A 57671-nucleotide genomic window follows, 5' to 3' on the forward strand; every position below is an offset into this window, starting at 1 on the left:
CCTTCCACGACCCATTGCACGCCGCGTGGGGGGATGCCGAGTGGTGGCGCTCATCTGTCATCTACCAGGTCTACCCGCGCTCGTTCCGGGACTCGAACGGCGATGGTACGGGGGACCTTCCTGGCGTCCTGGCCGAATTGGACCATTTGGCAGAGCTCAGCGTCGACGCTGTTTGGCTATCCCCGTTCTACCCCTCTCCCCACCGCGACGGCGGCTACGACGTCGCAGACTATTGCGATGTCGACCCGATGTTTGGCACGCTAGCCGACTTTGACGCCCTTGTTGCAGGGGCGGACCGCCTTGGGATTCGGATTATCGTCGACCTCGTACCCAACCATTGCTCAAGTGAGCACGCGCTGTTTCAGGCCGCGCTGGCTGCCCCCGAGGGTTCGCCTGAGCGGTCCATGTTCATTTTCAGTGATGGCCGGGGCGCCGGCGGCGACGAGCCCCCCAACAACTGGCAGTCCCATTTCGGCGGCCCTGCGTGGACGCGCGTTACTGCTCCTGATGGCTCCCCCGGCCAGTGGTATCTTCACCTCTTCGATTCCTCCCAGCCCGACTTCAATTGGGACAACCCAGCCGTGCGGGAGGAGTTCGAGCGAGTCCTCCGTTTCTGGCTTGATCGCGGGGTGTCCGGGTTCCGCGTGGACGTAGCGCACGCCCTCATCAAGGCCAAAGGCCTGCCGGACTGGGGCGGCCGTGCCGACGGCGGATCCACGGAGGGCTTCCCTGGTTCGGATGCGCCCATGTTCGGGCAGGAGGAGGTCCATGCAATTTATCGTCGGTGGCGTGGCATCCTCGACGAATACGACGGAGACCGAATCCTTTGTGCCGAGGCGTCGATCGACCCCCTGCCCCGCCTGACCGACTGGGTGCGCCCGGACGAGATGCACCAGGCCTTCAACTTCGCATACCTTCATCACCCCTGGGACGCGCATTCCCTCCGCCATGTGATCTCGACTTCGCTGACCGCTTTCGACGCAGTCGACGCGCCCACCACCTGGGTGTTGAGCAATCACGACGTCGTCCGGCACGCAAGCCGCTTCGGCCTCCCCGAGGGCGCTCCCCGTGGTGGTGACGGAATCGGCAGGTTCGACGCGCAGCCCGACACCGCGATAGGACTGGCCCGGGCCCGGGCTGCTTCCCTCGCGATGTTCGCCCTGCCGGGGGGCATTTATCTTTACCAGGGCGAGGAACTTGGCCTGCCCGACCACACTGCAATGCCTGACGATGCTCGCAAGGACCCGACCTTCGGCCGAACCGAAGGGGAGCGACTCGGCCGTGACGGCTGCCGGGTTCCGTTGCCGTGGCTCGCCGATACGCCCACGTTTGGTTTTGCGGCGAACCACAGCGGCGCACCCCATGAGACGCCGACCCCCTGGTTGCCACAACCAGAGGGGTGGTCTGGCTACGCCCGCGACCGTCAGACGGAGGATCCCTCCTCAACGCTGTCCCTGTATCGGACCGCCCTCCAGCTTCGACGGGATTTGCGGCTCGGTGCCGGATCCCTGAGCTGGTCCCGCGAGTACGAAACGACCGACGCCGTTGCGTTCCTCAACGGCGAAGTGCTGGTGGTTCTCAACATGGGTGAATTCGCCATCCCGCTTCCGCCGGGCGCTATCATCGTCTCCAGCACGCCGGAAGAAATGGAAGCGGGGGAAACCCGAATGCTCCCACCCAATGCCTGCGTCTGGCTGATCCACTCCACGGATAGCGCTTTCGTGGCGACTCCGGAATGATCGAAGGAGGCACAGTCCAGCCGGAGTGCACCGCATGAATTTTGGGAGGGAGACACCATGGCCGGCATCAAGGATGTCGCCCAGCTCGCCGGGGTCTCCACCGCGACCGTATCCCGAGCGCTCAGCGGCAAGGGGCAGGTATCGGAGCGAAGCCGGGCGCGGGTTCTGCGGGCCGCAAAGGAACTGGGCTTCGTGGTGAGTTCGACTGCGTCCTCGCTAGCCTCGGGCCGTCACCGCAATGTGGGAGTCGTCGTGCCGTCGGTCGCCCGTTGGTACTATTCCCAGATCGTCGACAGCGTCGCGGCATCGTTGCTCGAGGCTGGGTATGACCTCACGCTTTATAACCTGAACGAGAACGCCGACCACCGCGAACGCGTCCTCACCGACTTTCTTCTCCGCCAGCGGTGTGACGGGGTGATCCCCGTTTCGCTTGAACTTCGCCGCGACGAACTGGATCAGCTCCTCGCCGTAGGAAAACCAGTAGTCGGCATTGGCGGGCCGCTTCCCGGGGCCGAGACCTTCAGCGTCGATGATGGTGAAATCGCCCGACTCGCCACAGAGCATCTCATCAGCCTTGGGCACCGGCGAATTGCCCACCTCGGTGGTGCCGATGCATTTGAAAATGATTTCCGGATTTCCGGCACCCGTCGGAACGGGTATGAGTCGGCCATGAGGAACGCAAACCTGGACATCCTCGACTCCTGGCGCGTCGACGCCGACTTCACCATTCAGGGCGGTCTAGCACAGGCGAAACAGCTCCTGGGCTATCCTCGCGATACTCCTTCGGCGGTCTTCTGCGCGTCAGACGAGATGGCGATAGGCACCATCCTCGCGGCGCGCGAGCTGGGACTTCGCGTCCCCGAAGACATTTCAGTGATCGGGATTGATGGGCATGAACTCGGGGAAGCTCTCGGGCTGACCACGGTGGCCCAATTCCCGCGGGAACAGGGGCAGCGCGCCGTCGAGCGCCTCCTGGCGATTCTGCAGGACCCGGCAGCCTATTCTTCTACCAATCACGTCGCTCGAACAGCGCTCGTTATCCGATCAAGTACAGCCGCGCCGGCACTGTAGCCCGTACCGCGGTTACGGGCGCCACACGACCATCGCCTGACTCCGCGGTCGGGGGCGCTGACCGCGGGAGAGGGTAACGACGTCGCCTGCGAGTCCGGCGGCAAACACCCTGCTTGAGTCAGGCTGACGACGGCGGGACGCCAGTTCGTCGGTCAGCTCCTGAACCCGGTATTGCAGGGCGGCGACCTGATTCTCGAGCTGCAGGATCCGTCGGATACCCTCCAGCGACACCCCCTCCTGGGAAAGCCGCTGCACCTCGCGGAGAGTGGTCACGTCCCGCTGCGAGTAGCGGCGGGCGCGGCCGGGAGCCCGGCTGGGTGTCACCAGCCCGAGCCGGTCATACTGCCGGAGGGTTTGCGGGTGCATGTCCGCCAGTTCTGCGGCGACGGAGATCACGTAGATGGGCAGGCTTGCGTCGATTGCCATCGTGACCTCCTTTCGATGCTGCGTGGGCTTTAGAGTTTCGCTTTGGCGGCGAGGCCCGCTCGCGGGTCGGCGTCGACGGTCGCGGCGGCAAACGCCTCGACCGCAGCCTCTGCGTCCTTGTTCAGTTTTTGCGGGACGACAACGTCGATGGTTACCAGCAAGTCACCGGTCGCCTTTGCTGTGGACACCCCACGCCCCTTGACGCGCAGGGTCCGTCCGGACGGCGTACCGGCGGGGACTTTGACCTTGACCGTGTCACCGGTCAGCGTGGGGACATCGATATGCGCACCCATTGCAGCCTCCGGGAAGGACACCGGCACGTGGACGCGGATGTTGTCGCCGTCGCGCTGGAAGAATGGATGCGGTTTCACGCTTACGCTGACCATCAGGTCGCCATTTCCTGCGGCGCCGGCCTGGCCCTTGCCCCGGACGCGGACCTTTTGTCCGTCCTTGATGCCGGCGGGCACCCGAACATCGATGACTTCACCGGAGGGCTCACGCAATCCGATGGTGGTGCCGTTAATGGAACCGGCGAAAGAAATACTGGTGGTCGCCGTACGGTCGGCGCCTTTACGCGGGGTCGGCTGGTAGCCTCCGGGGAACCCACCGCCGCCCTGGCCGAAGCCGCCTCCCCCGCCCTGGCCGAACAGGTCGGCGAACTCGGGTGGAAGGTTGCCGTAGCTGGCGCCTCCGCCACCGCCGGGGCGTTGGCGTCCGGGCCTGGGCTGTCCGGCACCCTGACCGAAGAGGTTGCCGAAGATATCTTCGAAGCCAGCGCCGCCGGCTCCCCCACCGGGACCACCGGCGGTAAAGCGTGCGCCGCCGCCCATGGCACGGATGGCGTCATACTGCTGACGGTCCTCAGGATCGGACAATACCGAGTACGCCTCGGAAATGTCCTTGAACATCTTGTCCGACCCGCCGGTTGCCTGATTCTGGTCCGGATGGTGCTTGCGTGCCAACTTCCGGTACGACTTCTTGATGTCGGCAGCTGTTGCATCTTTGGGGACACCGAGAATTTTATAGAAATCCTTGTCGACCCAATCCTGACTAGCCAATTGGCGTCCCCTTTCGTATATGAATTCAAAGCATAGGTGAGTAGCGATGGAGCCGGAGCAGTGTCCGACCCGGCGGCTTTAATATTTCAAACGAGCTCTGCGAGCGAGGAAATTTCGTTGCCGCCGGTCGGGCACTGCTCCGGCTTGCCAGGCGCTACTCGGGCACTGCGACGATAACTTGGGCTGCCCGCAGGACGCGGTCGCCCTTCTTGTAACCTGCCCGCAGGATCTGGCTGACGCTGTCGAACTGTACGTCGGCACTGGGCTGCTGGATCAGAGCCTCGTGGATGTTCGGGTCGAACTCCACTCCGGTCTCGTCGATCCGGCTTAGGCCGTAGGTCTTCAGCGCGTTTTCCAATTTGGTGGAGATCGCAGCGAAAGGTCCGTCGGCCAGGTCGCCGTGCTGGCGAGCGGCGTCGATGTCGTCCAGGACGGGCATCAGCGAGTTCAACACTCCGATGACTGCCATGTCCCGGGCCACGTCCCGGTCACGCTCGACGCGCTTCCGGTAGTTGACGTACTCGGCCGAGAGGCGTTGCAGGTCGGTACGCAGCTCGGCTTCCACAGCTGAGGCCGATCCGGCGGCGGGTTCGGTGAACCCCTCACCGTCGATCCCGTTGAGGATTGCCTCGGCCTGGGCCAGCGCATCGCTACCATCAGCGGCCTGCTCCCCGGCGTCGGCTTCCTCAACGGGATCCTGAACGGAGTCCGGGGTCACAGGCTGGTCGGTGTGACCAGCCTGTGCGCCGTCGTCGTCCTGCTGCTGCCCACGGACCTTACCTGTCTCGGGGTCGATCTTCCGGTTATCGCGGAAGCTGACCGGTTCGGACTGGTGCTCTTCTTCGTTTCCGTGGTGCGGCATGACTACTTCTTTTCGGTGTTGTCGTCTTCGTCGACTACCTCGGCGTCGACGATGTCCTCGTCGTTCGAGGACGAGCCAGCGTCAGGCGCCGTTCCATCCTGAGGTGCGTCGGCGCCTGGCGCGGCGGCGTCCTGCTGTGCCGCTGCGTAGATTGCCTCGCCGAGCTTGGTCTGTGACGCCTGAAGCTTCTCAAACGCTGCCTTGACCGTGTCAGCCGATCCGGCTTCCTCAGGGTTGGCTTCGAGTGCCTTCTTCAGTTCGTCGACGTCGGCCTGAACCTCGGTCTTGACATCCTCGGGCAGCTTGTCCGAGTTGTCGGCGATCAGCTTGTCGACCGAGTAGGCCAACTGCTCAGCACCGTTGCGGGTGTCGGCTGCTTCGCGGCGTTCCTTGTCCTCGGCTGCGTGCTCCTCGGCTTCGCGGACCATACGGTCGATGTCTTCCTTCGACAGCGCGGTGCCGCCGGTGATGGTCATCGACTGCTCGGCGCCGGTGCCCTTGTCCTTGGCGGACACGTGGACGATACCGTTGGCGTCGAGGTCGAAGGTGACCTCAACCTGTGGCACGCCGCGGGGGGCGGGAGCGATTCCGGTCAGTTCGAAGGTACCCAGTGGCTTGTTGTCCCGGGTGAACTCGCGCTCGCCCTGGAAGACCTGGATAGCAACCGATGGCTGGTTGTCGTCGGCGGTGGTGAAGGTTTCGCTGCGCTTGGTGGGGATGGCCGTGTTGCGCTCGATCAGCTTGGTCATCATGCCGCCCTTGGTCTCGATCCCGAGGGACAGAGGGGTGACGTCGATGAGCAGCACGTCCTTACGCTCACCCTTCAGCACGCCTGCCTGGAGTGCGGCGCCGACGGCGACGACCTCATCAGGGTTGACGCCCTTGTTGGGCTCCTTGCCACCGGCGAGTGACTTCACCAGTTCGACGACGGCTGGCATGCGGGTTGAGCCACCGACGAGCACGATGTGGTCGATGTCGGCAACCTTGATGCCTGCTTCAGCGATGACGTCGTTGAATGGCTTCTTGGTGCGGTCCAGCAGGTCCTTGGTGAGGTCCTGGAACTTGGCACGGGAGAGGTGCTCGTCCAGGTGGACGGGGCCGTCTGGGGTGACCGAAAGGTACTGGAGGGAGATGTTGGTGGAGCTTGCCGAGGAGAGTTCCTTCTTGGCCTGCTCTGCCGCTTCCTTCAGGCGCTGCAAGGCGATTTTGTCCTTGGACAGGTCAACACCCTTGGCTTTGGCCTGCGACAGCAGGTAGTCAACCACGCGCTGATCCCAGTCGTCGCCGCCGAGGCGGTTGTCACCGGAGGTGGAGCGTACCTGAATGGTGGAGAAGTCGTCTTCATCCTTGCCGACCTCGAGCAGGGAGACGTCAAATGTGCCGCCACCCAGGTCGAAGACCAGGATGAGCTCGTCTTCCTTGCCCTTGTCCAGGCCGTACGCCAGTGCTGCAGCGGTTGGCTCGTTGACAATACGCAGGACGTTCAGGCCTGCGATTTCGCCTGCTTCCTTGGTGGCCTGGCGCTCGGCGTCGTTGAAGTAGGCGGGAACGGTGACGACAGCGTCGGTCACCTTTTCACCCAGGTAGCTTTCGGCGTCGGTCTTCAGCTTCTGAAGGATGCGCGCGGAAATTTCCTGAGCCGTGTAGTTCTTATCGTCGACCTTGACGTTCCAGTCGGTGCCCATGTGGCGCTTGACGGAAGCAATGGTGCGGTCGATGTTGTTGACGGCCTGGCGCTTGGCGATTTCGCCAACCAACACTTCCCCGCCCTTGGAGAACGCAACGATCGAGGGCGTAGTCCGTGCGCCTTCAGCGTTGGCGATAACGGTGGGCTCGCCACCTTCGAGTACGGAAACCACTGAGTTGGTGGTTCCGAGGTCAATACCTACTGCACGTGACATGCGTATTTCCTTTCAACAGCCCGTAATGAGGGGAATCGCTCAGCCCGTAGCCTGGCGAGTATTCGCCTGAAAGCCGGATCTTGAGCGTTCTTCACTCAACTGTACTCCGAGGCCGCAGAGAGTCAAATCTAAGTTGAGTGGGATAGGCTCAACCTTGCGTGCGGAGGCGCATTGAGTCGCCGAACTCCGCGGCGGTGGAGGGCATCAGTGGTTGTTCAGCCGTGAGAGAACGGGCCTTGGTCTGGTGCCGCGCCCCCAAACGGAGCCACCGTCTTTAGGGGCGTCGGGTGGCTCCGTTCAGGATGCCGTCACATGCCCGGCGTCCGAGGTGTGGGTGGCGGTCTCGGTACCATCGACTCCTCTTGAACGAGTTTCCACTCGGGGCCTTGGGAAATCCCTAGGTCAGAACGGAGGCGCCCCGCCGACCGCTTCCATCGCAGCGGCAAACACCGGAAGACTCCGCTGGAGCATGTCTTCATTGGCAGTCAGGGAAATCCTAAAGAAGCCGGGTGTCTCGAAATGCACGCCTGGCATCACAAAGACCCCCTGGGCTGCTAGGGTCGCCACGAATGCCTCGTCGTCGGGGTCCGGCGAGCGCACAAACAGGTAAAACGTTCCTTCCGGGCGGTTGACCCGATAACCCATCTCCTGCAACGCATCAACCATCCGGTCGCGTTTGCGTTGGAGTGCCGGGATATCGATCGAAAACTGTTCGAGTCTGGGCAATGCGTGCTGGAGCACGGCGTTTGGGTAAATCCATCCCATCGCCAGTTGCAGGGCGTCAAGTGCGCTGGCAACCACATCATAATCAGGCAGGTTCGGATGCAACGCCAGATAGCCGATCCGTTCACCCGGCGAAAGATGAGTCTTCCCGTACGAGTAGGCCAGCAGGGTATAGCGGTAAAACTCGATCGGACTATGGAATCGAGCACCGTCAAACACGATGCGGTTATAGGGCTCATCGGAAATGAGATAAATCCGGCGACCAATCGCGGCCGAGCCGCTCTCAAGCACTGCCGCGAGACGTTCGAGCACAGCTGGCGGATAAATCCGGCCGCTGGGGTTGTTGGGAGTGTTGACAATCACCGCACACGTGCGGCTGGTGATCGCCGCTGCAATCTGGTCCACGTCGAGGTCAAAGGTCTCCAAATCCACAGTGACCTTTACGGGGACGAGCCCGGCCTCGATGATGATCGGCTCGTAGAAGAACCACGGTGGAAGGCTGTAGATCACCTCGTCGCCGGGGTCTCCCACTGCCTTGAGCGCGAGGGCGATCGCCGTGAAACCGCCGGTAGTCAGGTGGATGTCCTCGGGACGAAATGGCACCCCAATGAGGCGCTGGAGGGAGGCCGCGGCCGCCTCCTGCGCCTCAGGGGTGTTTTGTTTGTAGGCAAACCATTGGTCGTGGCGTGGAATTGTGGCTTCCTGGAGCGCCGCAACATAGGCCTCTTGCGGCATCTCGTGTGGGTTACCGAAAGTCAGGTCGCAGATGCCTGGCTCGTTCCGGCGCGCAGCATACGTCGAGGACGTGAGGAAAGCATTGAGGAGCCGGTAAGGCTCGGCTGCTGCCACGTTCCCAGCCCGCTGCGATATCGGCGAACTGGCAAGCCCCGGTGTCATCGAACTGGAGCGGTCAGGATCAGGTATTCCCAGCTGCTGGCTGGTCTTTGGCGCCGGACCCTTAGCCAGTGCATCGTTGGCTGGTACGTCATGGTCGGGTGGGTTGGTTTGATCACTCATGATCGCTCCTCAGCTGTCGAATAATCAGCGCGCTGAATCAGTGGAGGCTGTGATGCGACCGATTATTGCCTCCACTGATTCAGCTGTAAAGAGCGCTTCCAGACCAGGCCTTCCCCTCCGCGGAACGGGTTGGAGGGGGCCGCGGACTGCTGCGGTGTTATCTACCCAGAGTGTTATCTACCCACGGTGAGCCGGTTCAGCGCGGTGGCCCTGCTCGTCCCGCCTGCCCGCCGAGCCTGGACCCGACAACCCGGATGACCCGCCGCGGTGCACCGGTCCGGATTCGCGTCCTAGCCGGGATGGCCACCAGATCCGCCGACCCAGGTCGTAGGACAGGGCCGGCACCAGCAGTGAGCGCACGATCAGCGTATCCAACAGCACACCGAAGGCCACGATGAACGCAATTTGGGCAAGGAACAGAATCGGGATGACCCCCAGGGCTGCGAAGGTGGCCGCCAGCACCACACCCGCAGAGGTGATGACTCCGCCGGTGACACCCAGACCCCTCAGAATTCCGGGGCGGGTTCCGATGCGTAGCGATTCCTCCCGGACTCGTGTCATCAGGAAAATGTTGTAATCCACCCCCAATGCCACGAGGAACACGAAGCCAAACAGCGGAACCGACGCATCTGCACCCTCAAAACCGAGCAGGTTGTTGAACACCAGGGCCGACACGCCCAGCGCCGTCGCGAAGGAGAGCACCACGCTGAGGATCAGTAGGACCGGCGCCACGATGGAACGGAGCAGGAGCATCAAGATCACCAGAATCACCGCCAACACGATCGGAATGATCTTCACCAGGTCAGCCTGGGCCGTGTCGTTGGTGTCAATCGCGATCGCGGTTACGCCACCAACCAGTGCCTCCGGGCTGGCGTCGTCCAGTGCGGTCCGCAACTCACGCACCACGTCTTCGGCCTCATCGGAGTCTGCCGGTGACTGCAGTGTGCCGGTAATCAGCACGTTGCCGCCACGGACGACGACGTCGCTGCCGGGTTCGGGAGACTCGGAACTGAGCGCGGCGTCAGTGATGCCGGCCTGGCTCTGCACCACTTCCAGGACAGCATCCTGATCCTGCTCTGGGGCGATCACCGAGACTGGGCTCCCCGAACCGGCGTCGAAGTGGCGCGCCAGGGCTTCCTGCCCGTCCACCGCATTCGATTCCGTGAGGATCAGTGCGGACTGTGGTACTCCGTTAGCCTGCAGTTGGAACAAGCCCAGGGAACCGGCGGCCAGGACGAGGAATGAAGCGATCCAGACGGGTCGGGCGTGCCGGGAGATCAGTGTCGCCACCTTCTTCCAGATGCCACGCAGTCCCTCCAGCCCGGTGGCGTTCACTCCTTCGGGCTGAACGTGGCTGGACCCCAGTTTGGGGCGCAGCGGCCAAAACGCCGACCTGCCGAAGAGCAGGAGAAGAGAGGGCAGCAGTGTCAGGGCAGCCGCCAAGGAGAAGAGGATTCCAATCGCCGCGATCGGACCGAGGCTCCGGTTGGAGTTGAGGTCGGAAAACAATAGACAGAGCAGCGCAACAATAACCGTGGCCCCGGAGGCAAGAATCGGTTCGAACGAGCCGCGGTACGCCACCCGCATCGCGTCCCATTTTGCGGCGTGTTCGCCAAGTGCTTCCCTGAACCGTGCAACAAGCAGCAGCGCGTAATCGGTCGCCGCGCCGATGACCAGGATAAACAGGATTCCCTGGCTCTGACCACTGAGCTGAATCCATCCCCAGTCGGCCAGGGCATAGACCAGAACGATCGATGTGGCCAGCGCAAACACTGAGGTCAGCAGCACCAGGAACGGAAGGATCACAGACCGGTAGACGGACAACAGGATCAGAAAGACCGCTCCCAGCGCCACACTGAGCAACAACCCATCAATGCCGCTGAAGGCGCTTGAGAGGTCGGTGGCAAAACCGGCCGGCCCCGTGACGTACCCGGTGGTACCGTCGGGGATCTCGGCGGTCAGCACCTCCCGAAGCGCCTCTACCACCTCCCCGATCTCGGCGTCGTCCGCTACAAACGCGATGTACTGAATAGCGAATGAATCTTCGGCTGGCACGGGCCCGATGACAGTTGGCGCTCCGGCTTCAGCAGGCTCCAGTCCCTCAACCGCCGCGAGGGAGGTAGCAAGCTCCTCGTACCCACCGAGGTCGGCTGGTGGAATCTCCGTCTCCGATTCGACGACGATCACCGCAGGCAGGGAGTCCGAATCAGTGAATTGGTTCTGCAGTTCACCTGCTTCGGTGGATTCGGCGTTGGCCGGGAGGAACGACGCCTGGTCATTGCTCGAGACTTCCTCCAACTTGCCGAAGGTGGGACCCCCGAACGCGGCGCCCACCAGCCAGATCAGGACGACGACGGCGGGCAACAGGACCCGTAACCACTTGCTGTGCATGATGAACGCCTCTCAACGAAATTATCTCTAAAACAAACTATATCCATCATGGAGATATAATTGGTAGACGGACTAGAGTTGTTTCTTGCGGTAACTGTTGAAACGACGAGGTGAGAGTGAGCATGGCAGAGAACCCCCGGCCCGAACTGATGGCGTTGCTCCAACAGTTCACCGTGGAAACGGATCGGTACGTGGATACTGTCAGCGCGCGGGATTCTCTCTATCGGACAGATCTGAATGCCCTCGGCGTCATGATGGGCGCCGCCCGGGCCGGTGCCGTCGTGACTCCCGGGATGCTGCGCTCCGAACTGCACCTGAGTTCCCCTGCGACTACCGCACTGGTGGACCGCCTGGATAATGCGGGCCATGTGAAACGCTCCAGGAGCGACGTCGACCGGCGGCAGGTCCACCTCGAAATGACCGAGAAGGCAATGGCCACCGGCGGCAAACTTTTCGCCCCACTGGCCCAGCACATCGGTGGCGCGCTGGCACAGTTCTCCACCGAGGAGCAGGAACTGCTGGCCGAGATGATGCGTCAGATCACGAGCGCAACCATCGCCGCGCGAGAGGAAGTAGCGCAGCAACCGGCCGGGTAGTGCTGGTTGCTAGGCTGAGCCAATGGATCGATCACGCGCCAGACAGGACCATTTCGACGCCGTAGTGGTGGGCGGAGGCCATAACGGGCTCGTTGCAGCCACGTACCTGGCCAAGGCGGGCCGGTCGGTGGTGGTCCTCGAGCGCCAGGACCAAGTGGGTGGCGCCGCCGTATCCGCAGAGGCCTTTCCCGGCACGGGAGCGCGACTGTCGCGGTATTCCTACCTGGTGAGCCTCCTCCCCCAGCAGATTATCGACGATTTGGGGTTGGATCTGGAGCTGGTCCGTCGACGATATTCCTCCTACACGCCGGTGGCCGGCGGCACTTCCGGCCTGCTGGTCGACAACGAGGACCGCAAAGCGACCCGAAAGAGTTTCCGCAGGATCGATGCGGGCGACGATGCTGGGGCCTTTGGCGAGTTCTACGGTCGCACCGCGACCCTCGCCGAGCGACTATGGCCCACGTTCACCAAGCCGCTGCTCAGGCGCGCTGAGGCGAGGGAACTGGTCGGCGACGACGAGATTTGGGCCGACTTCATTGAACAGCCGCTCGGTGGGGTAATCGAGCGCTCGGTGGAGTCAGATCTGGTACGTGGGGTACTCCTCACCGACGGCTTGATCAGCACTTTCGCGCGGGCCCACGACGAGGACCTGCAGCAAAACAAGTGCTTCCTCTATCACGTGGTTGGCGGGGGAACCGGGGACTGGGATGTCCCGGTCGGCGGCATGGGAGCAGTCAGCGGTGCCCTGGAACGGGCCGCGCTGGCCGCGGGAGTGGAGATCCGCACGGGGGCCGAGGTGACAGCGGTGGCGCCCAACGGCGTCGTCCATTACCAACCAGCGGAGGAGAACAGCCGCATGCGGAGCGTGACCGGCGAATACGTGCTGGCCAACGTCACGCCCGCTGTGCTGGGTCGGCTGATGGGCGGTCCGGGCGCCGACGGTTTCGCAACCTCCGCAGGTGCGGCCGAGGGCGCCCAGGTCAAAGTCAACCTGCTCCTCTCGCGGCTTCCGAAACTCAAGGACCCCGAGATCAGCCCCGAGCAGGCCTTCGGCGGAACCTTCCACATCAACGAGTTGTACTCGCAGTTGGACACCGCGTACACCGCCGCGGAGAACGGCAGGATCCCATCCCCCTTGCCGATCGAAATCTACTGCCATTCCCTGGCCGATCCGTCGATCCTGTCGGAGTCACTGCGGGAGTCCGGCGCCCACACCCTGACCGTTTTTTCGTTGCAGACCCCGCATCGATTAAGCCATGACGCCGATCACGACGTGCTGCGCGCGGAGCTACAGGCTGCAGTGCTCGAATCGCTGAACAGCGTGCTGGCCGAGCCCATCGAGGATTGCATCCTGCGCGACGGCGACGGCAAGCCCTGCATTGAAACGAAAACCACCCTCGATCTGGAGGAGACGCTGGGCCTGACCGGCGGGAACATCTTCCACGGTCCGTTGTCGTGGCCGTTCGCCGAGGACGACGCACCCCTGGACACCCCCGCCCAGCGCTGGGGTGTCGCCACCGACCACCAGCGCGTGCTGCTCTGCGGGGCGGGATCCCAACGGGGCGGTGGCGTCAGCGGGCTGGGTGGCCACAGCGCCGCCATGGCCCTCCTCGAGGAGCATTAGAGGTTCAGAAGAAAACGCCGAGTGGAACGCTTAACCGGTCATGTGACTGGTCCCGCCAGTAGAGTGAAAGCCTATTGACCCTGGACTTACCGCGAGTGTCCGCACCGGTGCGGAGCATCGGACGGCCGCTCACCATACCTTGAGGCGAGTTTGAAAAAGACACCAACCGAGGGACCGCGGGCCCTCGTCATCAGTACCAGCCGGGACAGGGGTGCGCTTGCTGCCGTCCGCTCGCTGCGCCAGTCCGGCTGGGTGGTTGGTGTCGGAACTCCCGACGGCGGCGGGATGCTCGGCGCGTCAGTCGCCTGCTCTTCCCGGCATGTGGTGCCACGACCGCGGCTGGATGGCGCCGCGTTCATCGAAGGAGTCCGCCGGGCGGTAGCCCTAGGGTCCTACGACGTCGTGTTCGGCGGCGGCGACGACTGGATGGCGGCACTCGCCACCTATCGGGACGACATTCCCACCCGGGTGGCCCACCCGCCGGCCGACGTCGTGAACGCTGCACTCAACAAGGTCGAACTTTCGGCGCTCGCCCATCAAATCGGCCTGTCGGCGCCCCGCACTGTCCAGGCATCCGATGAGGCGATCGAACAATGGCAAGGGCCGGTGGTAGTCAAGTGCCTGACGCACTGGGCGCACGGCCAGACCAGGCCACACCGGATCGAAGCGAAGCTCTTCCCCGACATCATTTCTGCCGGTCCACAGATCGAGCGGGTCAGGAAGGCCGGCGCCGAACCGATCCTCCAGGAACCGATCAAGGGGCATCTCGGTGCCCTCATCGGGATTTTCCACGACGGCCACCTGGATGGCCGGGTGCAACAAGTCACCTCACGCCTCTGGCCCACTCCAAACGGTGTGTCCACCCGTGCCGAGACGGTCCGGGTGGACGAGGATCTCGCAGCCAAGGTCGAAGCGCTGCTCCGCGAGCTCGGATGGTGGGGGTTGGTGGAGCTGCAGTTCCTGATTGACGACGACGGCGTCCATCACCTGATCGACCTCAATGGCCGCTTCTTCGGTTCGATGGCACTCACCAACGCCGCCCGGCCGGGCCTGACTGATCTGTGGGGGCGTCTGGTGCTCGGCGAGAAGATGCAGACATTGCCCGACGCCGCCCCTGGCATGCGCTACGCGTGGACGGCCGGGGATCTGCGACGGGCCAGCGTCGAACAGCGCGGCGGGCGGGTCGCCGACGTGGTGGATACCCTGCGGTGGGCTGGTCAGGCCCGCCACAGCGTGTGGGATCTGAAAGACCCGGGCCCCACCCTTCACCTTGCCTCGGCCCGGTTACGGCGGATCGATCGAAAGCCAAAATCAGTGGCAGCAGTCACCGGGTAGCTACTCGGCTAACCCCGCCCGCTCCTCCGCGCGACGCCCTTGACCATGTCGAGGGCCAGCAGTCGTTCTGGTGCCCGCAGCAGAATCAGCCCCAACAGGTACACGCCGAGGACCACCATGGCGACTGCCCCGCCGACCACAATGGCCGGCTGCCCAGCCACGATCACCAGGGCGCCGACGCCGGCCGCCCCGGCTACCGCGGCCAGCCCCAACGCGCGCGCTATCAACGCCACGGTGGGCCGCAGCTCCAACCCCCGGTGGCGTCGATGCAGCAGCCAACCGTTCGCCAGGGCCGCGAAGCCCAGTGACGCGGTGGTCGCCAGCGCAATGCCTGCTATCCCCATGATGGGAGCGAGCATGATGTCTCCAACCACATTGATCACCATCGCAATTACCGACACCACCACCGGGGCCCGCGCATCACCCAGCGCATAGGAAGTACTCACCACCACCTGGCGGCACCCGAGGGCCAGCAAGGCGGGCGCGTACCAGGCCAGGGCGGTAGCCGTTGAGGTGATGTCGTCGCCGGTGAAGGCGCCGCGACCAAAGGCCACCTCTGCCAGCGGTTCGGCTGCGATGATCATCACCACGCAGATCGGGGTCAGCACGCTGACCGCGACCGCCAGCCCGCGGCCCACCAGCCGGCGCACCTCGGCGATGTTCTTCGATGAAGCGCTCAACGCCGGGTAGAGAGGTACCAGCAGCGAAGCGATAATCAGGGTCTCCGGCAGGTTGACCAGCCGCCACCCATAGGACAGGGCTGTAATGGCCCCCTCCTCGAGGGTGGAGCCCACCGCACGGTCCACCAGGGTGTTGATATTGGCGATTGCACTGCCCACAAGCATCGGGGGCATCAGCCGCGCCATTTCACGGAATCCCGGGTCCCCAAGGTTCAACCGCGGGCGCACCCGCGTTCCCAACGAAAACAGCGGCGGCAGCTGCAACAGCAGGCGTGCGGCCGACCCGACGACGAACCCGACCGCGAGCGCGGCGATGCCATAGGTGGGCCCAAAGAGTCCGGCGGCGCCGATCATGATGATGTTGAACGGCACGCCCTGCAACGCTGACCAGACCACCCGACCATGTGACTGCGACAGTGAGGCCAATAGGTCCGTCCCAGCGATCAGCACCGTGGCGATCAGGACAATACGGGTCAGCGCCTCGGTTGTCTCGGCCTGTGCGCCATCAAAGCCCGGGGCGATCACCGCGGTGACTGGGCCGACGAAGATACTCATCACCACCCCGCCCACGCCGAGCACGATCATGGTGACGGTGAGCGCGGTGTCGAACCCCGGATGGCCCCGGCAACCGTCCTTCTCCTGGGCAGCCTCGCGGGAGGTGACGGGGATCGCCGACCGGGCCATGGCGTAGGCGATCAGGCCCAGCACAATGTTCATCAGCCCCTGCGCCACGAGGTAGGCGTCGAGCTCGGCACCGGCACCGAAGACGGCAGCAATCACGACGTCACGGACGAACCCGAACAGGGTGGACACGGCGGTTAGGCCGGTCACCAGTAGGGCTGCCCTCCGTATACCTGGCCTAGTCACCCTATGACGATACATTTTGTCGCCGGGATCGCCCGCACTGCGGCGTCAACGGCCCGTTAGGATTGGCTGGTGACTTTTTCTGTCTGGCTGGCTCTGCTCGGAGCGCAGGCCCTCATCAGCTTCAGCCCCGGAGCCGGGGCCGTCAACACCATGAGCAATTCGCTCACGGTGGGCTTCCGCCGGTCCATGTGGGGCATCCTCGGGCAGCAGGTGGCACTCCTCGTTCACATTGCGGTGGTTGCGGCGGGAGTTGGGCTCCTGGTGGCGAGCTCCCCGGTGGCGTTCAATGTCATCCGGTTCGGTGGCGCCGCCTACCTGGTCTATCTGGGTATCAGGAAACTCCTGCAGTCCCCCGATCTCGAGGAGCAGGCCGAGGTCCGCCGGGCCGAGGGCGCCTTTTCCCTGTTCCGCCGGGGCCTGTGGGTGAACCTCCTCAATCCCAAGGCAATCGTGTTCTTCCTTGCTTTCATTCCACAGTTCATCAGGCCGTCCGAGCCGCTGCTGGGTCAGTACGGCATCCTGGCCGGCACGGTCGTGGCGATCGATGTCCTGGTCATGTGGTTCTTCTACGCTGCAACCGCCAAATCGTTCAGACGGTTCACCCAGAATCCTCGTGGGCAGATCGTCCTCAACCGGATCTTTGGCCTACTGTTTGTAGCCGTGGGTATCCTGCTCGCCGTCGCCTAACATCACCCGAGGATCAACAGCCCATGGCACCAAAAGGCGGGACCACCGTCGCACCGTTGATCGTTGCTATCGACGGTCGCTCAGGGGCCGGCAAGACCACCCTCGCCGTCGAGTTGGCGGCACTGCTCCGCGAGCATCACACGGTCAGCCTGTTTCACCTCGAAGACATATACCCGGGCTGGGACGGGTTGGAAACGGGTATGAACCGCTATGTTTCGGCGGTGCTGGAACCCCTTGCCGCCGGGCACACCGCCGAGTGGCGGGCGTGGGACTGGGAGGCCAACGACGACGGGCCAGCACAGCACACGGAACCGGCCGACGTCGTCATCGTTGAGGGTGTTGGAGCGGCCTGCCGGGCCGCACTCGAATTTTTGGACGTCAGCATCTGGGTGGAAGCAACCGAGGATATCCGGCGCACCACGGCTCTGAGCCGTGACGGGGACGCCTACGCGCCGTTTTGGGAGCGGTGGGCAGCGCAGGAGCAAACGTGGCTCAGCCGGGATCAACCTCAGCTCACCGCCGACCTCAGCGTCACCGGGCATCAGGACGTCTCGGCGCCCGAACGGGTCAGGTTGGCCCTCACTGGCCTGCCTCAGTGCGGTTCGCTGCTCGCGGCTGAGCGCGCACAGCGCCGGGCCGTCACCCTGCAGGTGGAGCGTCACGACGGCTGCCCGGATGGCGCCGCCCTGTTCGCCACTCTCTACGGTTCCTCGGAACATGCCGTCTGGCTGGACAGTTCAGCCTCGGCTGCAGGGGTCGGAGGGCGCAGCCGGTTCAGCATCCTGGCCGACGACGGCGGCCAGTTCGGTCAGCTTGCCCGGCACTCCAGCGGGGCAACCGAGATCATTTCGGGGCAGGTCACGGCCCGCATCCCGGGCCCGTTCTTCCGTTGGCTCGATTCGGTCTGGGGCCGCAGGGCGGTGCCCACACCCAGCGACTATCGGTGCGGTTTCACACTGGGCTGGTTGGGTTATCTCGGGTATGAGCTCAAGCGGGAAACCGGTGGCAGTTCCGCGGCTCCTGGCACACTCCCGGACGCAGCCCTGATCTTCGCTGGCCGTGCGGTGGTCCTCGATCACGAGCAGCAGGCAACCTATCTCCTCACCCTGACCGCGCCCGGACATGACCAGGAGGTGCAGCACTGGCTGTCCGCAGCGCGGTTGGCCGTTCGGGAGGCGGACGCGCTCAAGCCGCCGGGCGCCACAGCTTCTCCGAGCGACACAGTTTTTCCAGGCGACACCGTTTCCCCGGGCGCAGACCCGCCGCCGGCCTTCACCTCCCGCGACACCCGCGCCAGCTACCTGGACAAGGTACGCCGCGCCCAGGCCGAGATTAGGGAAGGCAACACCTACGAGGTCTGTCTCACCACCTCTCTCCACGCGCACACGACAGGGTCCCTGAACCCGTTCGATGTGTACCGCGCCCTGCGCCGGGCCAGTCCTGCGCCCTTCGGCCATTTCCTCAGGTTCCCCGGCTTCGCCGTAGCCAGCACATCCCCGGAGCGGTTCCTGCAACTCAGCGCCGGCGGCGCCCTGCGCGCCGAACCGATCAAGGGCACCCGCCGTCGTTCGTCGGACCCGGCAGCGGACCTGGCCCTCCGAACGGACCTTCAGACCTCCCTGAAGGATCGCGCGGAAAACATCATGATCGTTGACCTGTTACGTAACGACCTCTCGCACGTTGCAGTCCCCGGCAGCGTGATCGTCAGCCGGTTGTGTGAGATTGAAAGCTACGCCACCGTGCACCAGATGGTCAGCACCATCGACGCCCAGTTGCGGCCGGGCGTCTCCCGGACCGAGGCCGTCTCCGCGGCGTTCCCGGCCGGCTCGATGACCGGGGCACCGAAAATCAGCACCATGGCCATCCTTGACCGGCTGGAGGCTGCCCCGCGCGGGGTGTATTCGGGCGCCGTCGGCTACTTCTCCCTGACCGGTGCAGCGGACCTCGCCGTCGTCATCCGCACCCTGGTGCTTGAGGACGACGGCGGCGGCACCCGGCTCAGCCTGGGCGTCGGAGGAGCGATCACTGCCGATTCGGATCCGGACGATGAGTGGGAAGAGGTGCGCACCAAAGCGTTCGGCGTGCTGTCAGGCCTCGGGTCCGCGTTCCCGGATAGCTAAGGCTGATGAATGGGGCCGCTGCGCGTCGTTTCACCGCAGGAACGGCCCCCAGGCCAAGGTCCGCCGCTTGCAACCGGCAAGGCTGGCACTGGGGGCCGTTTCTGGTGAGATCCGGCCCCCAGGCTACCCTAGCGGCGGACTTTGCGACGGCCGCTAACGCCCTCGGCGACGCCGATCAGCAGTACTGAGGCGATGACCGCTACGACGAATCCGAGAACATTCAGCTCGAAGATGTCCCCGGTGCCGAGAAGGTTCGCGATGACGCCGCCGATCACTGAACCGGCAAGTCCCAGCAGGAGCGTGGCCAGCAGCCCAAGGTTCTGCTTCCCGGGCTTGATCAGCCGTGCCAGCGCGCCGATGATGAGTCCTGCAACGATAAATCCGATCACAATAACTGTCCGTTCTTTGGGGTCTGCCCCGTTGCTACGAGGCCGCGTGCCATTGGTAACACTACTGATGAAATTCTATCCGGTGCCGGTTGGCACGGGAAAATACGACGGGTGCGGCACCGTCATCCGCGTCAGTGAGGCAACTAAGCTGATCGCATGACTGTTCTTGTGTTCCTGGATCCCGCCCACGACGACGGCCGCGTCGTCGACGCATCACTGCCACAGCTCATGGCGACCGACCTTGGCGCAACGCGCGGGGACGGCATATTCGAGTCCCTGCTGGCCCTCAACGGAGAAGCCCGGAAGGTGCAGGCGCACCTGGACCGGCTCGCCTCATCAGCCCGGGCCCTTGACCTTGATCTCCCGTCCGAGGATGCCTGGCGGCGGGCCATCACCACCGCACTCGACGAGTACGCCGCCGGGGCTCACGTCCAGGCGGATACTGAGCTTGCCGTGAAGCTCATGGTCACCCGTGGGGTTGAGGGAGCTGACGCCCCGACGGCGTGGGTTCAGGTGGCGCCGGTGCCGGCGAAGACCCAGCAGCAGCGCAGGGATGGGCTTGCGGTCCTGTTCCTGGAGCGCGGGTATGACAGCACGGTGGCGCAGCGGGCACCGTGGCTGCTCATGGGTGCCAAGACGCTGTCCTACGCGGTCAACATGGCGGCGGTCCGGTACGCGCGGGCGCACGACGCCGACGACGTCATCTTCACCTCATCGGACGGCAAGGTCCTTGAGGGTCCGACGTCGACAGTCCTCCTGGCACGGGTCCGGGACGGCGTCAAGACCCTGCTGACCCCGCAGCTGGAAAGTGGGATCCTCCCCGGCACATCGCAGAGTGCGTTGTTTACCGTAGCGAAGGCCGCCGGCTGGGAACTCGGGTACGGCCCGCTGGTGCCCGCTGACCTGTACGACGCCGACGGCGTGTGGCTGATTTCCAGCATCCGTCTCCTCGCACCGGTCAACTCCCTTGACGGTCAGCCGATCACCACCACCCCGGAGCTGACCAGGGAGCTGTCGGAGTTGGTGGCGAAAATTTCCTGAGGCCGGTTGTCGAACCCGGCCTACCCCAACCGTCAGGGGAAGGAGTCCGCCAGGCGCTGCACCGAGGGCCGACACTTTATAACGGGCGGCGCCGAACTGCAGCCGCCCACCACGGCACGGATCCTGCGCGGTGGGAGCGTTGGTATGACGACGGCCCGTACCCGGAGACCGCCGAACGGCTGGGCGGTTTCTCCCTGGTGGAAACCGCCGCCCCGGAGGCACTGGCGGAATTCGTCAATGAGTTGTTGGCTGATACCACCGGGCCTGCTGAAAGCCGGGCCATCATTCGACCACGCGAGGGCAGCTAAATGAAAATTGCAGTGTTTCTATACCAGGATGAGTCGATCTGGGCCAACGCCACCGAGGCCGAAGTGGAACAGTACATGGCCCAGCACGACGCCTTTTCCGAGGCGGCCCGCCAGCAGGGAAAGATCGTCGCGGGTGAGGCGCTCCCCAGCGTCTCGACCGCGACGACGGTGCGCCGCCGCGGTGACCAGGTGAGTCTCACCGACGGCCCGTTCGCCGAAACGGCCGAGCAGTTGGGTGGTTTTTACGTGTTGGACGTCCCCGATCTGGGTGTGGCGGTGGAACTGGTGAAGTTGCTGCCCGAATACACGGTTGAGTTGCGCCCCATCACCGACTACTGACCGGATTCCTGACGCTGCCAGGCCCGTCCGACGACGCGGCCGCTGCACTTCAGCGGGCCTGGCAGGGTCGCTGGGCTCGGCTGCTTGCGCTGCTCGTGGGCCACTTCGACCCGGCGCCCCTAGGAGGCGCCGATCAGGAAGTTCCACGTCCCCGCCCACACCGCCGCGGCCACCGCGGTCCCGGCGATCAGCACCCCGGCGAGGCAGACCCAGAGGTCCAGCCGGGTAAAAGTGCTTTCCCTCGCCCAGGTCCGGTCGCCGGCCCCGAATCCGCGCGCCTCCATTGCCATCGCGAGCCGGGTGGCCCGCCGGATCGCCTGCACAATCAGACCAAACCCCTGCCCCAGGAAATTCCTCAACCGGGCTACCGGATTGCCTTCAAACCCGACGCCGCGGGCGTGCCGGGCCAGCCCGAGGGTCCTCCATTCGTCCACCAGCAGCCCAACGAGGCGCAGCCCCGCAAGCGCGCCGAGCACAAACCGGTGCGGCATCCGCAGCTTTTGCGCCAGGGCATCGGCCAGGTCCGTCGGATCGGTAGTGGTGAGCAGGAAAATTCCGGGCAGGGCGATGGCCAACCCGCGCAGGCCAATCGCAATGCCCGAGTTCACCGAATCCTGGGTGAACAGAATCGGGCCGAACTCCAGCAGGACAGCGCCGGTCTTCTCGGCGAGCAGCGCCGTACCGTAGGCGGCAACCACTGCCGCCAGCACCAGAGGCCAGGTCCGCTTCAGCAGTTGCCAGGCGCTGATCCCCAGCAGCGGGAGCAGCAGCAACTCGCTCACGAGGACGACGGCGGCGCTGACCCAGTCGATGCTGAGCATCACCACCACGGTGACCAGCACGGCAGCGAACAGTTTGGATAGCGGGTTGGCCCGCGGCAGGAGCCGGCCCGTGAGGTGGGGGGTCAGAACGTCAACACTCACGGACGCACCTCCACGTCGGCTCTGCCGTCGGCGACCCGTAGCAGCCTGCTGCCCAGCGCGTCGGTGAACTCCTGGTCGTGGGTGACCGCCAGCAGGCTGCCGCCGTCCTGGATCAGTTCGGCAAGCAGCGCGACGAGTTCGGCCCAGGTGTTGGCATCCTGCCCGAAGGTCGGTTCGTCCAGGACCAGGATGTCCGGGTCTGTTGCCAGCATGGTCGCCACCGAAAGCCGCCGCTTTTCACCGCCGGACAGGGTGAAGGGGTTTGCCTGCAGCAGGGAGGTCAGTCTCAACCGCTCGGCGATGGGATCCACCCGCCGCCGGACCGCCGCCTCGTCAGTACCCCCTAGCCGCCGCGGACCAAATTCCAGCTCGTCGATTACCCGGTTGGTGAGGAACTGGTGCTCGGGTTCCTGGAACACCGTCCCAATCCTGGTCACCAGTTGCGCTGATTTCCAGGCGTGCGGGCTACTCCCGGCTCCGCGGGAGAGGGCCGGTGCGGCCTCCAACTGGCCGCGCCGCGCCGGCAACAACCCGGCCAGGGTCAGCGCAAGCGTCGATTTTCCGCCACCGTTGGGGCCCACGATGCCCAGGGATGAGCCGGCGGTGAGGGCGACGTCGACGCCGTCGAGCACCGCCGGTCCCCGTTTGGCCCGCGCCACTGATAGTCCCCTGGCAGTAAGCAGCTCCTCCCCCGGTGAGGATAGCTGCGTGGGAACCGACGGTTGATGACCGGGGAGCCACACCCCCGCCGCCGCCAGCCGGGCCCGGGTCGACGCGTCGGTCAGCACCGTTCCCGGGGGGCCGTCGGCGAGGATCCCGCCGTCGGCCGCCAGCACCACCACCCGATCCACCACATCGGCCCACACCGCCACCCGATGCTCTACCACCACAAGGGTGGCGCCGGTGCGGTCCAGGACCCGCCCGACGGCGTCCCTTACCTCCAGCACACCGGCCGGGTCGAGATTGGCGGTCGGTTCGTCAAGCAGCAGGAGCCCGGGTTGCATCGCCAGCACCGCCGCCAACGCCAGGCGTTGCTTCTGGCCGCCGGACAACGCACTGGTGGACCGGTCCAACGGCACCTCAAGCCCCACGTCGTCGAGCGCCCGCCGAACCCGCTGCCAGATCTGATCGCGTGGTACGGCCTGGTTCTCGGCGCCGAAGGCCACCTCGTCACCGACCCGGGCCAGCACAATCTGAGAGTCCGGGTCCTGAAGCACCAGCCCCGCGCGACCGCGCACCTCGCCGGGAGGCCGCCCGTCGAGGGTGAGGGAGCCGTGCTGTTCGCCCTGCCCCTCATCGCCGAGGACACCAGCCAACCCGTGCAGCAGGGTTGACTTCCCGGACCCTGACGCACCGAGCAGCAGCACCCGTTCTCCGGGCGCTACTGTCAGGCCAACGTCCCGGACCGCCGGGGTTTTCCGGCCGGCGTGCCGCCAGCTCCAGCCTTGCGCGCTGATGCTGACGGCCGACGGCGTATTTCCGTGGTCAGCCATACCGGTTAAACGTCAGCCGTTCGTCCGGAGGCGAAAGCCGACAGCACCCCCGTCTTGGCCAGGGCACGGACCGCCAGCCACGACACCAGGCCAGCGATAATCACGCCCGAGATCGAGGCGAACACCACGTACATCAGTTGCCATTCGAAGGCCCAGAGGGCGTTGTACAGGATGTTTTCGCTGATCGAGAGGGCCAGGCCCGCGCCAAGCCCGGCGAGCAAAGCCACCCCGAGGTTCCACCTGCGGTACAGGAACAAGAGGAAGATGAGCTCGGCCCCGACGCCCTGAATGGCTCCGGAGAGCAACGTGGTCAACCCGAACTGGGTGCCCAGCAGCGCTGAAACCGCTGCAGCCAGCACTTCGCAGTAGATGGCTGCTCCGGGTTTCCTGATGATCAGACCGCCAAGTACCCCCGCGATCAGCCAGCCACCCGTGTAGAGACCGGCCAACGGCGGGAACGCTCCGGTCAAGGCAGCGATGCCCGTGTAGCCGGCCGACCAGGCGAAGAACACCACCCCGACGGCGACCGCCACCACCGAGGCAACGACAATGTCGACCACGCGCCATTGATATCGGGCGCGCAGCGTCGACGTGTTTTGAGTTGGTGCAGTTGATGAAGCCATGTGAATTTACCTCCTGAGGTACAGGAGGGGAGGGTATCCGGGCCCATGGCGAGTGCCACCGGCCGGGCACCCTGAGATACTCGACTCCCTTCGCCGGTACTAGCCGGATCAGGTTCGAGGGTCTGCGGTAGGCCGCACTCTCAGCGCCCGTCCATCTGGATGGACGGCGCTCCCCTGTCGTATGTTTAGCAATTTCAACTCTACACCTGAGAGGTTCGTACCCACCACGGCGGCTGGCGGCGGGCTCCCGGCTGTGCTGGTGCGTCTCACCTCAACAGGAAAACGCTAGGCTTGAGAAAAGAGCCACCATCGAAGGAGACACCATGAATCAGCTTATGAAACTGCTGGGCGTAGCACTGAGCCTTGGCGCCGGCATCGCCGGAGCCAAGGTCGTGGATTTCATCTGGCACAAGACCACCGGCAAAGCCTCACCGAAGGACGAGGACGGGCTCGAGAACAGCCTCCGTTCCGCTATCGCGTTCGCGCTGATCTCCGGTGCCGTGCGCGCCGTCCTGCAGGTCCTCACCAACCGCACCACGCAGCGGGCAGCCAACCGGTTCGCGAAGTCCCGCGACCTGACGTAGGTCCTATTTACGTCTCATCGGGGCGCTCGGTCGGATTCCGGCCGGGCGCCTTCTTGTTGGCGGCCTTCTCCACAACCTCGTCGAGTTCATCCATGCTGAGCAGGTCTCGTCGCAGGTGTTTGGTGCGGTATCCCGCCCGGCCCACCATGTGGGCTGAGACTGGGACGGTCAGGAGCATGAAAATCCAGCACACCAGCAGGACCGGGATCAACACCCAGCTGCGCATCTGTAAGCCCATGGCCAGGAGGAACAGCAGCAGTCCCAGCACCTGGGGTTTGGTTGCCGCGTGCATCCGGGTGAGGAGGTCAGGGAAACGGAGCAGGCCGACGCCGGCAGCAACCGACATCAGTGCCCCTCCGATCATGAGAACGGCTGTCACCACGTCAATGAGAGTGTCGCTCATGTCCTACTTCCTGTCCGTGACGAACCGTGCGACGGTCACGGATCCAATGAATCCGATCACCGAAATCCCGACCAGAAGCACAATGTTGTCCAGGTGCCGGTTCACTGCCATGTCCACGGCCAGCGCTCCACCAATGATGGCGAGCAGCACGTCGATCGCGAGCACCCGGTCCAGGATCGAGGGGCCTCGCGCAATCCGATACAAAGCGCACAGGGCGGCGAATCCGAGCAACAGTCCCACAATAATTACGGCGCTCGTCATTTCCGGATCCCCTCCTCACGCTCTTCGTTCTCCTGATCGAACCGGACCTCAGTCTGCAGCAGCGCCAGATCATCCGGGGTTCCCATAATCCTGATCAGCCAGGCTTCGGTGGCCCGCACATCGGACCTGATCTTCGCTGCACCCTCCGGCGTCTTCACATTCAGGCAGTGCAGGTACAGCGTGGAGGTAGAGCGGTCCACCTCCACCACCAGCGATCCGGGGATCAGGGAGAGCGCGTGCCCGGTGACGGTCACCAGAAGGTCGGACTGGCTCCGAAGCTGGACTGCCACCACCGCGTTGACGAGCCTCGGGCCCTGCGTGAGCGAGAGCCAAAACACTTCGAAACTCGCCACCACGAGTTTGTACAGGAATCGTCCGATGAACGGGACCGCGTACAACACGTTGAATCGGCCGCTGAGCTCCACCGGCGGCAGGTACAGCAGGTTGGCCACTGCGTAGGCGATCAGGCCGCCAAAAATGAGGTTCCCCGGGCTGAAGTCCTGCACAGTGCGCCCCAGACGATGACCAGCCAGATAATCAGGGGCAGTTCCGTGATGAAGGGGATCTTCTGTCGGCTCATGGCGCGCTCCCTTCGCCCAGGACCGCTTCAATGTAATCGGTCCGCTCCAGCATGTTCTGCGCAGCGTTGTCGCTGATTTCAAACAACGGACCCGCCAGGAGGGTAAGGGTCACTCCCAGGCCGACCAGGCCCATGGTGGGACCGACCATGGTGCGGGGTAGCAGGTTCACCGGTTTGCGCCCGGAGAACCGCCCAGTGGTCTCGCTGTTGACGCGCTGCGAGGTGCGAACGGCTGATCCGTCTGCCTTGGTGGCGAGCAGGATGGGATCCGGGTGCAGTGCGTCTTCGGGGCGGCGCCAGAAGGCGCGGTTCCAGACGCGGGCAATCGCCAGCAGGGTCAGGAGGCTGGTGAGCACACTGGCGCCAACCGCCACATAGGCGATGGGTGTGCCCAGTTCGACGCCGGCCTGCAGGATACCCAGCTTGCCGAGGAACCCGGAGAAGGGCGGTATTCCGGCCAGATTCATTGCCGGGATGAAGAACAGTACGCCAAGTAGCGGCGATAGCTTGGCGAGCCCACCAAGGCGATCCATATTGGCGGTCCCACCACGGCGTTCAATCAACCCGGTCACCAGGAACAGGCTGGTCTGCACCGTGATGTGGTGCGCCACGTAGAAGATCGCGGCGCCCAAGCCGACGACGGTTGAGATCGCCAGCCCGAAGATCATGAACCCGATGTGGCTGACCAGGGTGAAGGACAACATTCGTTTGATATCCGACTGCGCCAAGGCCCCGAGGATCCCCACCACCATGGTGAGGATTGCCACCACCATCAGCAGGGTGTTGATGCGGTCGCCCGGGAAGAGCAGCGTCTCGGTGCGCACCATTGCGTAGACGCCCACCTTGGTGAGCAGGCCAGCGAACACGGCAGTTACCGGTGCGGGCGCTGTCGGATAGGAGTCAGGCAGCCAGAAGGACAGGGGGAAGACGGCTGCCTTGATTCCGAACGCCACCAAGAGCATCAGGTGCAGCATCATCTGCGTGGCAGGGTCGATCTCCCCTAGCTTCACCGCAAGATCGGCCAGGTTGATGGTTCCCGTTGCGGCATAGATCATGCCGATCGCAATCAGGAAGAGCAGCGACGACACCACGCTGACCACCACGTAGGTCACTCCCGCGCGGATCCGCTGGGTGGTTCCGCCGAGGGTCATCAGCACATAGCTGGCCGTCAGCAGGATTTCAAAGCCCACATACAGGTTGAACAGGTCGCCGGACATGAACGCGTTGGAGACGCCGGCCACCAGGATCAGGTAGGTGGGGTGAAAGATCGAGATGGGGCCGTCTTCATCGCCGTCGGTCATGCCCTGTCCGGTGGCGTAAATCAGCACCGCGAGGCTGATCGCCGTCGAAATAACCAGCATGAGAGCGGAAAACTGGTCGACCACCAGGGTGATGCCGAAAGGCGGCATCCACCCACCAATGAACACCGCGGTGGCTCCGTGCTCTGCGGCATTCTGCAGGAGGAACAGTTCGAGGATCAGTGTGATGCTCAGGGTCGAAATGCTGACCGCCCGCTGCGAGCGGGAATGCCGGATCAGGAGGAAGGCAACCGCTGCGCCAAGGAACGGGAGGACCACCGCCAGCGGTGCGAGGCTTGCAATGTTCACCGTGGCTCCTTCGGTTCGGAGGGAAGATCAAGGACGCCCGCGTTTTGAGAGCCGGGCGCTTCCTCGGCTTCCTCCAGCGGGGTGAACTCGGTGGTTTCTTCGGGGACATCGGCGTCGTCTTCAGCGTCGAAGCTGCCCTGGCTGGCGACCCTGCGGTCCTCCATATCGTCCTGGACCTCGTCGCGGCGGCCCAGCACCCAGGACCGGTAGATGATGCCCAGCATGAAGGCGGTCACGGCGAAGGAAATCACAATGGCGGTCAGAATCAGGGCTTGGGGCAGCGGATCCGAGTAGGCGTCGGCGGCGATCTCCTCCGAGTACAGGGGGGCGACGCCGGCCCGACCGCCCGCGGAAAGCAACAGGATGTTGGCGCCGTTGGCCAGCAGGATCAGACCCAGCAGGACCCGGGTCAGGCTGCGTTCCAGCAGCAGGTAGATGCCCCCCGCGAAGAGGGCTGCCATGACCACCAGCAGGGTGATGTTGACGCTCATCGAGCTACTCCCTCGCCGGTTTCGGTATGTTCTTGCTGTTGTAGCTTCATCTCGCTCGGGTCGTTCTTCGCCGAGAGGCCCTCGCTGCGTTCATCGATCTCCGAGCCCAGGCTGCGCAGCACGTCGAGCACCAGCCCGACGACCACCAGGTACACACCAATGTCGAAAATGGTCGAGGTGACGAACTTGACGTCGCCGAAGACCGGCAACCAGAACTCCAGGATGGCCGTCTGGAGGATCTGGCCTCCCAGCAGCAGCGGGATCAGCGCGCTCAGGGAGGTGGTCGCCATACCCGCGCCGAGCAGGACCCCCGCGCTCACCGGGCTGGCTTCCGCCAGTTCAAATCGGCCACCCGCCAGATAGCGCACGGTCAGCGCCAGCCCCGCCAACAGTCCACCCGCGAATCCACCGCCCGGCAGGTTGTGACCGGCGAGGAGGAGGTAAATGGAGAAGATAATGATCGAGTGGAAGAGCAGCCGGGTGACGACTTCGAAGATGATCGATCGGCGTTCGGGCGCGAGGGTCCGGCCGGCGACCAGCCACGCGTCCCGGGAGACTGACGAGAACTTCTTCGCCAACTCCAGTGCTGCGGCTTCCCGACCGAACTCGGCAATGGGTTCCTGGCCGCGATCGACGGATCCGGATTTGACGGTCTCTGCCCGCTGGCGGGTGTCGCCCCGGCCACGGATGAAGATCAGGCTGGCGATGCCGGTGGCTGCGATGGCCAGTACTGAAATTTCCCCGTACGTGTCCCAGGCCCTGATATCGACCAGGGTGACGTTGACGATGTTCTCTCCACCGCCGCCCTCGTAGGCCAGACCCGGGTACTCCAGTGACACCGGGCTGGCGACCCGTGATGCCATGGATGACATGGCGATTGCCACCATCACCAGGCCGAAGGAGATTCCCAGCACGGCGCGCAGCAACCGGTACCGTCCCGGCTCCCGCTGCCACAGCCGCGCGGGTAGCGAGCGCAGCGCGAGCACAAAAGCCACCAGCACAATGGTTTCCACCAGCATCTGGGTCAACGCCAGGTCCGGCGCCCCCTGCAGCGCGAAGATGAGGGCCATCCCGTATCCGGTCACCCCGACCATGAGCACTGCCATGAACCGCTTGGTAGCGCGGACTGCAGCCAGAATGCCGATAATGATGACGACGCCGGCCGCCACCTGCGCTGGTGAATCAGCGATGTGCCACCGATCCGGGAGCGGTGCATCGTAGAACAGGATCGCTGCCAGGGGGGCGAGGATGGCCATGGTCAGAATGACGAAGAGGTAGAACGCCAGCGAACCGCGCTGGGTGCGGCCGGTGATCCAGACGGCGACGTCGTCGAGCGTGCCGATGGTGTACTTGTAGCCGCGCTCAGCGTCGACCACTGAGGGAACCCTGGACTGGATACGCTCGACGTGGGCCCGGAACCAGAACAGCAGAATACCGACGGCGATGGTCACTACGGAGAGCAGCAGCGCGGGAGTGAACCCGTGCCAGAGGGCGAGGTAACTTTCCTCGCCGTCGGCTTCGAAGAGGGTGACGTAGGGCTGGATGATGGAATCCACTGGTGCAGGCCAGAGGCCGAGGACCACGGTGAATACGGTGAGCAGCGCCGGCGCGAAAAGGAAGGATTTCTCCACCTGCGTGAACGGGGTGGCGGCTTTGCCCTTGCAGGCGAAACCGCCCCAGACGAATCGCGCACTGTAGGCGAAGGTCAGGGCAGAACCAACAACGATGCCGACAAGCAGGAGTGTGCCGACGGGGGTGGGATCGATCTCCGCCTGGTGAACGAAGGTCTCGAAGACGGATTCCTTGGCCACGAAGCCCAGCAGCGGTGGGAGTCCCGCCATCGACGCAGCGGCGATCGTGGCGATCACGGCCAGGGCGGGGGCGGTTTTCCTGATTCCCGCGAGTTTGCGGATGTCCCGGGTGCCAGCCTGATGGTCGATGATGCCGACCACCAGGAACAGGGTGGCCTTGAACAGACCGTGGGCCAGGAGGAGGCCCAATCCGGCCAGCGCCCCGCCGGGGCCGCCGAGTCCGACCACCATCGTGAGGAACCCGAGCTGACTCACCGTTCCATACGCGAGAATCAGTTTCAGGTCATGCTGGCGTAGCGCCCGCCAACCGCCCACGAGCATGGTGGCAAGGCCGATTATCAACACCATCGGCAGCCAGGAGGCAGCATCAGCGAACCCCGGCGCGAACCGGGCGACCAGGTAAATACCAGCCTTCACCATCGCCGCGGCGTGCAGGTAGGCGCTCACCGGGGTGGGCGCCGCCATCGCTCCGGGTAGCCAGAAGTGGAACGGGACCAACGCGGATTTGGTGAGGGCGCCGACGAGGATCAGCCCGATGGCGACGTCGATCACCAGTCCGTTGGACAGCAGCGACTCGGACTGCGCCATGATGTCCGAGATCCGGTAAGTCCCGGCGGTCTGGCCTAGCATGATCATGCCGACCAGCATGGTCAGACCGCCGAAGGTGGTAACGATCAGGGCCTGGAGAGCCGCGCGGCGCGCCGCCAGACGATGCCGCGAGTAACCGATCAGCAGGTAGGACAGGACAGTGGTCAGTTCCCAGAAAATGAACAGCAGGATCATGTTGTCGGCGGTGACCAGGCCGAACATGGCCCCAGCGAACGCGAGCAGTTGGGCGCCGAACGGGCCGATGTTCGGTTCGTCCTGCTTGAAGTACCGTGCACAGTAGAACAGGACCAGGGCGCCGATACCCAGGATCAGGATCGACAGTATTGCCGCCAGGGCATCCATCCGGAAAGCCAGCTCAAGGTTGAGACCGGGAATCCACTGGAAGGCTATCGAGGGCGGGGCATTGGGCTGGCCCTCGAGGAGACTCTGCCCCTCGCCCGTGTACTGGTCGAAGGTGATGACCAACCAGACGAAGGCCGCTCCGGGAACCGCCCCGATCACGTAGAAGGCCGAGCGGCCGAGCCGGCGGAAGATCAACGGCGCGACAAAGGCTACCGCGAATAACGCGATGAGCACGATTAGCACGATGATCTCCTGATCTCTCAGATGAGACGGTCAGCTGATAGACAGCGCGGACGGTCAGGGGCTTCGACTTATTCTACCTGTGGAATACAGGCCGTCCCGACGTATTACGCCGTCGGCGACTGTTTCGGGGTTTCCGGAATACCGTGCCTGACCCGCGCGTTTGTGCGATCAACGGAAGATGTTCATGGGTTTGCGGGTATCCGCGGGATAGCATTCACCGTATGAGCGTGGATCCTCCCCAGCCGGTGCCGTCCCATCCAGTTCCAGCTGCCCGGCCGGAGGGTACGACATCGGGCACGACGGCGTCCGGTGCGGGCCGGCTGCTGTCCCGGCCGGTCCTCGCGTGGGCCTCCTGGGACTGGGGATCGGCCGCCTTCAACGCGGTCATGACCACCTTCGTGTTCACCGTGTATCTGACCAGCGACGCGTTTGGTGGGGAGGCCAGGGCCTCGGTGGTGCTGGGCTGGGGTCTCGCCGCTGCCGGAGTGCTCATCGCGCTACTGGCACCGGTGACGGGGCAGCGCTCCGACAGCGGCGGCCGGCGCAAGCTCTGGCTCGGCGTGAACAGCCTCCTCGTGGCAGTCCTGACCGGGCTGTGCTTTTTCGTCTTCCCCCAACCCGAGTTCCTGCTCCTCGGGGTCGCGCTGATTGCACTGGCCAATGTCTTCTTCGAGTTCGCCGGAGTCAACTACAACGCCATGCTGACGCAAATTTCCACCCCGAGCAGCATCGGCCGGATCAGCGGGTTCGGGTGGGCCATGGGCTACGTGGGCGGCATCGTCGCCCTGATCCTGGTGCTCGTGGCCTTCGTGGAGCCAGTGTTCCCCTGGTTCGGCTCCGATACCACCGACAGCCTGAACATCCGGCTGGTCGCAGTGTTCTCGGCGATCTGGTTCCTGGCCTTCGCCCTGCCCGTGATGTTCGTCGTCCCGGAGGTACCGCGCAAGGAGAAAGCAGCCCAACTGGGCTTCTTCGCCTCCTACGGTCTCCTCTTCCGGCGGGTCAAGGCAATCTACCGGACCAGCCCCCACACCATCTTCTTCCTGCTGGCCAGTGCCATTTTCCGTGACGGGCTGGCCGCCGTTTTCACCTTCGGCGGCATCATCGCCGCGGGTACGTTCGGCTTCACCCTGAGCGAGGTGATTGTCTTCGCCATCGCCGGCAACCTGATTGCGGCGGTCGGTGCCATCGGCGGCGGTTTCCTGGACGACAGGACTGGGCCCAAACGGGTCATCATCATCTCGTTGATCGGCCTGCTGGTAGCCGGGTCTGCCGTCCTGGTCCTTGGCCCGGGCACCCACGATGTGTTCGGCTACACCTGGACCGGAGATACGACGTTCTGGGTCTTCGGGCTGATGCTCACCCTTTTCGTCGGCCCGGCGCAGGCCTCATCGCGTGCATATCTTGCGCGTCTGGCTCCGGACGGAGAAGAGGGTGAACTGTTCGGCCTGTACGCCACCACGGGACGAGCCGTCAGCTTCCTCGCACCCGCTCTCTTCGCGGCGTCGATCACCATCTTCGGTGAACAGCGGTTTGGGACTATCGGCATCCTGGTGGTGCTGCTGGTCGGACTGCTGGTGTTGCTCCCGGTGAAGCCGCCCGCGAAGGTGGCTACCGCCGTCGTCCCGTCCTACTGAGGGTCGGCTGGGGCTGGCTGTCAGATGGCGGTGCGGTGGAAGTTCTGGTGGCTGCGCGACGCCGTCGGGCCGCGCTGTCCCTGGTACCGGTTCCCGTAGGGGCCGGAGCCGTACGGGTGTTCGGAGGGGGAGGTGAGCCGGAAGAAGCAGAGCTGGCCAATCTTGGAGCCGGGCCACAGTTTGATGGGCAGGGTGGCCATGTTGGAGAGCTCAAGGGTGACGTGTCCGGAGAACCCCGGGTCGATGAATCCCGCGGTGGAGTGCGTCAGGAGTCCGAGCCGCCCCAGTGAGGACTTGCCCTCCAGCCGTGCCGCGATGTCGTCCGGAAGGGTCACCGTCTCGTAGGTTGACCCAAGGACAAACTCACCCGGGTGCAGGATGAACGGCTCGTCCGGGTCCACCTCCACCAGCCTGGTCAGCTCGGGCTGGTCTTCAGCAGGGTCGATGTGCGCGTACTTGTGGTTGTCGAACAACCGGAAGTAGCGGTCAATCCGGACGTCGACGCTCGAGGGCTGGACCATCGCCTCGTCATAGGGATCCAGCACAATTCGCTGGCGGTCAATTTCGGTTCGAATGTCGCGGTCGGAGATCAGCACGGTTCAAAAATACCGCAGTCCCCGGGGTTAGTGGTTATCGGCCGATCTCGGTGCGCACGGCGTAGAGCTCCGGGAAGAAGGTCAGCTCGAGGGCCTTCTGGAGAAACCTACGCCTGAGGACCCGCCCGTGCCGCGTTTAAACCCAATGGTTCGTTCGACAGTCTTCAAATGCCGGAACCGCCAGAGCTGGAAATTGTCTTCCAGGTCCACCAGTTCCTCGCAGGCCTCGTAAAGGTCCCAGTTGTCCTCGGCGTTCTCGTACACCGCCTTGTACACCTGGACGAGTTCCGGGTTGAAGACGTGGGCAGTGCGGAGGTCCCGCTCCAACAGCTCAGCGGGGATGTTGTGTCCCCGGCGGGAAAGGAACCTGATGAACTCGTCGTAGATACTCGTCTGATCCAGCAGGGTGGCCAGCAGCTCCTGCGCCTCGGGGTCATTCGCGAAAACCTCAAGCATCCCGGCGTTCTTGTTGCCGAGCAGGAACTCGACGGCGCGGTACTGGTAGGACTGGAAGCCGCTGGAAGCACCGAGATCCCCGCGGAACTCGGCATATTCGGAGGGGGTGAGGGTGGCCAGTACCGACCACTGCTCGGTGAGGGAGCGCTGGATGTGCTTGATCCGGGCGATCCCCTTCATCGCCGATCGCAGGTCATCGACCTGCAACTTGGCACGCACCGCACGCAGTTCGTGAAGCACCAGCTTGAGCCAGAGCTCCGACGTCTGGTGCTGGATGATGAACAGCATCTCGTCGTGGTGCTCGGGGCGGCTGACCGGATGCTGCGCTGCGAGAAGCTCCCCCAGGGAAAGATAGGATCCGTAGCTCATCTTCGCGGTGAAATCCTTCTCGATGCCCGCTTCCAGGTCCCTGGTGTTCTTTTCGACGCTCATGGTCTTAGGGTACCTACCGCGGCGAGGCCCGGTGTCCGGCCCGGTGTTTTCGGGACGGTGAGGTTGAGGTAGGCTGAATCTCGTTGTTTTCGCAGGGATTCAGGCCACACTGTCGGCTGGTCTCCATGCGGGCGTAGCTCAATGGTAGAGCGCTAGCTTCCCAAGCTCGATACGCGGGTTCGATTCCCGTCGCCCGCTCCAGTTTTCGGCCCCACGGTGTCAGCCCACCGGCCGTGGAGCGAACATGATCACCGCCACCCCCACCAGGCAGAGCACCGATCCGCCGATATCCCAGCGGTCCGGACGGAATCCGTCAAACACTATGCCCCAGGCCAGGGATCCCGCGACGAATACCCCACCGTAGGCAGCGAGGATCCGGCCGAAGTTCGCGTCCGGCTGCAGGGTGGCGATAAACCCGTAGGCCGCGAGGGCCATCATGCCCAGCCCGGCCCACCACCACGGTTTACCTTCCCTGATGCTTTGCCACACCAGCCAGGCACCGCCGATCTCGGCGACCGCGGCAATGACAAAAAGGACCACAACGAGGACGACAGTCATACTGCATTATTGCCGAGTGGTGGGTGTGGCGGGTTCAGGGGACCCGACCGCCCCGTCACAGCCACCCGCTCGGCGGGCAGTTGGACGGGTGCGGGCTAGACGGCCGCGTGGCTCCTAGCATCGGGGGATTTCGGGACGATCGCCACCAGCCGCCGTCGTTGGCTGGGTGAAACTGTGTAGCGGAAGCGCAGGGTCAGCTGGCCCTTCTGAGCGAGAACGACGGCGAACACGCCGGCTGCCAGCAGCGGCACTCCGCCGGCGATCAACACCGTGGTGTGCGCCCCGATGTTTTCGGCCAACCAGCCGATCATGGGGCCGCCGATCGCCTGGCCGCCGATGAGGACCATCATGTACAACGCCATGACCCGCCCCCGGATGGCGAGGTTGGACGAAATTTGCACCAGCTGATTGGCGCCGGTGATGAACCACAGGCACCCGATCCCAGCGAAGAACATCAGGATCGCGAAGACCGCCTGGTTAGGTGCCACCGATCCAAGAGCCATGAAGCCGCCAAACGCGGCCGCACCGCCAAGCACCCCGCGCAGGCGGAGCGTCGTCCGCCGGGTGGACGCGAGCGCACCGACCAGCGACCCGGTGGCCAGTGCTGTGTTCAGGAAGCCATACCCCTGGGCGCCGGAGTCGAAGACGGTGTCGGCGAATGCAGCCATGAGTACGGGTGTGCTCATGGCAAACACCGAGACGAATGCGCCCATCAGCATGCACCAGAAGATGGCCGGTTTCCTCATCACGTAGCGGGCGCCCTCACGGAGCTGGCCTTTCGACCGGGGCGCCCTGGCCGCGACGCTCAGTTGGTCGGTCCGCAGCAGGGCGAGGGTGGTCACCGTGTAGAGGCAGGCGACGGCGTTCACCGCGAACGCCCACCCGCCGCCGATCGCGGTGATCAGCACACCGCTGACCGCGGGACCCACCATGGCCCCCACCTGGAAGATTGATGAGTTCAGGCTGATCGCGTTGCGCAGGTGCACTGGCCCCACCAGGTCGTTGACGAACACCTGGCGTGCGGGGGCGTCCACCACGGTCACCAGCCCCAGGGTGAAGGCGATGACGTAGACATGCCACACTTCGACGACGCCGGTCAGGGCTAGCACCGCCATTGCCGCTGCCATCAGGGCGGCCATGCTTTGCGTGATGATCAACAGGATGCGTTTGGGATAGCGGTCCGCGATGATTCCGCCATACGGGCCGAGGAGGAGGAACGGCGCGAACTGCAGTGCAACGGTGATCCCGACGGCGGTGACCGATCCGGATAGCTCCAGGACCATCCAGTCCTGGGCGATGCGTTGCATCCAGACGGCGATCACTGCGACCAGGTGGGAGATCGCGAATCGGCGGAAGTTGGGGATGCGAAGTGAGATGAACGTGTCACGCCAGGCTGGACGCTGGTTGGTGATCGGCAGGGGCGCGGTAAGCGTGGGGTCTCCAGCCGGGCCGGCGGAGGGTGGTGGGGGTGCCAAGGTGTCTTCCTGTGCTGGAGGGGTGAGATCGCTTTCCACGCTACGCACCGCCAATCCATGATGAAAGCGTATGGTGGCTATAACTCGTATTCGGAAACGTAATAGGCGGCATCATGTTTGACCCGGCCCAACTGAAAACCTTCCTTGCCGTCGCCGAGACCCTGAGCTTCACCGGCGCCGCGGGCCGGCTCAACCTCAGCCAGCCCACCGTGAGTCAACACATCCGGAAGCTGGAGGAGGCGGCCGGCAGGCTCCTGATTTCCCGGGACACCCGCGAAGTCAGCCTGACCGACAACGGCGACGCGATGGCCGGCTTCGCACGGACCATCCTCGCCGCCCAGGAACAGGCGATGGTCTACTTCTCCGGGTCGGCCATGCGCGGCCGGCTCCGGTTTGGGGTGGCCGACGACCTCGCCATCACCCAGCTGCCACGCATCCTCCGCCACTTCCGGCAGCTCTACCCGCAGATCAACCTTGAGCTCACCGTGACCCAGAGCCCGCTCCTGTTGCGCCGGCTGCGCGCGGGCCAGCTGGACCTGATCTTCATCAAGTACATGAGCGGCACCGGCGAGGGCACCCTGGTGCAAAGTGACCAGCTGGTCTGGGCCGGGCACGGGAAAACCACCCTTGAGGACGGCGCTCCCGTGCCGTTGATCGTCTACCAGTCCCCCAGCCTCACCCGCCAGATGGCCATCGATGCGCTGGAGAAGGCTGGCCGAACCTGGCGCATCACCTGCAACACCCGGGAGATCAACGGCGTCCTGGCCGCCGCCCGTGCCGGTATTGGGTTAGCCGTGTTCCCGCAGTCCCTGATCCCGGAGGATCTGGTACAGGTCAGCAACCGTTTCAACCTTCCACCGGTGGGCGCGGTGGACTTCACCCTGCTCAGCAACCCCCTCGCCAACCAGGAGCTCGTGGCGGCGTTGACCTCCGCGATCATGGGCCGCGCGCTGCGCAAAGCCCCGGACGCCTGAGCCGCCCGGCCTTCGGCGCCCGACCCGCCAACCCCGGCCGCACCAGCAGCGTGCCGAACACCACATAGCCGGGCACTTCGGAACGGCGGTAGTGTTAACGCTGATGAATCGCACAATGTTCAAGTCCAAAATCCACCGCGCCACGGTTACCCACGCTGATCTGCACTACGTGGGTTCCGTCACCGTGGACCTTGACCTGCTTGAGGCCGCCGACATCCTGCCCGGTGAGATGGTCTCCATTGTGGACGTGACCAACGGCGCCCGGCTGGAGACCTACACCATTGCTGGCGAGCGTGGATCGGGCGTGCTCGGTATCAACGGCCCGGCCGCGCACCTGGTCCATCAGGGAGACACGGTCATCCTGATCACCTACGCCCAGCTGACTGACGCGGAGGCACACAGTTACCTCCCCACAGTGGTGCACGTCAATGAGCAGAACCGCATCGTGGACCTGGGAACCGACCCGGCCGAGAGCGTCACCGAGGGGCTCGAACGGCCCCCTCACGCCCTGAACAACTCAGCACTCCGGTAGCAACCGCTTACCTTCCCGCCATCTTTCGTCGTCAACCTTGACCGGATCGCAACCCTTCAATCTGGCGATTTCCCCACCCAGGGCATATGGTCTCAAAGACAAGGTTGCTTTGGTTCGCCCGCTGTACCTCGGGTGAACGGACTGTCTACAACGATGTGGAGGCGCGGTGGGAATGCCGAACAGGCGAGGAAAAATTCATCCAGTCCGGAGCCGGCCGAAAGCGGCAGCTGTGGCGACACTGGCGATCGGGACCATGTTGCTGACGGGTTGTGGGCCGGCGGAAAGCGTGACAACGCTTACCTGGTACATCAACCCCGACGCCGGCGGGCAGGCTGCCATAGCCGCAAGCTGCACCGAAGAGGCCGACGGCGCCTACCGGATTGAAACGTCCCTGTTGCCTACCGATGCAGCAGCCCAGCGCGAGCAGTTGGCGCGGCGGCTCGCAGCCGGAGACACCTCAATGGACATCATGAGCATTGACCCGCCGTTCATCCCCGAGCTCGCGGAACCAGGCTTCCTGGCACCCATCCCCGAGGACTCAGTCGACGTCTTCACCGAGAACGTGCTCGAAGGCGCGCTGGCCGGTGCCACCTGGAAAGAAGAACTGGTAACGGTGCCGTTCTGGGCGAACACCCAGATCCTCTGGTACCGCGAATCGGTCGCCGAGGCCGCCGGGCTGGACATGTCCCAACCCGTGACCTGGGACCAACTGATCGAAGCAGCCACCGAGCAGGACAAGCTCCTCGGCGTGCAAGGCTCACCCGCCGAGTCGATGACCGTGTGGATCAACGCGCTGGTTGAATCGGCAGGGGGCCAGATCCTCGAGAACCCGGAGGCTCCCGCCGACGAACTGCAACTGGGCCTCACCTCCGAGGCCGGGCAGGAAGCGGCACGGATCATCGCCACCATCGGCACCGAGGGCCTCGGCGGCCCGGGCCTGCCGACCTCCACCGAGAACACGTCCCTCACCCTCTTCCAGGGCGACGACGGCTCCTTCATGGTCAACTACCCGTTCGTCTGGCCCGCCACCCTGGGCGCCGTCGAGGCTGGGTCCATCGACCAGTCGGTGGTCGACGACATAGGTTGGGCCCTGTTCCCAGCCGTCACCGAGGGCGAGGACACCGCACCGCCGCTGGGTGGGATCAACCTCGGAGTCGGCGCGGCCAGCGACAACCCTGACCTGGCCTACGAAGCGATCGAGTGCATCGTCCAACCGGAGAACCAGACCGAGTACTTCATCACCAACGGCAACCCGCCATCGAACTCGGAGGCGTACGACGATCCAGCGATCGAGGAAGACTTCCCCATGGCGACGACCATCAGGGACTCCCTCGAACTCGCGGCTCCTCGCCCCCAGACACCGTTCTACAACGAAATCTCCACCGGACTGCAGCAGGAATGGTCGCCACCCAACGAAGTGGATCCTGACCAGACTCCCGAACAGTCCCAGGAGTTCATCACCGCAGTGCTCAGAGGGGAGAGGCTACTGTGAGTAGCTCAACGATCAACAAGCCTGACGCCGGCGACAAGCTGAAGAAGCAGAAGATGCAGCACAGCGACCGGGTCAAAGCCGAACGCCGGATGGGCTGGTACCTCGCGGGCCCCGCCTTCGTGGTGATGCTGATGGTGACCCTCTACCCGATCCTGCAGGCCTTCTTCGAGTCCCTGTTTGCGTTCCGGCTCACCGCCCCCGATGAGCGGGAGTTCATCTGGTTCGCCAACTACATCACGATCCTCTCCGACAGCGTGTGGTGGCAGGGCCTCCTGGTCACGGTCCTCATTACGGTGATCACCGTCGCCGTCGAACTGGTTCTGGGCTTCGCCCTGGCCCTGGTCATGAGCAAGGCGCTGAAGTCTCTCAAAGGCATCCTCCGTACCGCGATCCTGGTGCCGTACGGCATCATCACCGTGGTGTCGGCGTACGCCTGGTTCTACGCCTTCGACATCAACTCGGGGTACGTGAACGCCTGGTTTGACTGGGTCCCCGGCATCGACTCGGACCTCAACTGGTTCGCTCAGACCGGCACGTCACTCTTCGTGATCATGGCGTCGGAGATCTGGAAGACCACCCCCTTCATCTCACTGCTCCTCCTCGCCGGCCTGGCGCAGGTGCCCGATGAGCTGACCGAGGCCGCCAAGGTCGACGGCGCCACCTGGTGGGAGCAGATGCGCAAGGTCGTCATCCCCAACATGAAGGCGGCGATCATGGTCGCCGTCCTGTTCAGGGCCCTGGACGCGTTCCGAATATTCGACAATGTCTTCATCATGACCAATGGCGAGAACAACACCGAAGTGCTTTCGCTCCTCGCCTACCGGACGTCGATCAGCCGCCTCGAGATTGGGCTCGGCTCGGCCGTCTCGGTCCTGCTGTTCCTGTGCGTCATCCTGATCAGCTTCGCTGCCATCAAGATCTTCAAAGTGGATCTTGCCGGCACGAGAGGAGAAAAGAAATGAAGAACTCTTCCCGGCGCGAAAAGATCTGGTGGGCAGTAATCTCGGTTCTGGTGCTGCTTTACGCCCTGTTCCCGGTGGCTTCCATCCTGGCTACCTCGTTCAAATCTCCCAGCGACCTGACCAACGGAAGTTTCCTGCCGTCGTCGGGAGCTGCCACCATCTCCAACTACGAGCAGATCCTCGTTGGTGACGCGCAGGAACTGTTCCTGACCTCCCTGCGCAACTCCATCGGCATCTCGCTCATCGCCACGGCAATCGCCGTCGTCCTGGCCACCCTGTGCGCCTATGCGATTGCCCGTCTCGACTTCCCGGGGAAGCGGCTCGTGCTCACCACGGCCCTCGCGGTTTCGATTTTCCCCGTGATCTCGATTGTCACCCCGCTGTTCAACCTCTGGCGCAACATCGGCCTGTATGACACCTGGCTCGGGTTGATCATCCCCTACCTGTCCCTGACCCTGCCGATCTCCATCTGGACGCTGGCTGCGTTCTTCCGCCAGATCCCGTGGGAACTGGAGCAGGCGGCGCAGGTCGACGGCGCCACCACCTGGCAGGCCTTCCGCAAGGCCATCGTCCCGCTGGCGGCACCCGGGGTGTTCACGACCGCGATTATCGCGTTTTTCATCGCGTGGAACGACTTTGTGTACGGCATTTCGCTGACCTCCACCGAAGCAGCGCGGCCGGTTCCGGCGGCGCTGGCATTCTTCACCGGAGCCTCCCAGTTCGAGTCACCCACCGGCGCCATCTCGGCCGCTGCGATCATCGTCACCATCCCGATCGTCCTGCTGGTCCTGCTGTTCCAACGTCAAATCGTTTCCGGCCTGACCTCGGGCGCCGTCAAGGGCTAATGGCGCAGTCCCAGCCGCCTGCGCCAGTCACATAGAAAAGGATCACCAGAAAATGGCTTCAATTACCCTCAACAACCTGGTCAAGAAATACGGCGACGGATTCCCCGCCGTCAATGACATCAGCATCGACATCGCCGACGGCGAGTTCATCATCCTGGTGGGCCCCTCCGGCTGCGGCAAATCCACCCTGCTGCGCATGATCGTGGGCCTGGAGGACATCACCGACGGCGAGCTCCTGATCGACGGCGAGCGCGTCAACGATAAGGCGCCCCGGGACCGCAACCTGGCCATGGTGTTCCAGAACTACGCCTTGTACCCGCACCTCACGGTGTATGAGAACATCGCCTTCCCGCTGCGGCTCGCGAAAGGCAAGCACAGCGAGGAACAGGTGAACAAGCTTGTCACCGAGGCGGCAGCCACCCTTGAACTGACCGACCACCTGCAGCGAAAGCCGGCCAACCTTTCCGGTGGCCAGCGCCAGCGGGTTGCCATGGGCCGGGCCATTGTGCGCCAGGCTGATGCGTTCCTCTTCGACGAGCCGCTGTCCAACCTGGACGCGAAATTGCGCGGCCAGATGCGCTCAGAGATCTCCCAGATGCAGCGCCGGCTCGGGGTGACCAGCGTGTACGTTACCCACGACCAGACCGAGGCTATGACCCTGGGCGACCGGGTGGCAGTCCTGAAGATGGGCGAACTGCAGCAGATCGCCTCCCCACGGGAACTCTACGAGCAGCCCCGGAACCTTTTCGTTGCCGGCTTCATCGGCTCTCCATCGATGAACTTCATCCCCGCGACCATTGAGAACGGCAAACTGCAAACCGTCCTCGGCGACCTCGACGTCCCCGCCGAGAAGCTGGCCAAGGTTGAAGGCAAGAAGGTGGTGCTGGTGGGCGTCCGGCCGGAGTTCTTTGAGGACGCGAAACTGGTCGAGGAGTCCAAGTTGCCCCACGGCTCCATCTTCACTGCCACGCTCACCCATACCGAGTGGCTCGGCAACGAACAGTACGGTTACATCAACTTCAACCCGGACCCCGAAATGCGCGAGCTCCTGAACAATCTGGCCCGCGAAATGGATGCCGACGAACTCCGCCCGCAGATCGTTGTCACCCTCGACGCTGCCAGCCGGATCCGTGGCGGACGCGAAGCCGAAATCTGGCTGGACACCCGGAAGCTGCACCTGTTTGATCCTGAGTCCGGGGAGAACCTCACCCGCGATGCAGAGGCGGGCGCAGCGCTGACTGCTGAAGCCGGTCAGGAGCGTGCCGAGGAGATCGCCACGGCCAAGGAAGCGGACCGCGTCAACGGCCACGGAACCCCGGATTCGGGCAGCGGCACCACCGACAACGGTCAGGGTGGCGGCAAACACGCCGCGGCGAGCTGACCATTGGTGGAGCGTGACGGTTCGGAGCTGATTGCCGGGATCTCCTCCGGATATACCTTCGAGGGGCCCTCGATCCATCTCGGTGCCGCAGTGCTGGATGGCGAGGTGTACCCCGAAGCGGCGGTGCGTCTTCCGCTGGCGATGATGAACCGTCACGGGCTCGTCGCAGGGGCAACCGGCACGGGAAAAACCATCACGCTGCAGGTCATGGCTGAGCAGCTTAGCGCCCAGGGTGTCCCGGTGTTCCTGGCGGACATCAAAGGGGACCTGACCGGTCTCTCCACCCCGGGACCCGGCGGTGAGAAGCTGCTGGCCCGCACCCTGAGCGTGGGCCAGCAGTGGTCCGCCAGGAGTTTCCCGGTCGAGTACTTCTCCCTGGGCGGGCAAGGTGCCGGTGTTCCCATTCGCGCAACCATCTCCGAGTTTGGGCCGCTGCTGCTCTCCCGGGTGATGGACTTGAATGAGACCCAGGAGTCCAGCCTCACCCTGATTTTCCACTACGCTGACCTGGCCGGGCTGGAACTATTGAACCTCGCCGATCTTCGGGCAGTGATTTCGTTCCTCACCTCCGACGAGGGCAAAACCGCTTTGAAGGACCTCGGTGGCTTGTCGAAGGCCACCGCGGGGGTGATCCTGCGGGAGCTGATCACCCTTGAGCGCAGGACATGGCCAGATTCTTTGGAGAACCCGAATTCGACACCGCCGATCTGCTCCGCCAGGCCCCGGACGGCAGGGGAATGATCAGCTGCCTCGAACTGCCCACCCTCCTGCAAACACCCCAACTCTTTTCCACCTTCCTGATGTGGCTGGTAGCCGATCTTTTCGCCGACCTGCCCGAGGTGGGAGATCAAGACAAACCCAAGCTGGTGTTTTTCCTCGACGAGGCGCATCTGCTCTTCGACGACGCGTCCAAGGAATTTCTGCGGTCCATCCAGACGTCAGTCCGCCTGATCCGGTCCAAGGGTGTCGGCATCTTCTTCGTCACCCAGACGCCCAGGGATGTTCCAGCGGACGTCCTCGGGCAATTGGCCAACCGTGTTCAGCACGCGTTGCGCGCCTTCACCCCCGAGGACGCGAAGGCTTTGAAAGCCACGGTGTCCACCTTCCCCACCAGTGACTACGACCTGGCTGAGGTTCTCACCTCAGCAGGGACGGGCGAGGCGGTGGTGACCGTCATGAACGATCGGGGCGCGCCCACCCCCGTCGCCTGGACCCGAATGACCTCCCCCGAATCGACGATGGGCCCCTCAGTGCCTGCTGTCGTGGAGGAGATCGTCCGGGCCTCACCGCTCCGCACCCACTACGAAACGGCGATCGACAGCCATTCGGCCTTCGAAAAGCTCACCACTCCCGCTCCGCCCAGCGCGACGCCGCCCCGGGCCGAACCAGCTGCTGATGACGAGGCCCGCCGGATTGAAGAGTCAATTACGGGGCACCGGGGCGCCCCGCCAGCGTCCTCCGGTCCGGCTGGGACACCCCCACCCCTCGGCGTTCCCACGCCGGCACCCCGGCAGCAAGACGGTGAACTGATGGAGTTCGCGGTCAAGGCGGCAGGCGCCATCGGGGCGGAGCTCGCCCGGGGTTTATTCGGCACACAGCGGAGGCGCAGTCGTCGTCGTTGGTAACCGGGCACCACTCAACGGGTAACGTAATAGCGTGCAAACGTCTTCTGTGATCAAAGTCCTAGCAGCCTGGCTGCTCGGTCTGATGGTCGTGGTTGCGGCCGCGATTGCCACTGTGGTGGTGGTCAATACGCACATTTTCAACCCCGAGGAACAGGTCCACGACTACCTCGAAGCACTCTCGGACGGCGACGGCGAACGCGCCCTGGGGCTCCTCAACGCGTCGGTGCCCGAGGCCAACGCGGCCATGCTCAACGGTGCTCCGCTGCAGCAGTCGATGGCAGCTGTTGAGGGCGTGGCGGTCGGTGAGGCGGTGGAGGTCGGTGACGGCCGGGTGGAGGTCACCATCACCTACACGGTCCGCGGTGCAGCACACTCGTCAACGTTTTCCCTGGAGCGCACCGGTACGGAGTGGCTGTTCTTCAACACCTGGGAGTTTGTTCCCTCGGTGCTGCCCACCCTCGAACTGTCGGTGATCAACCAGGTCGAGGCCACCCTCAATGGGACCAGGGTAGGCATGCCCGAGGGCAGAAACCAGTTCGCCGTGTTTTACCCCGGGGACTTTGAAGCCCACTACACGAGCGAGTACTTCGCTGCGCCGGCCCAAACCGTTGCCGTCACCGACCGCTCGGGCGGCCAACGAATAGCGCTCGCTACCGCGGCCACCGATGCGCTGGTGGAGGCGGTGGACGGCCAGATCCGGCGCTTCCTGGATGAGTGTGCGGCGCAGACCGTGTTCCAGCCCGCCAATTGCCCCTTCAACTTCCAGACCGAGAACCGGGTAGCCGGGGACATCCGCTGGTCCATCACGGAATACCCGACGGTCTCCATCGAGCCGTTCAACGGCAGCTGGGTGATGCCGCCGCTCTCAGGCAACGCCGAACTGTCCACCTCGCTGCAGGACCTCTTCACCGGCTCGATCGAACCGGTGACGGTCCCCCGCGAGTTCGGCTTCACCGCCCGCCTGTCAGTGGGCGACGACGAAATCGCCGTCACCCCGGTGGTCCAGTACTAGTCGAGGCCCCGCAGGTCCAGGGTCAACCCGGTTTCGCCGTCGTCGCTGATCCGCACCGGGATACCCCAATCCTGCTGGTAGAGGTGGCATGCTGCATGATCGGGGATCTCGCCGCCCGGCTCCCCGTCACAGGCCGCCGCGCGGGCGGTGATGTGCAGGACGCCCTCGCTGACGGCGTCGGACAGCACCAGTTCGCGGGTCAGACCCACCGACGTTCCGCCACCGGACACCAGTAGTTCCTCGGGTGAGGAGGAGATCTTCAGCTGGGTGGGGTCACCCCACCGGTCGTCGAGTTTCTGTCCCTTGGGCGCGGAGAACCGGATCGTAAGCGCATGCGATCCGGCGACGACGGGGGTCTGCGGTCGTTGCGTCTGGGACGCGCCTTCATCGACGGCGAGCGCTTCCTTGGGGATCGGCACCCGGACCAGCTGGTGGCGGTTGGCTTCCACCACAATGAGGAGCGGCTCGCTGCCCGACGCGGTGGGGGTCAGGTCCACCAGAACGTCGCAGGGCTCCGAAAGACCGCGGGCCAGGGTTGAGACCTGCCCCGTGGCTGGATCGTACCGGCGCACCGCGCCGTTGTAGGTGTCGGCGATGGCCACCGACCCATCGGGGAGGGCGGTAATGCCCAGCGGGTGCTGCAGGCGTGCCTGGTCCGCGGCGCCGTCCCTGAAACCGAAATCAAACAACCCGGTCCCGATGGCGGTCCGCACCTGGGTGCGGCGGTGACCGTTGAACTCGGGGAAGGAAAGGGTCCGTACTGCCGACGTTTCCGAGTCGGCGACCCAGAGGTTGCCGCTGGCATCCTCGGCCAGGCCCGAGGACTGGGCGAACCAGGCCTCGGATCCGTCGCCGTCGAGCAGGCCCTCCAGTCCGGTGCCCGCGAGGATGTCGACGGATCCGGTGACTGGATCGAACGTAAACAGCTGATGGGTGCCCGCCATGGCAATCACCACGCGTTCCAGCACGGTGGACCACAGCACGTCCCACGGCGAGGACAGCGAGACCTCCAGCGGCCGGGTGCCCAGGTGGGTGTCGGTCAGGCGAGGGGTGGCGTCCTCCGGGGATTCTACGTCGTACCCGCTCGGCTGGTCGAAGTTCTCCTGCAGCTCGGCGGGGCGTGCCTTCACGTGGTTGCCAGCGTCCAGCAGCCGCTGCACGCCGTTGCCCGCAATGGTGGTGACCGCGCCGTCGGCGAGGGCCACGCCACGGAGCAGGTGGTTCACGGAGTCGGCGACGACGACGTCGTACCCGACCTGCCGGGCAACCTGCTGGGGCAGGACCGCGAGGCCCTGCGGCTCGTTGAACTGGGCCCCGGCAGCGGTGCCGTCGGCAGCGCCCTTCTCCCCCGAGCCGATGGTGCGGCGGACGGTGACCAGGTCGGCGTCGAGCTCCACCAGCCGGTGGTGGCCGGTGTCGCCGATCAGGAGCGAACCGTTGGCGAGGGGGACGGCTTTGCCCGGGAACCGGAGGTCGCCGGCGGTGCTTTCGGCAGGAACGTAGGGTCCGTCGCCGCGGTGCAGCGTGCCCTTCGCGGAGTGTTCCTCCACCAGCTCCTGGACGAGGGACTCCAGCCCGGCAGCGTGGCCCTCACCGGAGAGGTGCGCCACAATGTACCCCTCGGGGTCGACGACGACGAGGGTGGGCCAGGCGCGGGCGGTGTAGGCCTGCCAGGTGGTCAGCTCCGGGTCGTCCAGCACCGGGTGCTGGATGTCGTAGCGTTCCACCGCGGCGGCCAGGGCATCCGGGTCCGCTTCATGTTCGAACTTGGGTGAGTGGACTCCCACTGTGACAACCACGTCGCTGAACTTCTGCTCCAGCGGCCGCAGCTCATCCAGGACGTGCAGGCAGTTGATGCAGCAGAAGGTCCAGAAGTCGAGGATGACGATCTTCCCGCGCAGATCTTCGAGGGTGAGCTGCCGCCCGCCCGTGTTGAGCCAGTTGCGGCCCACCAGTTCGGAGGCACGCACCCGGTAATCGGTGCGGATCGAGGTCTCAGTCATTCACGCTCTCCTGGTGGTCAGGCTTCTGGGATGATGCTGGCTTTCCGGGTCCCGGTGTGCCTGGACCGCGGCGGTTGTCGCGTTCCGCCAGCGAAGCGAACATGTTGTTGTAAGCGGTGAGATCGGCGTCGTTATTCCTGTCCGCCGCACGATCGGTCCGTTTGGACTCCCGGGCGTCGTCACGCGACCACATGATGGCGACGCCGATCGCCACCAGCAGGGTGGGAATCTCGCCGATCCCCCAGGTCAGGGCGCCGCCGAGTTGCTGGTCCTCCAGTGCTGAGGGGCCCCAGTCCCGGCCCATGTTGCCGAACCAGGAAGCCTGGAGCAGTGACGTGGACCCCATCAGCGCGACACCGAAGAAGGCGTGGAAGGCCATGGTGGCGAAGAGGAGCAGGATCCGCAGCGGATACGGTGCGCGGCGTGGCACCGGATCGGAGCCCAGCATCGAAAGGACGAAAATGTACCCGGTGATCAGGAAGTGCACGTACATCAGTTCGTGGCCCACATGTTCCCGCATCGCGAAGCCGAACAGCGGTGAATAGTAGAAGATCACGATCGATCCGGCGAAGTTGGCTGCGGCGAACAGCGGGTGGGTCACCAGCACGGAGAAGCGCGAGTGCACCAGCACCAGGATCCACTCGCGGATCCCCCGGGACCCGTCGCCGCGAGGGGTCAGCGCCTTGAGCGCCAGCGTTACCGGCGCGCCGAGGACCAGGAAGAGCGGAACCACCATGGTCAGGGCCATGTGGCCCACCATGTGTGTACTGAACAACACCATGCCGTAGACGGCTGGAGCGCCCGAGGTGATGTAGGTCAGCAGCGTCAGCCCGACCAGCCAGCAGGCAAGCCGCAGGAGCGGCCATTTGTCGCCGCGTTTGCGGACCTTCACCACGCCCCGCACGTAAGCCACCCCGACGACCGCCACGAAGGCCACCCAGAGCCAGTCGAAGCGCCATTCGGTGAACCAGCGTTCAAACGTCAGCTCGGGCGGCAGGTCATAGCCGGAGAGGACCCGCGCCGGCGAGGCGTCGGGGGCGATCTCCTCGCTGACAGGCGGGGCCGTCCGGGACAGGGCAACAGCAACACCCGAGACTGCGCCCATGATCAGCAGTTCCACGGCGATCAGCTGCCACAGCACCCGCCGGGCGGAGAGCTGGCCGCCCGTGAGCGACCCGCTGCCCGTTCCGAGCTGGGGAATGATCCACTGCCGGTGCATGAGGCCGATCCCGCCGAGCAGCAGGGTAGCAACCGTCTTGAAGGTGACCAGCAGGCCCCACTCCGAGCCGAGCTGGCCCAGATCGTTGATGCGGAGGCTGGCGTTGATCACACCGGACAGCACCACCAGGATGAAAGCGAAACCTGCGAGGGAGGAAAAGCGGCGCAGCACGCTGGAGGTCAGGACGCCCAGCCGCCCGCTGATCACCGCCAGCACAATGATGCCGCCGATCCACAGGCAGACTCCCACCAGGTGCAGGGCGATCGAGTTGATGGCGGCGTAGTGGTCGTCGCCGCTGGCTGAGTGGCCGATCAGGGCCATCGGCATCAGGCCGAGGAGCGATAGGACACCGGTCAGTGCCAGCCAGCCGCTGGATCGGGCCCCGAAGGTCATGGTGGCGACGACGGCGGCGATCAGGACGGTGGACAGCCAGGCGCGGCCGGTGTCGAAGTCGGTGAGGTAGGAGGCCAGCCCCTCCGTGTAGCCGGGGTCGCTACTCAGCGGCAGGCCGGCGGCGTCGGAGTAGGTGAACAGCAGCACACCGACGGCGGCGAGGGTCCACGATACTGCGGCGACGGAGGCGAGGGTCATGACCGCGCTGAAGGCGGGGTGTTCGTCGCCCGGGGTGCCGGCGCTGCTGGTGCGCGCATTACTGGTGCGGCGGTGGGTCGATCCGACCCGGCGCGGGAGGATCATGACGGCGAAGACCAGCGAGCCGATGACGGCGGCAACCGAAATGTTGTTCAACGCCTTGGCGACCGGCAATCCCCAGCGGGTCAGGGCACCCGGGTCGCCCAGCTGACGCGGACCGGCAGCCCCCGAGAACAGCAGGGCGAGGATGAGTGCGACCACGACGGCGGCACCGCCGGCAATCAGCCAGCCAACCTTCACCCCTGGGGTCTGTATGCCCGGGCGGTCGGTCGGCCGGGGCGCCTTGGTTGTAGTAGCCACATCTACCATTGTCTACCCTGCGTAGAACGGGTAACAATTCGGTGACTCACGCCCGAAGTTGAAGTTCGACGTTAAAAGGAAAGGCCGCCACCGGAAAGGGTGGCGGCCTAGAGTCCTTAGCGGACCGGGTGACTGACTACTTGACAGCAGCCTTCAGCTTGGAGCCGGCGGTCAGCTTGACGCTGCTGCCTGCTGCAATCTGGATGGTCTCGCCGGTCTGAGGGTTGCGTCCGGTGCGGGCGGCACGCTCGGTGCGCTCGACAGCGAGCCAACCTGGGATGGTGACCTTGACGTTGTTGGCAGCTGAGGTTGCCAGTACATCGAACAGTGCGTCAAGAACGCCGTTAACGGCGGTCTGGCTGGTGTCAGCCTTCGCTGCTACTTCTGCTACCAGTTCGCTGCGGTTCTTGGTTTCTTTCGTTGCCAATTTACGTCCTCCTGGACTTGTCCGTTATTTGTAAAGCCTTCACGATTCTGAAAGCCTCTGTGCGAAAACTTACCAGCTTGAGCACCAAACTCCGGTCGTTTCCGGCGTTTTTGGGGGTTTTTAGATGCCAAAGGGCACTATTTCAGCTGCTGACTCGGGGAAATCCCTGTTTGGTGCCGGTGAAGACCACGACCAGCGCCCCGAGTGCCAGCCCCGCCGCAGCGAATCCGATTCCCGACGGGTCACCCACTGTCAGCATCTGCGCACCCACCAGCGCTCCGGCGCTGATCCCGATATTGAACGTCGAGTTATGAACGGCCGCCACGGTGTCCGGGTGGTCCCGGAACGCGCTCATCGCCGCGGTCTGCACATAGGCGGGAACCGGACCGTACAGCAGGCCCCACAGGATCACCACGGCCAGGGTCCAGCCCGGCGCCCCATCCAGCAGCGCGACCCCCAGGAAAGACACCGTCATCACCAGCAGAGAGAGCAGTAACGCGGGACGCAACGCCGAGTCGGTGAACCGGCTGCAGATCGCGAGTCCCAGAATCCCGGCTCCGCCGTAGGCGAGCAACGCGAATCCCACGTTCTCAGCGGTGAAGCCTGACTGGAGCAGCACCGGGGTGATGAAGGTGTAGAGGGCAAACTGGGCGGTCATCATCACCACCACCGCGACTATCACCCGCCGCAGTGCAGGTCCCGCCAACGCCTCACGCAGCTGTGCGCCGCCAGAAACCTTGGACCCGCCAATGCCCGGCATGACGACGGCGGCGCCCACCGACAGGAGCAGCGCAATGATGGCGGCGCAGCCGAACGACCAGCGCCACCCGACCGTCGCCCCCAGCCAGGTGCTCAGGGGCACCCCGAGAGCGATCGCGACGGCGTTGCCCGCGTTCACCAGCGCCATCGCCCCACCCAACCGGCCCGGCGGTGCCAACCGGCTCGCGTAGCCGAAGACCACCGCGAAGAACAGTGCGTGACACGCCCCGGCCAGGATTCGCCCGGTCAGCGCCACCGAGTAATCCTGCGCCAGGCACAGCACGATGTTGCTGACGCCGTAACCGGCGAGCAGCCCCACCAGCAGCGGCTTTCGGGGCACAGCACTGGTCCACGCGTTCAACGGGATGGAGGCGAACACCACCACTGCTGCATAGGCGGAGACCAGCAACCCGATGGCCGACTCGGTGACCCCCAGGTCCTCCGCCATCAGGGGCAGCAGACCAATGGGGAGCACCTCTGTGGCGACCGCAAGGAACCCACCCACGGACAGCAACAGCATCGGAGGTTCGAGCAGTTTCTGCTGCCGCACGGGCATTCCCTTCAGGATGGGTGCAGTCTGTCAGGACCGGCGCTTAACGCAAGAGGACGGCGACTCAGGGTCGCCGTCCTCTTGCAAACTGGTAGTTACCAGCCAGCCGGAGTTACCAGCTGGACTTGGTCACACCGGGCAGCTCGCCGCGGTGAGCCATGTCGCGGAAGCGAACACGGGAGATACCGAACTTCTGCAGCGTTCCGCGGGGGCGGCCATCGATCTGGTCGCGGTTGCGGAGGCGTACTGGCGACGCGTTGCGGGGCAGCTTCTGCAGTCCGAGGCGTGCAGCTTCGCGGGCTTCGTCAGTTGCGTTGGGGTCAACCAGCGTCTTCTTCAGCTCGAGGCGCTTCTCGGCGTAGCGCTCAACAATTACCTTGCGCTGTTCGTTGCGGGCAATTTTAGACTTCTTAGCCATGTGTTTAGCGCTCCTCTCGGAATTCGACGTGCTTGCGGATCTTGGGATCGTACTTCATCAGAACCATGCGGTCCGGGTCGTTACGGCGGTTCTTGCGGGTCACGTAGGTGTACCCCGTGCCGGCCGTCGACTTCAGCTTGATGATCGGGCGTACGTCTTTATCTTTTGCCATTAGAGCTTCACTCCCCGAGCCAGGATCGACGCGACGACGGCGTCAATTCCGCGCACATCGATGGTCTTGATGCCGCGGGCCGAAACCTGCAGCGTGACGTTGCGGCGCAGGGACGGAACCCAGTAGCGCTTCTTCTGGATGTTCGGGTCAAACCTGCGCTTGGTGCGGCGGTGTGAGTGGGAAATGCTGTGCCCAAAGCCCGGCTCGGCTCCAGTCACTTGGCAGTGAGCTGCCATGACGATCCTCCAAAGAGTTAATGAAAATACCTAGAACCAGCAGTCTTGTCTGCTGGGAATGCAATCAGAGGCGCCCCAAACGACAGCCGAAACTGTCGGGATGATTAGCGGTTTTCGCGCAACTTGAGCCCCTAACTACCGATTCCCCGGAAGATATGTTCCCAAGAATCGGAGCAATTGCGCACGCTCCGCCACCTGATGCCCTCCTATTCTAGGAGCTGCCGGGGGTTAAGACCAATCGCCGTTGCGGTCTACCACCGTCACGACGTCGTCGTCGCCCACCTGTGCTCCGGCGTCGAGCGTGGCACCGGAGTCAACTATGGACCGCACAATCCGGGCTCCGGAGGGAACGGTGACCCCGTTCAGCAGGATCGAATCGACGACGACGGCGCCCGCCTCCACCACCGTGTCCGGCCCAATCACGCTGTGGCTGACTTCGCCGAGGACGCGGCTGCCCGGCGCCAACAGCGAGTCGGCCACGACCGCACCTTTCCCGACAAACCCGGGCAGGCGCTGGGAGCTGCTGGTGAGGATGGGCCAGGCCGGGTGGTCGAAGGCCAGACCCTCGCCGTCAAGCAGTTCCATGTGCGCCCGGTGGTAGTTCTCGGGGGTACCAAGATCGAGCCAATACCCTTCAAGGCGGTGTTCCACCACTGTTGAATGCTGCACCAGGTGGGGCAGCAGCTGGTCGCCGTAGTCGTCGAGGCCGCCCTCTTCCTTCTCCAGCAGTTCCAGGGTGTCGAGCAGGTGCGCGGCATCGAATAGGAAGACTTCGGTGGCCACCAGGGTGGTCTTGGGCTTGTCGGGCTTGTACTCGAAGCCGGTGACGGCGCCGCCGGACACCTCGACCACACCGTGGTTGGAGGCGTCGCCGTCGAAGTGTGTGGTCACGATTGTCGCGGCGGCTTTGGCCTCCAGATGCGTTTGGACGACATCGCGGAAGTCCAGCTGGTACAGGTGATCGGCGCTCAGGAGCAGCACCAGGTCGGGGTCGAACTCACGGATAAACGCTGCCTGCCGGAACAGGCTATCGGCGTTTCCGTCCGCGAAGCCCTCCCCTTTCCTGCCCTCAAAGGGCGGCAGGACACGCAGTCCGCCGTTGGTGCGGTCCAGATCCCACGGCCGGCCATTGGCCAGATGGTCGTTGAGCGAGTTCGGCTGGTACTGCTGCACCATCCACACATCCGAGAAGCCGCTGTGGTGCAGGTTGGAGAGGGGGATGTCGATCAGGCGGTAGGAGCCGGCGACGGGCAGCGCCGGTTTGGCACGCTTATCCGTCAGCGGCCCCAACCGTCCACCCGAACCGCCTGCGAGAACGATCGCAAGGACGGACGGTCGGTTCATGGTTGCACTCCAGGTGTGGGTTGATTCAGGATCCAGTGGGTACTGTCGAGGCGGGCCAGGATCTTCTTGCCAATCCGCTCCAGGTCGCGAACGTCGTCGTCGGTCAACGCGTCGAAGACCGATTCCCGCACATGGTCAACATGCTCGCGGGCCAGTAACTGCAGATTCGTCAGCCCGTCCTCGGTGATCCGGGCGGTGGTGACCCGACCATCGCTGGCACTGGGGCACCGGGACACCCAGCCGCGCTGCTCAAGTTTCTTCACCACATGGCTCAGGCGGGACAGTGACGCATTCGACCGGGCAGCGAGTTCACTCATCGCGAGGGTGAGGTCATCAGTCTCGGAAAGCATCGCCAGGACGTGATAATCGAACAGCGTGATCTTGGCCTGCCGGAACAGGTGGGCGTCCAGCGTGCCAGGGAGCATGGTGGTGACGGCGTAGAGCGCAAGCCAGGCTTGCCGCTCCTCGGGATTCAGCCAACGGACACCACTCATCCCGCCATTCTGGCACAGACACCGTTTGCCACCGGGGCCCCGCCGGCCGGCTGGGACCCTAGGCCCACGCCGGGCGGGTGAGCTCCGGGTACTTGGCCGTCAGCACATCCCCCGAAGACACGCCGCGCAGGCGCCGCCCCACCCACGGCGACAGATAGTCGCGCGCCCACTGGGCGTCCGCTCGTAGCTGATCTATCCGCGACGACGCCGGCGCGGCCTCCAGCTCGGGCAGGTCGATCTCGTGGGAGGCCCGCAACACTTCGAGCACCCGCCTGGCCATAAGGGTGTGTCCGGCGGCGGACATGTGCATCCGGTCAGTGTCCCAATAGCCCCAATTCTGGAACTCCCTGAACCGCCAGTAGTCCACCACGTCGGCGTGGTGCCGGTCAGCAATTTCACGGACCAGTTCGTTATAGATGGCCGTCCGTCCGCGGGTCTTGCCGAACACCGCCGACCCCACCGAATCAAAACCGGTAAACAGCACCACGGCGGCGCCCGAGCTCGCAAGGCGGGCCACGCCGTCGTCGTAGGCGGCCATCAGCGCGTCAATGTCGATCCGCGGCCGCAGAATGTCGTTGCCACCCGCGTAGATGGTGATCAGTGTGGGCTGCAGGGCCAGTGCCCGGTCAACCTGTTCGTCGAGGACCTGGCGCACTTTCTTGCCGCGGACGGCGAGATTCGCGTATCCCCAGGAGCTGTCGGCAAGGATCAGTTGCTCGGCCACCCGGTCAGCCCACCCCCGCACCCCGTTGGGGCTGGCTTCATGCCAGTCGCCGACGCCTTCCGTAAACGAATCACCGAGGGCCACATATCGTTGAGAGAATTCCACTAGAAGAGGCTACCTGCTCCCGCCGCGCGATAAGGTGGCATTGCAAGCAGACTGATAACTTTTTGCAGTGCACCCCCGCTCCCCTCCCCACAACCTGAGAAGGACATCATGACCCAGCCCTCCGACACTCGGACCAAGCGCGCCGCGTTGATCATCAACCCGGTCAAGAACACCGGGGCTGATATTCGTGCGATCGTTTCGGAGCTCTGCGCTGCCGAGGGGTGGGACGAGGTGCTGTACCTGGAGACATCGGTTGATGATCCCGGCCGTGGCCAGGCACAGGAAGCCGTCGACGCCGGCGTGGACGTGGTGATCGCCGCTGGCGGTGACGGAACGGTCCGCTGCGTGGCCGAGGTCGTCAACGGCACCGGCATCGCACTGGGGCTGATCCCGCTCGGCACCGGCAACCTGCTGGCCCGGAACCTGGACATCGCCGTCGACGATCCGGAGGAGGCCGCCAAGGCAGCCCTGTTCGGCACCGAACGCAACGTCGACGTCGTCCATGTCACGGTTGACCGCGCCCAGGACTCGCACGTGTTCCTGGTGATGGCGGGGCTGGGGTTTGACGCGTCGATCATGGCTGACACCCGTGATGACCTCAAAGACAAGGTGGGCTGGCTGGCCTACGTCGACGCCGGCATCCGGAACCTGAGCGGCAAGCCTGCACGCACCCGGATCACACTGGACGGCGGCGAGGTCATCGAGCGTCGGCTGCGCAGCGTGATGGGCGGCAACTGCGGCAAGATCATGGGCGGGCTGGAGATTTTCCCCGGCGCCAAGATTGACGACGGCCTACTGGACATCATGACCGTGGCGCCCACCGGCCGGCTCGGGTGGCTTGGCGTCGTGGGTAAGCTGTTTGCCCGCGGAAAGGGCAAGGACCCGTCCCTCGAGTACTTCCAGTGCAAGGAAGCCGAGATCCAGCTCGACGAGCCGCAGGAAATCCAGCTCGACGGCGACCCCCTCGGCAAGGGCACCCACATGGCCCTGCGCGTGGACGCTAATTCGTTGCGGCTGCGGATGCCTTACGGCAAGAAGGATCCAGCGGTCGTCACCCACCCGGAGCCCTAAGCCGCGAGGGCCGGGTCCGGGCCGGGGCTAGAGCCGGGTCTGGGGATCGACTTTTTCGCCGTCGACCAGTAGCTCGAAGTGGAGGTGGCATCCGGTGGAGTTGCCGGTGCTGCCGACGGCGCCCAGGCCCTCGGCTTTGCCCACTTTCTGACCCACGGTCACGCCGAGCACACTGAGATGGTTGTACGAGGTTTGGAGGCCCCCGCCGTGGTCCACCACGATCCGCTGGCCACCACCATAGGCATGCCACCCGGATTCCACCACGGTGCCCGCGCGTGATGCGAGGACCGGCGTACCGCAAGCCCCTGCGTAGTCGGTCCCGGTGTGCAGCTCGTCGCCGTACCCGCCCATCGGGTTCACCCGGTAGCCGAACGACGAAGCAATTTCGGCGCCCTTGATCGGGGTGGTGAACGCTGCCACGTCGCTGGACAGGACAGTGGTTTTGGCCTTCGGGGTTGCGGCCGTCGCGAGCGGGGACTCCTTGCTGAAATCAATTTCTGCTTCAGCGTCAGCAGTAACCGGTGCGGCTACGGCGGGGCCGGTTCCGGCGGTAGGGGCTGCCGAGGGGGAAGCCTCTGGCGAGGGGAAGGCTGCGGTGAGAACGAGGCCCGCCGCTGCGGCGAGGACTCCCACGGCCAGCACAGCTGACCGGCGGTTGGATTTCAAGGTGGACTTAGGCGGGGCGGACGCGCGGCGGCGCCCGGACGTGACCGGCTGGAGCAAAACAGGAGCCTCTCTGCAACGCCGGTGAAGTTAGCTGTCGGATTCGAGCAAGAGTTGACTCGGCCCACTGCTGCTCTTCCAGTGAGCGGAAGAGTGGTTTGCGAAGGGCTGCACCCCAAGGCAGAAAACTGCCGAAGATGGGTCCTCCACCCCTGCCACGGTGAATTGGGGGCCGGCTGCTGACAGGGTTAGGCGTGCAGTCCGGGAGCCACAATGATGCGGATGGCTCCCTATAAGAATAGAGCGCTTAGCCGAGAAGTTATAATTTCGTTACACAGATCACGGCGTGGCGACTAGCCAAGTTCGGATCGACCCCTGCGCCAATACCCCATGAAGGCCACCTGCTTGCGGTCAATCCCGACATCGCGCACCAGATAACGCCGCAGCCCACGGACCACCGCAGCCTCGCCCGCGATCCAGGCATAGAACGGGAGCGCACCGGAGGGCCGGTCCGGGTTCAGCGAGGAATTCAGCGTTGACGCGTTCAGCCGCTGCGGGGTTTCCCACAGGATCGTTTCGTCAATGTTCACTTCTTCCGGCTCGGGGCCTGCTGTGGCTGCGGCAGCGGCGGCGAGGGTCAGCCCGGCGCGGGAGCTGGCGTCGACTCCGACGGCGAACGGCGCGGCCAGCGACACCCAGCCGGGCACCCGAACCGTATCCCGGACCGCCGCGTCCAGCAGTTCACCGTGGGGGCGTTCCCCCCGGGCGAGCCAGATGATTTCCACCGCTGAGGTGGTGGACACAGCCTGGAAGTCTGCGTGGTCCGGCACTTCAAGGAAGGCGTGCCCGCCGACATCGGCGGGGAGGGACTCCAGAATGGCGCTGATGGCGGGGACAGCTGTCTCGTCGCCAGCGAGGAGGACCTGCTGGGCGAGCCCCGGACGCCACTCGATCCCGCCGTAGGAGCCGGCGGTGGTGCAGGTGGCGGCGTGGACGTTCGGGCCGATCAGCCAGATCCGATCGCCGGGGGTGGCGGCGGCGGCCCACAGCGACGCCGGCCCCCCGTTCCCCTCAGCATCGAAGTGCATCACGAAGTCGACGTCGATCTCTGGCTGGTCGCCATCGCACCGGGCCGCCCTGACGGTGTAGGTGCGCATGGCGCCGCGCTCTGCGGGGTCCATTGCGAGCCACCGCTGATACCAGCCCGATCCCTCGGGCGGTGACTCGAGGAGCTCCCGCATGTTCACGCGGGGGGCATCGTCGTCGCGGGTGGCGGGGATCATGACTTTGATCCGCAGGTCCAGCGTTGCCCCCTGCACCCCGAAGTCCCTCAGGCAGGACCCGCCGAAGGTGATGCGTTGGAAGTTGTCGCTGAGGCGCTGCACCCGGGTGACGACGACGTCGAAGGCTGATA

The 57671-nt window shown here is 64.6% G+C and carries 50 protein-coding genes, 1 tRNA gene, 3 pseudogenes and 2 riboswitches (2 of these 56 cut by a window edge); of the genes and pseudogenes, 21 read left to right on the forward strand and 33 right to left on the reverse strand.

The features are described 5' to 3' along the window. Positions 1-1739, forward strand: partial view of a glycoside hydrolase family 13 protein gene (locus DDA93_RS07615; RefSeq protein WP_116778421.1) — the 3' portion only. 52 nt of this gene lie to the left of the window's left edge; only the last 1739 of its 1791 coding nucleotides appear in the window; the start codon falls outside the window, past its left edge; its stop codon occupies positions 1737-1739. 57 nt (positions 1740-1796) lie between these two features. Continuing rightward, the gene (locus tag DDA93_RS07620) at positions 1797-2810 is read left to right on the forward strand and encodes a LacI family DNA-binding transcriptional regulator (RefSeq protein ID WP_116778422.1); all 1014 of its coding nucleotides are present in this window, start codon (positions 1797-1799) and stop codon (positions 2808-2810) included. 12 nt (positions 2811-2822) lie between these two features. On the opposite strand, the gene DDA93_RS07625 is transcribed toward DDA93_RS07620, so the two are convergent. The 6 genes from DDA93_RS07625 to DDA93_RS07650 all read right to left on the reverse strand — a co-directional run bounded on the left by DDA93_RS07625 (position 2823) and on the right by DDA93_RS07650 (position 11188). After that, positions 2823-3236: a helix-turn-helix transcriptional regulator gene (locus DDA93_RS07625; RefSeq protein WP_019482215.1), complete on the reverse strand. Its 414-nt coding sequence runs from the start codon at positions 3234-3236 to the stop codon at positions 2823-2825. A gap of 29 nt (positions 3237-3265) precedes the next feature. Further along, positions 3266-4294: a DnaJ C-terminal domain-containing protein gene (locus DDA93_RS07630; protein WP_019482216.1), complete on the reverse strand. Its 1029-nt coding sequence runs from the start codon at positions 4292-4294 to the stop codon at positions 3266-3268. A 154-nt stretch (positions 4295-4448) separates the two neighbouring features. Continuing rightward, complete coding sequence (grpE, locus tag DDA93_RS07635) at positions 4449-5156, reverse strand: nucleotide exchange factor GrpE (RefSeq protein WP_116778423.1); 708 nt, start codon at positions 5154-5156, stop codon at positions 4449-4451. 2 nt (positions 5157-5158) lie between these two features. Further along, positions 5159-7057, reverse strand: a complete 1899-nt coding sequence (gene dnaK, locus DDA93_RS07640; protein WP_019482218.1) for a molecular chaperone DnaK — start codon at positions 7055-7057, stop codon at positions 5159-5161. Positions 7058-7459: 402 nt separating this feature from the next. After that, entirely contained in the window at positions 7460-8797 is a 1338-nt protein-coding gene (locus tag DDA93_RS07645) for an aminotransferase class I/II-fold pyridoxal phosphate-dependent enzyme (protein ID WP_116778424.1), read from the reverse strand. A gap of 177 nt (positions 8798-8974) precedes the next feature. Beyond that, positions 8975-11188: an MMPL family transporter gene (locus DDA93_RS07650; protein WP_019481104.1), complete on the reverse strand. Its 2214-nt coding sequence runs from the start codon at positions 11186-11188 to the stop codon at positions 8975-8977. 122 nt (positions 11189-11310) lie between these two features. Between DDA93_RS07650 and DDA93_RS07655 the strand changes: the two genes are divergently transcribed. The 3 genes from DDA93_RS07655 to DDA93_RS07665 all read left to right on the forward strand — a co-directional run bounded on the left by DDA93_RS07655 (position 11311) and on the right by DDA93_RS07665 (position 14743). Further along, positions 11311-11784 carry a MarR family transcriptional regulator gene (locus DDA93_RS07655; protein ID WP_019481105.1) on the forward strand — a complete coding sequence of 158 codons (474 nt, stop codon included), beginning with the start codon at positions 11311-11313 and terminating at the stop codon, positions 11782-11784. 22 nt (positions 11785-11806) lie between these two features. Then, positions 11807-13408, forward strand: a complete 1602-nt coding sequence (locus DDA93_RS07660) for an NAD(P)/FAD-dependent oxidoreductase (RefSeq protein ID WP_116778425.1) — start codon at positions 11807-11809, stop codon at positions 13406-13408. Positions 13409-13558: 150 nt separating this feature from the next. Further along, a complete protein-coding gene (locus tag DDA93_RS07665; protein ID WP_116778426.1) occupies positions 13559-14743 on the forward strand; it encodes an ATP-grasp domain-containing protein in 1185 nt (394 codons plus the stop codon). 8 nt (positions 14744-14751) lie between these two features. Here the strand turns inward: DDA93_RS07665 and murJ are convergent, their stop codons facing one another. Beyond that, positions 14752-16254, reverse strand: coding sequence for a murein biosynthesis integral membrane protein MurJ (gene murJ / locus DDA93_RS07670; RefSeq protein ID WP_116778427.1), 1503 nt, complete (start codon positions 16252-16254; stop codon positions 14752-14754). Between the two features lie 105 nt (positions 16255-16359). Between murJ and DDA93_RS07675 the strand changes: the two genes are divergently transcribed. Continuing rightward, positions 16360-16977: a LysE family transporter gene (locus tag DDA93_RS07675; protein ID WP_019481109.1), complete on the forward strand. Its 618-nt coding sequence runs from the start codon at positions 16360-16362 to the stop codon at positions 16975-16977. Between the two features lie 23 nt (positions 16978-17000). Beyond that, entirely contained in the window at positions 17001-19097 is a 2097-nt protein-coding gene (pabB, locus tag DDA93_RS07680; RefSeq protein WP_116778428.1) for an aminodeoxychorismate synthase component I, read from the forward strand. A 128-nt stretch (positions 19098-19225) separates the two neighbouring features. Here the strand turns inward: pabB and DDA93_RS07685 are convergent, their stop codons facing one another. After that, positions 19226-19486: a hypothetical protein gene (locus DDA93_RS07685; RefSeq protein ID WP_116778429.1), complete on the reverse strand. Its 261-nt coding sequence runs from the start codon at positions 19484-19486 to the stop codon at positions 19226-19228. A 156-nt stretch (positions 19487-19642) separates the two neighbouring features. On the opposite strand from DDA93_RS07685, the gene DDA93_RS07690 reads away from it, so the two are divergent. Together DDA93_RS07690 and DDA93_RS07700 are read left to right on the forward strand one after the other, a co-directional pair. After that, positions 19643-20527: an aminodeoxychorismate lyase gene (locus tag DDA93_RS07690; RefSeq protein ID WP_019481111.1), complete on the forward strand. Its 885-nt coding sequence runs from the start codon at positions 19643-19645 to the stop codon at positions 20525-20527. Between the two features lie 308 nt (positions 20528-20835). Further along, positions 20836-21174: a YciI family protein gene (locus DDA93_RS07700; protein WP_116778431.1), complete on the forward strand. Its 339-nt coding sequence runs from the start codon at positions 20836-20838 to the stop codon at positions 21172-21174. Between the two features lie 119 nt (positions 21175-21293). Here DDA93_RS07700 and DDA93_RS07705 read toward each other — a convergent pair whose 3' ends face one another. From DDA93_RS07705 to DDA93_RS07715, 3 genes are read right to left on the reverse strand one after another with little or no spacing between them, the layout of a single operon-like run. Next, complete coding sequence (locus tag DDA93_RS07705) at positions 21294-22097, reverse strand: energy-coupling factor transporter transmembrane component T (protein ID WP_116778432.1); 804 nt, start codon at positions 22095-22097, stop codon at positions 21294-21296. Continuing rightward, positions 22094-23590: an ATP-binding cassette domain-containing protein gene (locus tag DDA93_RS07710; protein WP_116778433.1), complete on the reverse strand. Its 1497-nt coding sequence runs from the start codon at positions 23588-23590 to the stop codon at positions 22094-22096. Before DDA93_RS07710 ends, DDA93_RS07705 begins: the two co-directional genes overlap by 4 nt. A 5-nt stretch (positions 23591-23595) precedes the next feature. Further along, positions 23596-24213: an ECF transporter S component gene (locus tag DDA93_RS07715; protein ID WP_024477112.1), complete on the reverse strand. Its 618-nt coding sequence runs from the start codon at positions 24211-24213 to the stop codon at positions 23596-23598. A 68-nt stretch (positions 24214-24281) separates the two neighbouring features. Next, a riboswitch (TPP riboswitch) is annotated at positions 24282-24399 on the reverse strand. Between the two features lie 137 nt (positions 24400-24536). On the opposite strand from DDA93_RS07715, the gene DDA93_RS07720 reads away from it, so the two are divergent. Beyond that, a complete protein-coding gene (locus tag DDA93_RS07720; RefSeq protein ID WP_019481759.1) occupies positions 24537-24797 on the forward strand; it encodes a DUF4235 domain-containing protein in 261 nt (86 codons plus the stop codon). A 7-nt stretch (positions 24798-24804) separates the two neighbouring features. On the opposite strand, the gene mnhG is transcribed toward DDA93_RS07720, so the two are convergent. From mnhG to DDA93_RS07750, 6 genes and pseudogenes are all read right to left on the reverse strand, one after another. After that, positions 24805-25200: a monovalent cation/H(+) antiporter subunit G gene (gene mnhG / locus DDA93_RS07725; RefSeq protein ID WP_019481758.1), complete on the reverse strand. Its 396-nt coding sequence runs from the start codon at positions 25198-25200 to the stop codon at positions 24805-24807. Positions 25201-25203: 3 nt separating this feature from the next. After that, positions 25204-25461 (reverse strand): monovalent cation/H+ antiporter complex subunit F, encoded by a 258-nt coding sequence (locus DDA93_RS07730; RefSeq protein ID WP_019481757.1) that lies wholly within the window; start codon positions 25459-25461, stop codon positions 25204-25206. After that, a pseudogene (locus tag DDA93_RS07735) lies at positions 25458-26041 on the reverse strand (Na+/H+ antiporter subunit E). The gene DDA93_RS07730 and the pseudogene DDA93_RS07735 overlap by 4 nt, the downstream one beginning before the upstream one ends. Further along, positions 26038-27648, reverse strand: a complete 1611-nt coding sequence (locus DDA93_RS07740; RefSeq protein ID WP_116778434.1) for a Na+/H+ antiporter subunit D — start codon at positions 27646-27648, stop codon at positions 26038-26040. The pseudogene DDA93_RS07735 and the gene DDA93_RS07740 overlap by 4 nt, the downstream one beginning before the upstream one ends. After that, a complete protein-coding gene (locus DDA93_RS07745; protein WP_019481754.1) occupies positions 27645-28139 on the reverse strand; it encodes a Na(+)/H(+) antiporter subunit C in 495 nt (164 codons plus the stop codon). The genes DDA93_RS07740 and DDA93_RS07745 overlap by 4 nt, the downstream gene beginning before the upstream one ends. Beyond that, positions 28136-31144 (reverse strand): Na+/H+ antiporter subunit A, encoded by a 3009-nt coding sequence (locus DDA93_RS07750; RefSeq protein WP_024477117.1) that lies wholly within the window; start codon positions 31142-31144, stop codon positions 28136-28138. Before DDA93_RS07750 ends, DDA93_RS07745 begins: the two co-directional genes overlap by 4 nt. A gap of 221 nt (positions 31145-31365) precedes the next feature. On the opposite strand from DDA93_RS07750, the gene DDA93_RS07755 reads away from it, so the two are divergent. Then, positions 31366-32781, forward strand: a complete 1416-nt coding sequence (locus DDA93_RS07755; protein ID WP_116778435.1) for an MFS transporter — start codon at positions 31366-31368, stop codon at positions 32779-32781. Positions 32782-32801: 20 nt separating this feature from the next. Here DDA93_RS07755 and dcd read toward each other — a convergent pair whose 3' ends face one another. Continuing rightward, the gene (gene dcd, locus DDA93_RS07760; protein WP_019481751.1) at positions 32802-33377 is read right to left on the reverse strand and encodes a dCTP deaminase; all 576 of its coding nucleotides are present in this window, start codon (positions 33375-33377) and stop codon (positions 32802-32804) included. Positions 33378-33411: 34 nt separating this feature from the next. Beyond that, positions 33412-34265 (reverse strand): annotated as a pseudogene (gene kynA, locus DDA93_RS07765) (tryptophan 2,3-dioxygenase). Positions 34266-34392: 127 nt separating this feature from the next. Here kynA and DDA93_RS07770 point away from each other — a divergent pair. After that, positions 34393-34466 (forward strand) — tRNA-Gly (locus DDA93_RS07770). An 18-nt stretch (positions 34467-34484) separates the two neighbouring features. Here the strand turns inward: DDA93_RS07770 and DDA93_RS07775 are convergent. Both DDA93_RS07775 and DDA93_RS07780 read right to left on the reverse strand, forming a co-directional pair. Continuing rightward, positions 34485-34823, reverse strand: a complete 339-nt coding sequence (locus DDA93_RS07775; RefSeq protein WP_019481749.1) for a YnfA family protein — start codon at positions 34821-34823, stop codon at positions 34485-34487. Between the two features lie 95 nt (positions 34824-34918). Then, positions 34919-36298: an MFS transporter gene (locus DDA93_RS07780; RefSeq protein WP_243400558.1), complete on the reverse strand. Its 1380-nt coding sequence runs from the start codon at positions 36296-36298 to the stop codon at positions 34919-34921. Positions 36299-36411: 113 nt separating this feature from the next. Here DDA93_RS07780 and DDA93_RS07785 point away from each other — a divergent pair, with 113 nt between their 5' ends. From DDA93_RS07785 to DDA93_RS07820, 8 genes and pseudogenes are all read left to right on the forward strand, one after another. Then, complete coding sequence (locus DDA93_RS07785) at positions 36412-37272, forward strand: LysR substrate-binding domain-containing protein (RefSeq protein ID WP_019481747.1); 861 nt, start codon at positions 36412-36414, stop codon at positions 37270-37272. 103 nt (positions 37273-37375) lie between these two features. Continuing rightward, positions 37376-37804 (forward strand): aspartate 1-decarboxylase, encoded by a 429-nt coding sequence (gene panD, locus DDA93_RS07790; protein ID WP_024477119.1) that lies wholly within the window; start codon positions 37376-37378, stop codon positions 37802-37804. Between the two features lie 253 nt (positions 37805-38057). Then, entirely contained in the window at positions 38058-39296 is a 1239-nt protein-coding gene (locus DDA93_RS07795) for an extracellular solute-binding protein (protein ID WP_237715218.1), read from the forward strand. Positions 39297-39349: 53 nt separating this feature from the next. Further along, complete coding sequence (locus tag DDA93_RS07800) at positions 39350-40258, forward strand: sugar ABC transporter permease (RefSeq protein ID WP_050994835.1); 909 nt, start codon at positions 39350-39352, stop codon at positions 40256-40258. After that, the gene (locus tag DDA93_RS07805; protein WP_019481743.1) at positions 40255-41103 is read left to right on the forward strand and encodes a carbohydrate ABC transporter permease; all 849 of its coding nucleotides are present in this window, start codon (positions 40255-40257) and stop codon (positions 41101-41103) included. The genes DDA93_RS07800 and DDA93_RS07805 overlap by 4 nt, the downstream gene beginning before the upstream one ends. 52 nt (positions 41104-41155) lie before the next feature. Beyond that, on the forward strand, positions 41156-42484 hold the full coding sequence (gene ugpC / locus DDA93_RS07810; protein ID WP_116778436.1) for a sn-glycerol-3-phosphate ABC transporter ATP-binding protein UgpC: 1329 nt from the start codon (positions 41156-41158) through the stop codon (positions 42482-42484). Between the two features lie 6 nt (positions 42485-42490). Then, positions 42491-44109 (forward strand): annotated as a pseudogene (locus DDA93_RS07815) (helicase HerA-like domain-containing protein). Between the two features lie 46 nt (positions 44110-44155). After that, entirely contained in the window at positions 44156-45121 is a 966-nt protein-coding gene (locus DDA93_RS07820; RefSeq protein ID WP_116778437.1) for a hypothetical protein, read from the forward strand. Here the strand turns inward: DDA93_RS07820 and DDA93_RS07825 are convergent. The 10 genes from DDA93_RS07825 to DDA93_RS07870 all read right to left on the reverse strand — a co-directional run bounded on the left by DDA93_RS07825 (position 45118) and on the right by DDA93_RS07870 (position 54523). Beyond that, positions 45118-47124 carry an NHL domain-containing thioredoxin family protein gene (locus DDA93_RS07825; protein WP_116778438.1) on the reverse strand — a complete coding sequence of 669 codons (2007 nt, stop codon included), beginning with the start codon at positions 47122-47124 and terminating at the stop codon, positions 45118-45120. The genes DDA93_RS07820 and DDA93_RS07825 overlap by 4 nt on opposite strands. Next, entirely contained in the window at positions 47117-49303 is a 2187-nt protein-coding gene (locus tag DDA93_RS07830) for a cytochrome c oxidase assembly protein (protein WP_116778439.1), read from the reverse strand. Before DDA93_RS07830 ends, DDA93_RS07825 begins: the two co-directional genes overlap by 8 nt. A 127-nt stretch (positions 49304-49430) precedes the next feature. Then, positions 49431-49721, reverse strand: a complete 291-nt coding sequence (locus DDA93_RS07835; protein WP_019481737.1) for an HU family DNA-binding protein — start codon at positions 49719-49721, stop codon at positions 49431-49433. 142 nt (positions 49722-49863) lie between these two features. Next, the gene (locus DDA93_RS07840) at positions 49864-51030 is read right to left on the reverse strand and encodes an MFS transporter (RefSeq protein WP_165802594.1); all 1167 of its coding nucleotides are present in this window, start codon (positions 51028-51030) and stop codon (positions 49864-49866) included. Between the two features lie 112 nt (positions 51031-51142). After that, positions 51143-51448, reverse strand: coding sequence for a 30S ribosomal protein S14 (gene rpsN / locus DDA93_RS07845; protein ID WP_019481735.1), 306 nt, complete (start codon positions 51446-51448; stop codon positions 51143-51145). 4 nt (positions 51449-51452) lie between these two features. Beyond that, positions 51453-51620, reverse strand: coding sequence for a 50S ribosomal protein L33 (rpmG, locus tag DDA93_RS07850; protein ID WP_019481734.1), 168 nt, complete (start codon positions 51618-51620; stop codon positions 51453-51455). Then, the gene (rpmB, locus tag DDA93_RS07855; RefSeq protein ID WP_019481733.1) at positions 51620-51856 is read right to left on the reverse strand and encodes a 50S ribosomal protein L28; all 237 of its coding nucleotides are present in this window, start codon (positions 51854-51856) and stop codon (positions 51620-51622) included. The genes rpmG and rpmB overlap by 1 nt, the downstream gene beginning before the upstream one ends. A 228-nt stretch (positions 51857-52084) precedes the next feature. Then, positions 52085-53200: a sugar phosphate nucleotidyltransferase gene (locus DDA93_RS07860; protein ID WP_116778441.1), complete on the reverse strand. Its 1116-nt coding sequence runs from the start codon at positions 53198-53200 to the stop codon at positions 52085-52087. Further along, a complete protein-coding gene (locus DDA93_RS07865; RefSeq protein ID WP_024476546.1) occupies positions 53197-53694 on the reverse strand; it encodes a MarR family transcriptional regulator in 498 nt (165 codons plus the stop codon). Before DDA93_RS07865 ends, DDA93_RS07860 begins: the two co-directional genes overlap by 4 nt. A gap of 58 nt (positions 53695-53752) precedes the next feature. Then, positions 53753-54523 (reverse strand): SGNH/GDSL hydrolase family protein, encoded by a 771-nt coding sequence (locus tag DDA93_RS07870; protein WP_026040936.1) that lies wholly within the window; start codon positions 54521-54523, stop codon positions 53753-53755. Between the two features lie 108 nt (positions 54524-54631). On the opposite strand from DDA93_RS07870, the gene DDA93_RS07875 reads away from it, so the two are divergent. Beyond that, positions 54632-55594 carry a diacylglycerol kinase family protein gene (locus tag DDA93_RS07875; protein ID WP_116778442.1) on the forward strand — a complete coding sequence of 321 codons (963 nt, stop codon included), beginning with the start codon at positions 54632-54634 and terminating at the stop codon, positions 55592-55594. Between the two features lie 27 nt (positions 55595-55621). Here DDA93_RS07875 and DDA93_RS16765 read toward each other — a convergent pair whose 3' ends face one another. Both DDA93_RS16765 and DDA93_RS07885 read right to left on the reverse strand, forming a co-directional pair. Further along, positions 55622-56260, reverse strand: coding sequence for a M23 family metallopeptidase (locus tag DDA93_RS16765; RefSeq protein WP_243400553.1), 639 nt, complete (start codon positions 56258-56260; stop codon positions 55622-55624). A gap of 61 nt (positions 56261-56321) precedes the next feature. After that, positions 56322-56522, reverse strand: a riboswitch (cyclic di-AMP (ydaO/yuaA leader). 88 nt (positions 56523-56610) lie between these two features. Then, positions 56611-57671, reverse strand: the 3' portion of a protein-coding gene (locus DDA93_RS07885) for a siderophore-interacting protein (RefSeq protein WP_116778443.1). 76 nt of this gene lie beyond the right edge of the window; only the last 1061 of its 1137 coding nucleotides appear in the window; the start codon falls outside the window, past its right edge; it ends in the stop codon at positions 56611-56613.

It is taken from the genome of Arthrobacter sp. Bz4 (genome assembly GCF_003075455.1).
In the GTDB taxonomy this organism is placed as follows: domain Bacteria; phylum Actinomycetota; class Actinomycetes; order Actinomycetales; family Micrococcaceae; genus Arthrobacter_D.

What these genes read in the sequence shown, in the direction of transcription:
- DDA93_RS07620 (WP_116778422.1), top strand. Translation starts at nt 1,797, where the DNA reads ATGGCCGGCATCAAGGATGTCGCCCAGCTCGCCGGGGTCTCCACCGCG.
- DDA93_RS07625 (WP_019482215.1), bottom strand. Translation starts at nt 3,236, where the DNA reads ATGGCAATCGACGCAAGCCTGCCCATCTACGTGATCTCCGTCGCCGCA.
- grpE (WP_116778423.1), bottom strand. Translation starts at nt 5,156, where the DNA reads ATGCCGCACCACGGAAACGAAGAAGAGCACCAGTCCGAACCGGTCAGC.
- dnaK (WP_019482218.1), bottom strand. Translation starts at nt 7,057, where the DNA reads ATGTCACGTGCAGTAGGTATTGACCTCGGAACCACCAACTCAGTGGTT.
- DDA93_RS07645 (WP_116778424.1), bottom strand. Translation starts at nt 8,797, where the DNA reads ATGAGTGATCAAACCAACCCACCCGACCATGACGTACCAGCCAACGAT.
- DDA93_RS07650 (WP_019481104.1), bottom strand. Translation starts at nt 11,188, where the DNA reads ATGCACAGCAAGTGGTTACGGGTCCTGTTGCCCGCCGTCGTCGTCCTG.
- DDA93_RS07655 (WP_019481105.1), top strand. Translation starts at nt 11,311, where the DNA reads ATGGCAGAGAACCCCCGGCCCGAACTGATGGCGTTGCTCCAACAGTTC.
- DDA93_RS07660 (WP_116778425.1), top strand. Translation starts at nt 11,807, where the DNA reads ATGGATCGATCACGCGCCAGACAGGACCATTTCGACGCCGTAGTGGTG.
- pabB (WP_116778428.1), top strand. Translation starts at nt 17,001, where the DNA reads ATGGCACCAAAAGGCGGGACCACCGTCGCACCGTTGATCGTTGCTATC.
- DDA93_RS07690 (WP_019481111.1), top strand. Translation starts at nt 19,643, where the DNA reads ATGACTGTTCTTGTGTTCCTGGATCCCGCCCACGACGACGGCCGCGTC.
- DDA93_RS07700 (WP_116778431.1), top strand. Translation starts at nt 20,836, where the DNA reads ATGAAAATTGCAGTGTTTCTATACCAGGATGAGTCGATCTGGGCCAAC.
- DDA93_RS07710 (WP_116778433.1), bottom strand. Translation starts at nt 23,590, where the DNA reads ATGGCTGACCACGGAAATACGCCGTCGGCCGTCAGCATCAGCGCGCAA.
- DDA93_RS07715 (WP_024477112.1), bottom strand. Translation starts at nt 24,213, where the DNA reads ATGGCTTCATCAACTGCACCAACTCAAAACACGTCGACGCTGCGCGCC.
- DDA93_RS07720 (WP_019481759.1), top strand. Translation starts at nt 24,537, where the DNA reads ATGAATCAGCTTATGAAACTGCTGGGCGTAGCACTGAGCCTTGGCGCC.
- mnhG (WP_019481758.1), bottom strand. Translation starts at nt 25,200, where the DNA reads ATGAGCGACACTCTCATTGACGTGGTGACAGCCGTTCTCATGATCGGA.
- DDA93_RS07730 (WP_019481757.1), bottom strand. Translation starts at nt 25,461, where the DNA reads ATGACGAGCGCCGTAATTATTGTGGGACTGTTGCTCGGATTCGCCGCC.
- DDA93_RS07745 (WP_019481754.1), bottom strand. Translation starts at nt 28,139, where the DNA reads ATGAGCGTCAACATCACCCTGCTGGTGGTCATGGCAGCCCTCTTCGCG.
- DDA93_RS07755 (WP_116778435.1), top strand. Translation starts at nt 31,366, where the DNA reads ATGAGCGTGGATCCTCCCCAGCCGGTGCCGTCCCATCCAGTTCCAGCT.
- DDA93_RS07775 (WP_019481749.1), bottom strand. Translation starts at nt 34,823, where the DNA reads ATGACTGTCGTCCTCGTTGTGGTCCTTTTTGTCATTGCCGCGGTCGCC.
- DDA93_RS07785 (WP_019481747.1), top strand. Translation starts at nt 36,412, where the DNA reads ATGTTTGACCCGGCCCAACTGAAAACCTTCCTTGCCGTCGCCGAGACC.
- panD (WP_024477119.1), top strand. Translation starts at nt 37,376, where the DNA reads ATGAATCGCACAATGTTCAAGTCCAAAATCCACCGCGCCACGGTTACC.
- DDA93_RS07795 (WP_237715218.1), top strand. Translation starts at nt 38,058, where the DNA reads ATGTTGCTGACGGGTTGTGGGCCGGCGGAAAGCGTGACAACGCTTACC.
- DDA93_RS07800 (WP_050994835.1), top strand. Translation starts at nt 39,350, where the DNA reads ATGCAGCACAGCGACCGGGTCAAAGCCGAACGCCGGATGGGCTGGTAC.
- DDA93_RS07805 (WP_019481743.1), top strand. Translation starts at nt 40,255, where the DNA reads ATGAAGAACTCTTCCCGGCGCGAAAAGATCTGGTGGGCAGTAATCTCG.
- ugpC (WP_116778436.1), top strand. Translation starts at nt 41,156, where the DNA reads ATGGCTTCAATTACCCTCAACAACCTGGTCAAGAAATACGGCGACGGA.
- DDA93_RS07825 (WP_116778438.1), bottom strand. Translation starts at nt 47,124, where the DNA reads ATGACTGAGACCTCGATCCGCACCGATTACCGGGTGCGTGCCTCCGAA.
- DDA93_RS07830 (WP_116778439.1), bottom strand. Translation starts at nt 49,303, where the DNA reads ATGGTAGATGTGGCTACTACAACCAAGGCGCCCCGGCCGACCGACCGC.
- rpsN (WP_019481735.1), bottom strand. Translation starts at nt 51,448, where the DNA reads ATGGCTAAGAAGTCTAAAATTGCCCGCAACGAACAGCGCAAGGTAATT.
- rpmG (WP_019481734.1), bottom strand. Translation starts at nt 51,620, where the DNA reads ATGGCAAAAGATAAAGACGTACGCCCGATCATCAAGCTGAAGTCGACG.
- rpmB (WP_019481733.1), bottom strand. Translation starts at nt 51,856, where the DNA reads ATGGCAGCTCACTGCCAAGTGACTGGAGCCGAGCCGGGCTTTGGGCAC.
- DDA93_RS07860 (WP_116778441.1), bottom strand. Translation starts at nt 53,200, where the DNA reads ATGAACCGACCGTCCGTCCTTGCGATCGTTCTCGCAGGCGGTTCGGGT.
- DDA93_RS07865 (WP_024476546.1), bottom strand. Translation starts at nt 53,694, where the DNA reads ATGAGTGGTGTCCGTTGGCTGAATCCCGAGGAGCGGCAAGCCTGGCTT.
- DDA93_RS07875 (WP_116778442.1), top strand. Translation starts at nt 54,632, where the DNA reads ATGACCCAGCCCTCCGACACTCGGACCAAGCGCGCCGCGTTGATCATC.